Raw genomic sequence first — 57671 nt, 5'->3', positions numbered from 1 at the left:
CCAGTTGCGCGAGGATTTTCGCCGGGCGCGCGTGCAAGCCGTGAGCGTTGGCAAGACCAATGCGCTCAGTGGGCCAGTCTTCTGGCACTTCGCCGCCCAGCACTTGCAAGACCGCACGGCTGTTCTTTGCGCTGCCGAGTTCGTGGCCACGACCTTCGATCAGCAGCGCACACAGACGCTCGAGCAGCGCTTGATGCGCCTCGCCCAGGCTGGCCAGACAGAACAGGCCCGTCAATGGCTGACCGAGGTGACGAATAGGTTTGTCGGGCGTGACGAACGCCAGACCCGGGCGCTTGACCATTTGCTCGCTATGCAGCCACCACAAGCCATCGCCCAATGGCAGCGGTTCGACCTGTTGCAGCACGGCAGCAAAGCCGTTGCTCGCACAATCAGCCCGGCGCAACAGACGCGCGCCGTGCCAGACCAGCTCTTCGAAATCATCGACGGAAACGCCGAGGCTGATCATCTGCGCGTCGAGCGCCAGCGCTTGCGGCGCGCCTTGCAGGAGCTTGAGCAGCGCTTCGGGGCTATCGGCCTGACGCAGCGCCTCACCCAGATCGGTTTCGCCGAGGGCACGGGTCAGCAACTGCAGCAAGCGCAGGTGTTCATCGGACTTGGCAGCGATGCCGATGGCGAGGTAGACGATCTGGCCGTCGCCCCAATCCACGCCTTCGGGAAATTGCATCAAGCGCACGCCGGTGGCGAATACCAGATCGCGGGTGTCCGGGGTGCCGTGGGGGATGGCGATGCCTTGACCAAGGAAGGTCGATCCCTGCTGCTCGCGAGCCTGCAACCCCGCTAGATAACCCTCGGCAACCAGACCGTCGGCCACCAGCAAATCGGCAAGCAGCTTCAGGGCAGCGGGTTTGTCCGCCGCCGTTTGCGCCATGGAAATCTGCTCTATGGTGAGCTCGAGCATGCTTCTCTCCTTACAGCGCAGGGTCGCGCCCGGTTCTTGTTTTGTGGATCGATCATCAATGATCGACCGTGCCAGCGGACAAGCGGTATCACTCTGACCACCACTTGCGCTCGATTGCAGCACAGCAAATAGGCTTGCTGAATCGTTTAATCTAAATTGCCGGGCACGTTACTCGATAATCTCCTTGGGTTGAAGTCCATCCGGTCGATCTGTAGGAGCGAATTTATTCGCGAGAGGAGTTTCAGCTCACACCGTTTGCCGGAAGTAACATCGTCTCGCGAATAAATTCGCTCCTACAGTAATGCGTCGTCTGGCGTGAGGCTGATGCAATGATGACGCAGATCGGTGAAAATCCCTGGCGATATGATCAAACCCGCCTCACACAACAAAAGGAATGTTCGGGTTGAAACTCAGTGATATTGCGCGTTTGGCAGGTGTGTCTGTGACCACTGCCAGCTACGTGATCAACGGCAAGGCCGAGCAACAACGCATTAGCAGCGCTACCGTGGAGCGTGTTCGCGCGGTGGTCGACGAACATGGTTTTCGGCCTAACCCTCAGGCCGCCGGCTTGCGCAGTCGTCATACGCGCACGCTGGGTTTCATTCTGCCGGACCTGGAAAACCCCAGTTACGCGCGCATCGCCAAGCAACTGGAACAAGGCGCCCGGGCGCGGGGTTATCAGCTACTGATCGCCAGCTCCGACGATGATCCCATCAGCGAGCTGCAATTGTTGCAGCTGTTTCGCGCCCGACGTTGCGACGCACTGTTCGTCGCCAGCTGTCTTCCGGCCAGCGACGACAGTTACCGCGAGCTGCAAAAACAGGGGCTGCCGATCATCGCCATCGACCGGGAAATGGACCCCGCGCTGTTCTGTTCGGTGGTCAGCGATGACCATGACGCCAGCCAGCAACTCACCCGCAGCCTGCTGCAAACCCGCCCGCGCCACATCGCTCTGCTGGGCGCTCGCCCTGAGCTGAGCGTAAGTCGCGAACGCGCCGCAGGCTTCAAGGACGCGCTGGACGGCTTCACCGGAGAGGTCATTATCGAGCACGGCGAAGCATTCAGCCGTGACTGCGGGCTGCGCCTGGCGGGTGAACTGTTTGACCGATTGGGCCACTTGCCCGACGCGTTGATCACTACGTCCTATGTGTTGTTGCAGGGCGTTTTCGACTTGTTGCACAAACGCCGTATGAATCCGGATCAGTTGCACCTCGGGACGTTTGGCGACACCCAACTGCTGGATTTCCTGCCGCTGCCGGTGAACGCCATGGCCCAGCAGCATCAGTTGATCGCTGAAAAAGCTTTGGCCTTGGCGCTCGATGCGGTTGAGAAAGACGTGTACGAGCCGGGGGTGCATGCCATCGTTCGTACGTTCAAGCAGCGCATTCACGAGGGATGAGCGTGAAGCTGATCGACACCCACACCCATCTGGACTTTGACGATTTCGACCAGGATCGTCCCGATGTCCTCGCGCACTGTCAGCAATTGGGCGTCGAGCGGTTGGTGGTGTTGGGCGTCTATGAGCGCAATCTGCAACGGGTGTGGGATTTGGCTTTGAGTGAGCCGTCAGTGTATGCCGCACTGGGGCTGCACCCGATTTACATCGATGAGCATCTCCCGGCGCATCTGGACCAACTGCGCGAGCGATTGAGTCATTTGGCCGGGCATCCAAAGCTATGTGCCATCGGCGAAATCGGTCTGGATTATTACGTCGAAGGTTTGGACCGCGTGCGCCAGCAACAGGTGTTCGAGGCTCAGTTACAAATGGCTGCTGACTTCGATTTGCCCGCCCTGCTCCACGTGCGCCGCAGCCACGCGGACGTCATCGCCACGCTAAAGCGCTTCAAACTCAAGCGGGCGGGGATCATTCATGCGTTCGCTGGCAGTCGCGAAGAAGCGCGCGAGTACACCAAGCTGGGCTTCAAACTCGGGCTTGGCGGCGCGGCAACCTGGCCTCAGGCGCTGCGCATGCATCGAGTCCTTGCTGATCTGCCGCTGGACAGCGTGGTGCTGGAAACCGACTCGCCGGACATGGCCCCTGCGATGTACCCCAATCAGCGCAACAGCCCGGAAAACCTGCCGCAGATTTGCACAACGCTGGCAGAAATCATGGGCATCGAGCCCGACGCCTTGGCGCACGCCAGTACTCACAACGCGAATCAACTGTTCGATTGGCGCTGAAACTGTCACCGATTTCATATTGTAAGAAGAAATTTCAAAGCTCAGCTGCGGTCCCTTAGGTATCACTCATTTGTACCAAGGACACCGGCAATGAAATTCTCCAGGTTCGCTCAGGCGTTATCTAAGTGGACAGGCAGCCCCAAGACCTTTCTGATCGCCGTTTTGCTGATCATCGCTTGGGCCTGCACCGGGCCACTATTCCACTACAACGACACGTGGCAGCTGATCATCAACACTTCGACCACCATCATTACCTTCCTGATGGTCTTCCTGATCCAAAACACCCAAAACCGCGACACAGACGAGCTGCACATCAAGATCGATGAGCTGTTGCGAGTGTCCAAAGACGCGCAAAACGCAGTGTTGAGCCTGGATAATCTGAACCAGAAAGAGCTGCACGCTTTGCGCAAGAAGTACAAGGCTATGGGCGCTGGCGAAGAAATCGATCACACCCAGCCGTTCCCGGAACCCATGTCCGACGAGCAAGTGGACAAGATGGCCACTGATCAGCGTTGAGGAACTACGGTCCTCTGCGGGGCCCTAATCCTACAGAGGAATTCGCTGCCAATTTTTGAACAGGGAGTTTGCGCATGAGCGGGTCAGAAACCAGCACTGCAAAGTCTGAAGTTGTTCTGCTCTCCACCCATAAGAAACTCGCTACACATGAAGTCGGTGTTCACTCGGCCCTTGGTGAGCAGATCGCCAAGCTGCTGGGCGCCAAATTTTCCGGCTTGTATGACCCCGCCCTGCACAAGGGTCCGGGGTTGTACTTCATCCCTTCCGACACGCTGATCGGCAAAGACGCTGGCGATGCGCTGAATATTCGCTCAGTGCGCGATTTCTTCGGCGGCTTGATCCAGCACCCGTTCATGGCAACCAAAGCAATTTCCCATCCCTTGCTCGATGACGCCACGGCAAAACCGGAAGGCTGGTCGGACAGGTTTTTTGAGGACGCCGCCGATTCTGTGCTTCACGGTTTCACCGTATTTAACCTGGCGGACGCTCATCGCGCAGGCAGAAAGCTGCTGGCCGAGGGCCCTGTTCGTGTGAAGCCAGTGCTGGCGACAGCCGGACGCGGGCAAATAGTGGTCACGTCCGAAACCGAACTGGACCAAGCCATCGATGCACAAGAGCGTGGCGAGATCGAGGAATGGGGGCTTGTGCTCGAAGAGGACTTGCACGACGTCATCACTTACAGCGTCGGGCAGATCCAGGTGGCTGGCATCGTGATCAGCTACCACGGCACCCAAAGCCTGACCAAAGACAATGACGGCGAGACCGTTTATGGAGGGTCGGAACTGTGGCTGGTACGTGGCGACTACGACGAATTGCTCAAACTCGATCTCGACGCGGATGTCAGAAAATCGGTCAATCAGGCGATGAGTTACGAGAAGGCGGCACACGATTGCTTCCCGGACTTCCTAGCTTCCAGGCGAAACTACGACATCGCACATGGCACGAACTCACGCGGGCAGGTGTGCTCCGGCGTGCTCGAGCAGTCCTGGCGAATCGGCGGTGCGAGTCCAGCGGAAGTCCAGGCGCTGGTGGCGTTCGCCGCCGATCCGGGCCTGAACCATATCAGCGTGTCGACCCACGAAATTTACGGCGAAACCACCCTGCCCCCAGGCGCTAACGTGCTTTACGAAGGCGATGACCCAGACGTCGGCTTCATCACCAAATTCACACAGGTCCAGCCCTATGACGGTTCGCAGTGAAACCATCGACATCGCTGTCGATGATCAAAGCATTTCCGGCACCATCCTCACGCCGGGCGCCAAATTGCCCGGCATCCTCTTCGTCCATGGTTGGGGCGGCAGTCAGCAGCGGGACCTGGCGCGAGCCAAGAACATCACGGGCCTGGGTTGCGTTTGCCTGACGTTCGATTTGCGCGGACACGAACGCACTCATGAAATGCGTGCTTCGGTATCCCGTGAGCAAAGCATGGCGGACCTTTTGGCTGCCTATGACAGGCTCGCTAGCCATCCGGCTGTGGATAACAACGCGATTGCGGTGATTGGTAGCAGTTATGGCGGTTATCTGGCGACGATTTTGAGCGGTATTCGTCCGGTGAAATGGCTGGCGCTGCGGGTGCCGGCCTTGTACTGGGACGCGGACTGGGACATGCCCAAACAGGCGCTGGACCGCGACAAGCTTGCGCACTACCGACGCTCCGCCGTGACCGCTGCTGACAATAGAGCCCTGGCGGCGTGCAAGGATTTCAAGGGCGATGTGTTGTTGGTCGAATCAGAAACGGATGACTATGTGCCCCACGCCACGGTGATGAGCTATCGCACGGCGTTCGACCTGGCGCACTCGCTGACCTACCGCCTGGTGGACGGCGCCGACCATGCGCTGACCAGCGACACCAGTCAGCTCGCGTACACCACTATGCTGACCAACTGGATCAGCGAAATGGTGATTGGCTCGCGAATCATTGATTACCCGCATTCTTCTGCATTTGCCTGATCGCGGTTCTAAGCGCGCCGCGATTCTGTAGGAGCCTACTTGTTGGCGAGGCAGGCACCTCGGTGTATCAAACAGGCCCTCTCGCGAACAAGTTCGCTCCTACAGGTTGCGTCGCAGTTGGAGCGAGCTAATCAGACAAATCCCTACTGCACCACCACATCATTGGCCGACAACTCAGTACGGCTATCAAACCCCGGCGTCAGGATGATCTTGCGGCAGTCTTCTTCTTTCTTGTCGAAGATTCGATACCCCTCCACCGCCTCTTCCAGCGACAACCGGTGCGTCACGATCGCCTCGGGCGACAGCGCACCGCTTTCGATGAACTCCAGCAATTCCGGCAGATAGCGCTGCACATGGGTCTGGCCCATCTTGAAGGTCAGCCCCTTGTCGAACGCGTCGCCGAACATGAAGCCGTGAATGAATCCGGCGTAAACCCCGGGCACGCTTACGGTGCCGCCACGGCGCACGGCTGCAATGCACTGGCGCAACGCCTTGCCGCTGCTGCCTTCCAGCTTGAGCGTGGCGAGGATGGTTTCAGTGGTGCTGCCCTTCGCCTCAAACCCCACTGCATCAACCACACCGTCAACGCCGCGCATGCCGCGGGTCTGGCGAATGATGGTGTCTGCCGGATCATCGTCCTCGTCGAAGTTGATCGGAATAACGCCGTAGGTGAACTGCGCGTATGCCAAGCGATAGGCGTGGTGATCGACCATGAAAATTTGCTCCACCCCAAGCATCTTGGCGCAGGCAGCGGCAAGCAGCCCTACCGGACCGGCGCCGTAGATGGCGAGACTCGACCCCGGTCCTACGCCCGCGTTGAGCACTGCCTGATAGGCCGTCGGAAGGATGTCCGACAGAAACAGCACCTTCTCGTCGGACAGAGTGCCCGGCACTTTGAAAGGCCCGACGTTGCCCTTGGGCACCCGGACATATTCCGCCTGACCACCCGGAATGCCTCCGTACAAATGGCTGAAACCAAACAGCGCAGCACCTGGCGGAATCGACTTCTTGTTCAGGATCGCGCCACGCCCGGTGTTGGTGGTTTCGCACGCAGCAAACAGATCCATCTGGCAGAAGAAACAGCCACCACACGCGATCACGAACGGGATGACCACGCGATCTCCCGGTTTGACTGCGGTCACTTGCGGGCCGACTTCTTCGACGATGCCCATGAATTCATGGCCGAAGATATCGCCGTGCTCGGTCGCCGGTATCTTGCCGCGATACAGGTGCAGATCCGAGCCACAGATGGCAGTGGCCGTGACTTTGAGCAAGACGTCATCGGCCTCTTGAATGATGGGATCGGCGACGGTTTCGACACGTACGTCGTGGGCGCCGTGGTAGGTCAGTGCACGCATGAACTTCTCCTTGTTTTGCCTTAGCCAATAAGCTGCGGCGCAGCGCGTGGGGCTTGCGCCGCCTGTATGGAATAGGGAGGAGCGAACGCGACGCGAAGTTCAGGTACGCGCGACGGGAAGCGGACGGGCGGGAGGGTGAAGCTCACCGCTGTAGGAGCGCGCTTGCCCCGCGATTGAGATGGGTCAGAAACAAATCGCGTGATGACACACCGCAATCGCGGGCAAGCGCGCTCCTACAGGGCCTTCACCGCACTGGCGCTTACAATGAAATTCAGGCGATATTGCGCAACAGGCTGGCCTCACACGCAGCCGATGTCCGATCACTTGGAGCTGTCATGAATTCTTCTTCCTTGCGCGTCTGCATTGCCGGCGCTGGCGCCATTGGCTGCACGCTGGCGGCGCGTATCGCTTTGAGTGGTCAGCCGGTCAGCGTCTTCGCTCGCGGCAAGACCCTCGATGCGCTGAAGCGCAACGGCATTCACTTAAAGGATCTTGAGGGGCGCCATCACGTCAAGGTCAACGCCAGCGACAACGCACAGACCCTGGGCGAGCAGGACGTGGTGTTTCTGTGCACCAAGGCGCCTTCGCTGACCACGCTGTTGCCGCAGATTCAGCCACTGATCGGACCCGATACGTTGGTGATTCCGATGGTTAACGGCGTGCCGTGGTGGTATTTCCATGGCGAAGGTGGCCAGTTCGAAGGTGAGCGCATTGCCAGCGTCGACCCTGACGGCGTGATCCACGACTCACTGAACCTGAATAACGTCATCGGCTGCGTGGTGTTCATGACCGCGCAAAGCTCGGCGCCAGGTGTGGTCAGCACCCATAACGCGTACCGAATCATCTTCGGGGAACTGAACAACGAGCTGACGCCGCGGCTGGAAACAGTTTGCTCGCTGATCTACCGCGCTGGCATTGAAGCCCAAGGCTCGGACCGTATCCGCGATCAGCTGTGGACCAAGATCATCGCCAACCTGACATCAAACCCTGTGTCGGTCGTGACCGGAGCCACGCTTGAGCAGATTTATGGCTTGCCGGAAATGCGCGAACTGGCGCTGGCGACTTTTCATGAAGCAATGGCGGTTGCCACGGCTTACGACGCACGACTGAGCATGGAGCCGACGACGTTCATGCAGTTCGGCGCCAGCATGGGCGCGGTGCGCACATCAATGCTGCAGGACTTTGACAAGGGCCTGCCACTTGAGCTGGCGGCGATTGGCGATGCGGTGCTGGAGATGGCCGCCAAGGTAAACATCCCGATGCCGATTACCCGCAGCATCGTGACCCTGGCCCGGTTTTGCGGCGAGCATCCGCACAAGGATCATGTGCGGCATTGAGCGGCAGGAATTGTGGGAGGGGCAGCCTCGCTCCAACAGAATCCGTGATCGGCGCACAGCGGTTGCCGTACCAAAACTCGTGGGAGCGGACCTGTCCGCGAATACAGTGTTTCAGGCAAGGGATTTGTATCGAATGTCACAACGTCTTCGCGGACAGGTCCGCTCCCACAGATTTAGCGCTGTTCTGTAGGAGCGCGCTTGCCCGCGAAGCGGTCGATCAGGTAATCGGCGCCGGGTTGAACAGGGTGATGTCGTTGTGCAAACGATAATGCTCGGTCCACGTTTTCTTTTTGCCGCTGGCGACATCCAGATAGAAGTGGAACAGCTCCCAGCCCAGGTCTTCAATGCTTGCACGCCCTGTGGCAATCCGCCCGGCGTCGATGTCGATCAGGTCCGGCCAGCGTTGCGCCAGTTCGGTGCGGGTCGAGACTTTCACCACTGGCGACATCGCCAGACCATACGGCGTGCCGCGCCCGGTGGTGAACACGTGCAGATTCATCCCGGCCGCCAGTTGCAGCGTCCCGCAGACAAAATCGCTCGCCGGTGTGGCGCAGAAGATCAGCCCTTTGCGCGACACTCGTTCGCCAGGGCCCAGCACCGCGTTGATCGCGCTGTTGCCGGACTTGACGATCGACCCCAGGGACTTCTCGACAATGTTCGACAACCCACCCTTCTTGTTGCCCGGTGTGGTGTTGGCGCTGCGGTCCGCTTCGCCCTTGGCCAGGTAACGGTCGTACCAGTCCATTTCCCGCACCAGCCCTTCGGCGACTTCCATGGTTTCCGCGCGAGAGGTCAGCAAATAAATGGCGTCCCGGACTTCGGTCACTTCGGAAAACATCACCGTAGCGCCCGCGCGCAGCAGCAAGTCCGACGCATAGCCCAGCGCCGGGTTGGCGGTAATGCCAGAAAACGCGTCACTGCCGCCGCACTGCATACCCAGAATCAGCTCGGACGCCGGCACGGTTTCGCGACGACGCAGATCGAGTTTCTTCAAGCGGGTTTCGGCCAGTTCCATGATCTGCTCGATCATTTCATTGAAGCCGTGACTGGAATCCTGCAACCGGTACAGCCACGGATCGGTGAGATCCACCGAAGCATCATCTTCGTGCATAACCTGCCCGGCCTGCAATTTCTCGCAGCCCAGGCTGATCACCAACGCTTCGCCACCCAGATTCGGGTTACGCGCGAGATTGCGCACGGTGCGAATCGGGATGTAGGCGTCCTTGGCCGTGATGGCCACGCCGCAGCCGTAGCTGTGGGTGATGGCTACTACGTCATCGACATTGGGGTACTTGGGCAACAGCTCTTCACGGATGCGCTTGACCGCGAAATCCAGTACGCCAGTGACGCACTGAACCGTGGTGGTGATCCCCAGAATATTGCGCGTGCCGACTGTACCGTCAGCATTGCGATAGCCCTCGAACGTGAAGCCTTCCAGGGCTTCACCTCGCACCGGCACAGCGTCGGACATCGGCAGACTGTCCAGCGGCGGCGCCGACGGCATGCGCAATTGATCTTCCTTGACCCAACTGCCCTTCGGAATCGGTTGCAGCGCGTAGCCAATGGTGTGGCCATAACGAATGATCGGCTCACCTTCGGCAATGTCCACGGTGTTGACCTTGTGGCTCTGCGGAACGTTGTCGATGGTCACCAGACCGTTATCGAATTCTGTCCCCGCCGGGACGCCCTGGTCATTGACCACGACGACGACGTTATCAAGCGCATGCAAGCGGATGTAACGCGGCGAGTCGGCATGTTGGATCAAGTTCATCACGGTTTTTCCTCAGAGTTTCGCTTGAGAAAGATCGGCTTCACTGGCCGGTTGGAGACCCTTCGATGGGGTTTCCTTGAGTTCTACACGTTTGATTTCACCGACGATGAAGACGTAGCTGATCACCGCCACCAGCGCGTTGGCGCCGACGAACACCAAGGCCCATTTGAACGAACCGGTGGTGCTGATGATGTACCCAATCACGATCGGGGTGGTGATCGATGCGATGTTGCCGAACATGTTGAACAGGCCGCCGCTCAAGCCGGCAATCTGCTTTGGCGAAGCGTCGGACATGACCGCCCAACCCAGTGCGCCCACGCCTTTGCCGAAGAAGGCCAGAGCCATGAAGCCCACGACGACCCATTCGATATCGACGTAGTTACACGTCACGATGGAAGTCGACAGCAGCAGACCGCCAATGATTGGCGCCTTGCGGGCGAAGGTCAGCGAGTGGCCTTTGCGCAGCAGATAGTCGGAAATCACCCCGCCCAGCACGCCGCCGATGAAGCCGCAGATGGCTGGCAGCGAGGCAATGAAACCGGCCTTGAGGATGGTCATGCCACGTTCTTGCACCAGGTACACCGGGAACCAGGTCAGGAAGAAATAGGTGATGCCGTTGATGCAGTACTGAGCCAGGTAAATACCCAGCATCATGCGGTTGGTCAGCAACTGACGCACGTAGTCCCATTTCGGACCGCTGGCCGAGCCTTTGCCCTTGTCCTGATCCATGTCGACCATGCCGCCGTTGTTGGCGATGTGATCGAACTCCTCCTTGTTGATTTTCGGGTGGTTGCGCGGGCTGTGGATAACTTTCAGCCAGATCAGCGAGAAGATGATGCCGATGCTGCCCATGACCACGAACACATGCTGCCAGCCGAAGGTGTAGACGATCCAGCCCATGATCGGGGCGAACAGAACGGTGGCAAAGTATTGCGCCGAGTTGAAGATCGCCGAAGCAGTCCCGCGTTCGGAAGTCGGGAACCAGGCCGCGACGATACGGGCGTTGCCAGGAAAGGAAGGTGCTTCCGCCAAGCCCACCATGAAACGCAGGGCGAACAGCAGGAAGATTGCAGTCGAGAGACCGAACTCACCGACATAGCCTTGCAGCACGGTGAACAGCGACCAGGTGAAGATGCTCAGTGCGTAGACTTTCTTGGAGCCGTAGCGGTCAAGCAACCAGCCGCCGGGGATCTGACCGGCGACATAGGCCCAACCGAACGCGGAGAAGATAAAACCGAGGGTGACGGCATCGATGCCGAGACTTTTTTGCAGGCTGGAGCCTGCGATTGCGATGGTTGCACGGTCGGCATAGTTGATCGTGGTCACCAGAAAAAGCATGAGCAAGATCAAATACCGGACGTGAGTCGGCTTGGTTTTCAGCATGTCAGAAACTCCCACTAATTATTTTTTTGTGCGGGTTAAACGATCTTATGTGTGTGCTTGCTACTCGCCGCTGCCCCTTAGTTCAGCTGCGATTGATGCGGTGAAACGCTAAAGCCCGACGGCAAAAAACCGCTGATTGCTCAGCGGTTCTTGATCAGGTGCGTGCCGGTTATTGCGCGCCCTGCTTGTCCATCAGTGCAGCGAGCATTTCGTACTCTTCTGCGGTTAGGTCGGTCAGTGGGGTACGAACCGGACCTGCGTCGTAACCGGCAATTTTCGCGCCTGCTTTGACGATGCTGACGGCGTAACCGGATTTGCGGTTACGGATATCGAGGTAAGGCAGGAAGAAATCGTCGATCAGCTTGCCGACGGTCTGGTGATCGTCGCGAGCGATGGCGTGGTAGAAATCCATCGCCATTTTCGGCAGGAAGTTGAACACCGCCGATGAGTAGACCGGCACGCCCAGCGCTTTGTAGGCCGCAGCGTAGACTTCAGCGGTCGGCAAACCACCCAGGTAAGAGAAGCGATCGCCCAGACGACGACGGATCGACACCATCAGCTCGATGTCGCCCAGACCATCTTTGTAACCGATCAGGTTAGGGCAACGCTCGGCCAGACGTTCCAGCAGCGGAGCAGTCAGGCGGCAGACGTTACGGTTGTAAACGACAACGCCGATTTTGACGGATTTGCAAACGGCTTCAACGTGAGCGGCAACGCCGTCCTGGCTGGCTTCAGTCAGGTAATGCGGCAGCAGCAGCAGGCCTTTGGCGCCCAGACGCTCGGCTTCCTGAGCGTATTCGATCGCTTGACGGGTCGAGCCACCGACACCGGCCAGGATTGGCACGCTGTGTTCGCAAGTGTCGACGGCAGTTTTGATGACTTCGGAGTATTCGCTGGCGGCAAGGGAGAAGAACTCACCAGTACCACCGGCGGCGAACAAGGCAGTTGCGCCGTACGGAGCAAGCCACTCCAGACGTTTGATATAGCCAGCGCGGTGGAAATCGCCCTGGGCATTGAAATCGGTAACCGGGAAGGACAACAGACCGGCAGAGAGGACGGACTTCAGTTCTTGTGGATTCATTATTCGAACACCCTGGGACAATTTTTGTGGATTTTGTGGATGAAGCATCAGTCCTGCGCTGATGTCGTAAGTCATCGTACAACTGTAATCGGGAGGACTCAATAGGGGGTCTGAAAATTTATGTTTGGGGGGATGAATGGTGGAATTTGCTTTAGATCGTGTAGGAGCTGACGAGCCGCCGAAGGCTGCGATGCGCTGTGTCAGACAAATTGTTTCGCAGCCTTCGGCGGCTCGTCAGCTCCTACAAAAGCAGCCACTGTGGGATCAAGCCCGCTGCGACTCTGCCTCTTCATGGGCATGACGCAAGCGTTCGCGGCTGTTGGTCAGGTGCAGGCGCATCGCGGCGCGGGCGGCGTCGGAGTCCTGGCGGGCGATGGCGTCGTAGATTTCTTCATGCTCGCGGCTCAATCGACCCATGTAGTGCTGATGGTCATCGTGAGCGATGCGTGCAGAATTCAGCCGAGTACGGGGAATGATGCTGGTGCCCAGGTGATTCATGATGTCAGTGAAGTAACGGTTGCCGGTCGACAGCGCAATCGCCATGTGAAACTGAAAGTCTGGTCCGACCGAATCACTTGAGTGCGACACACCTTCATTCAGCGCATCCAGTGCAGCGCGCATATCGGCCAGTTGTTCGGGGGAGCGACGTTGCGCCGCCAGCCCTGCGGACTCCACTTCCAGACTAATGCGCAGTTCAAGAATCGCCAGCACATCGCGCAGAGTGACGATGGTCGCCGGATCGATACGGAAGCCGCTGGGGCTCGGCGTGTCCAGCACGAAGGTGCCGATGCCGTGACGGGTTTCAACCAGGCCAGACGCCTGCAAGCGGGAAATCGCTTCACGTACAACCGTTCGGCTGACGCCCTGCTCTTCCATGATCGCTGACTCGGTGGGCAACTTGTCGCCGCGCTTCAACAGGCCGCTGCGAATGCGCTCGGACAGCTCGGTCACCAACTCTTGGGCCAGGCTGCGGTGCTTTCGGCGGGCGCGAGGCGGAGCACTCTGATTTTCCATATCCAACATGCGTCTCTAAATACGGTGAAAGGGTAATCATAGCTCACCGGGTTGTACGATCACACCCGGCGAGCTTATTAACCAAAGGGCTATTGTGCCAGCGTCGTGCTAAACCACCGGCTCGGGCAAAGGTTGCTCACGCAACTGACCCGAGTCGATGCGCAAATGGCGACCGTGGAAGCGTTTCAAACTGCTGCGATGGCCGATGCTGAGCAGGGTCAGGCCCGGCAGTTCATCAAGCAACGCCTGATACAGCGCCGCTTCATCTTCCTCGTCCATCGCCGAAGTCGCTTCGTCCAGATACAGCCATTGCGGCGCGTACAACAGCGCGCGAGCGAAGGCCACGCGCTGCTGCTCGCCGGGGGAGAGCATGCGTTGCCAGTGATTGCTCTCGTCCAGACGAGGAATCAAATGGCTCAGACGGCATGTTTCGAGGATCTGAGCGAAACGCTCGGCCGGGTACACTTCCGGCAGCTGTGGATAACTCAAGGCTTCGCGCAGGGTGCCGATCGGCAGATACGGTTTCTGCGGCAGGAACAATGAACGCTGCGCTGGCAACTTCACGGCGCCATGACCATCCAGCCACAAGCCACCCATTGCGCGCAGCAAGGTACTTTTGCCGCTGCCCGAGCGACCACTGAGCATGACCTTATCGCCAGCGGCGATGTTGGCATTGGCGTTGGTCAGCAATTGACGCCCACCGGCCAGTGACAAATCCAGCCCTTCCAGGCGCAGTGCGTTCTGCTCGTGGGTCACGTTGATTGCGGGCACACGTGCCTCGTTCTGATCCATCGCCTGGCGGAAGCTCAATAGACGATCACACGTGGCGCGCCATGAGGCCAATGACGCGTACGCATCAATAAACCAGCTGAAGTTTTCCTGCACATTGCCGAACGCGGAGTTGATCTGCATCAGTTCGCCCAATTCAATCTTGCCAGCGAAGTAACGTGGCGCAGCGACGACGAAGGCGAAAATAATGGCGATTTGCGAGTAACCAGCGGTGAAGAACGTCAGCCGTTTCTGCACCTTCATGATCGTCCAGAAGTTGCTCCAGACCATGCCGAAGCGGCTGCTAAGGCGTTCGTTTTCGTTGGCCTCGCCGTTCGACAGCGCAATACTTTCAGCGTTTTCACGCACGCGCACCAACGAGAAACGCATGTCGGCTTCGTAGCGTTGCTGCTGGTTACTTAGCAGGATCAAACGCTTGCCGATCAGGTGGGTCAGCACACTGCCGACGGCCGCATAGACCAGCGCAGCCCAGAACATGTAGCCGGGAATGGTGATACCAAACAACTCGATGCTGCCGGACACGCCCCACAAAATGACCGAAAACGACACCAGGCTGACCACCGTGCGCAGCAGGCCGAGACTCAGGCTCAGGGTGTCGGACGTGAAGTTGTTGAGGTCTTCGGACAGACGTTGGTCAGGGTTGTCGGTGTAACCGCCCTGCTCCAGTCGGTAATAATTCTTGTGCGCGAGCCACTTGGCGAAGTGCTGCTCGGTCAACCAGCGCCGCCAGCGGATAGTCAGCATTTGCGTGAGGTACAGGCGATAAACCGCGCCAAGAATGGCGATGGCGGCGATCCCGCAGAAGTAAAGGATCAGGTGGGTAAACGCAGCGAGGTCTTTGTTCTGAAGCGCGTTATAGAAGTCGCGATACCAGCTGTTGACCAGCACCGAGATGAACACGCTAAACAAAGACAGGATGATCACGGCAATCAGCAGAACCCACGCCATGCCTTTTTCCTCGCTGCGCCAATAAGGCGTGACAAGGTTCCAGACGCGGGAAAAAAACTTCCCTGACACGGTGTCGTTGACCGTGGATTCTTCGGGATTCAAATTCATGGTTAAGGCTCAGTGGCAGGTATTTAGTAGCGTCTTAACAATGTGCCAGACGCCACCCACGATCTTCCATGAATAAAGTTTTAACTCCTCAGCGACGCACCGGCCGCTTTTGCAGCTTGCGTTGCAGGGTACGGCGGTGCATGCCCAGCGCCCGCGCCGTGGCGGAGATGTTGCCTTCGTGCTCGGTCAGCACGCGCTGAATGTGTTCCCACTGCAAGCGGTCCACGGACATAGGATTTTCTGGCACCAGGGTGTCGAGGTCGGCGTGCTCGGACAGCAACGCCGCCAGCACGTCATCGGCGTCGGCCGGTTTGCACAAGTAGTTGCAGGCGCCGCGCTTGATGGCTTCGACAGCCGTGGCGATGCTCGAATAACCGGTCAGTATCAGGACACGCATTTCCGGGTCCAGTTCCAGCAGCTTGGGCAATAGCACCAGTCCCGAGTCGCCCTCCATCTTCAGGTCGACAGCCGCGTAGTCCGGGATATCTGCCTGGGCGAGAGTCAAACCTTCCTCGGCAGAACCTGCGGTACTGACGCGAAAACCACGACGGGCCATGGCACGTGCCATCACACGGGTGAAGGTGGCGTCATCGTCGACCAGTAACAAATGTGGCAGCTCTTCGCCTTCAACCTGAATTTCGTCAGTCATGCTTCATCTCCTCGTGCGTCACGGGGCAGGCGCAGCTCGGTGAGCGTGCCGCCTTCCTCGTGAGGATAGAGTTTCACCGAGCCGCCCGCGCGGGTCACGCTGGCTTTGCTCAAGAACAGGCCCAAGCCAAAGCCTTTGCCCTTCGTTGTAAAAAACGGTTTACCGATTTGTTCTGCGACCGCCAAAGGTACGCCAGCGCCATGATCCCGAATGCTGATGCAGATCTCGTGTTCGTCCCAGTCCAGATTGACTTCAAGCCCTTCCGGGCAGGCGTCGGCGGCGTTATTCAGCAGGTTCAGCAGGGCCTGGGTCAGGTCCGGCGGCGGCGCTATCATCGGCAGCTCGCCCTGACCCAGACGCTGGAAACGATAGCTCGCTTCGGGGCGCATCAGGTGCCAACGATTGAGTGCCTGATCGAGCCAGTGGCTGACAGTCTGCTCTTGTACCGCAAGACGGCGATTGGCTTCAGCTGCGCGTACCAGTTGCTGCAGGGTTTCCTTACACAGCTTGACTTGGTCTTGCAGTATCGACAGGTCTTCCTGAAGTGCTGGATCGTGATGGTCCTGACGCATTTCCTTGAGCAGCACGCTCATGGTGGCCAGCGGCGTGCCCAATTCGTGCGCAGCGCCAGCGGCTTCGGTCGCTACCGCGAGCAACTGTTGATCGCGGGCGCCCTCTTCCCGGCGCAGCGCTCGCATGTGCTCCTGGCGACGCAGCTCCTCGGCCATGCGCGCGGCAAAGAAGGTGATCACACCCGCCGCCAGGGCGAAGCTCAGCCACATGCCGTAAATCTGTAGCTTTTCCCGCGACGCCGCGAAGGCCGCCAACGGGTAGAACTGCGCCAGCATGAGGGTGTACAGCGCCAGCGCGATACCGGACAGGATCAGCGAATAGCGCCACGGCAACGTCACCGCAGCAATGGTCAGCGGCACCAGATAATAAGAAACGAACGGGTTGGTCGAGCCGCCGGAGAAGAACAGCAGTGCGCTGTGGATAAACAGGTCGAACGCCAGCTGCACGGCGTATTCAAGCTCGGTCACCGGCCATGAGGTACGCAGGCGCAGGGCCGTCAGCAAACAGACGATGCCCGATATGCCGAGCGTGACGTCCAGTTGTAGCCAGGGCAGCGGCAGCAGATCGAACAGGTAGGCAAACCCGACGGAGCCAGCCTGCGCGGCCAATACCAGCACGCGCACGAACGTCAGCCGCCAGAGGTTTTGGCGGGTAGCAGAAAGCATTTGGACGGGGGCGAGCATGAGCTCTCCTGATGAGCGCTCCAGGCGAATCGGAGCGAGTATAACCAATGCCGCCGGGAATGCAGCGTCAGTGCGTCAAAGCGCCACATGTGTGGCGTTCCTCGCGGCAGATGACGCCCATTGTAGGAGCGCGCTTGCCCGCGATGACGTCGGCACATCCAGCATTTCGTTAAATTGACACACCGCAATCGCGGGCAAGCGCGCTCCTACAATGTCGATCAGGAACAAGACCCCCGGATTACAGTCTCATTGGCATCCGTGCGGCGAGCCATCGCCTACGGTCCACACAACAAGGAGTTTATATGTTCATCCGTCGCCCGCTTGCCACCCTCGTCGCTGTCGGCACTGCCGCGCTCGCCAGCCTTCCCGCCCTGGCCGATGACGTTCACTACAACCAGGTTTCAGTGCGTGCCGAGGTCAATCAGGACGTTCAGCGTGACCTGATGATGGTCACCTTTTACAGCGAATCCCAGAATTCCGACCCTGCCAAACTGGCTGCAGAAATCACCGAAAACCTGAACAAGGCGCTGGGCCAGGCCCGTCAGGTCAAAGACGTGACTATCCGCCAGGGCAACCGCAACAGCTACCCGGTCTACGATGACAAAGGCCAGAAAATCACCGGCTGGCGCGAACGTGCCGAGCTGCGTCTGGAAAGCGCCGACTTCGCAGCACTGTCCAAGCTGACCGGCGACCTGCTGAGCACCGAGATGAAAATGGGCGGCATGGACTTTTCAATCTCCAAGCCTGCGCGCAAAGCCAGCGAAGACACCCTGCTCAAGGACGCCGTTGCCGCGTTCAAAACCCGCGCCCAACTGGTCACCGACGCGCTGGGCGGCAGCAGTTACAAACTGGTCAACCTGAACCTGAACACCTCAGGCTATCCACAGCCTTATGCGCGCGCCCCGGTCATGATGATGAAAGCTGCGCGTAGCGATGCAGCCCCGGCGCCAGACGTCGAAGCTGGCACTGCCGAAGTCAGCGTCACTGCCGACGGTGTGATCGAAGTCGCGATACCGTGACGCCAGGCAGCGGCAGCATTGGGCTGCCGCTGTTTCCCTCCTTTGTTTCAGCGTTTTACGTGTCACTCAGTCGCACTTGCTCCGTAGGCCGGTTCCTCTCTCCTACGCGCTGTAGTGATCTTCCCGATTTGCTTTCCCGTGACGCTCCATAAAATGAACGGCGCACGCGCTCACCTCATGAGCGCGGTGACGCAGTCGCCCTAATGACAGGGCGTATTCATTTAACGGGATCACGGAAGAATCCAATCATGTCCTTTAAAGCGACAGCCATAAAACACATCGACCTCTCAGACGAGCGGCTTCACAGCACCCTTTCCCTGGACCTGTTCACCCAGGTAGCCCGTCAACTAACGGCCGAGCGATTTTCCGCAGCCTTGTCGACGGTTTTCGGAAGCGATATTCCCACTCACACCTATCGAGCGCTGCACCAGCGTTTGCTGGCGCAAGAAATTGAAAGCCCGAAGATCATCCTCACCGATGCCTTGGGGTATGAGGCGGACTACGACAACCGCGAGCGCATTGTGCGCATCGACCGGGGATTCTTCAGGCGCATCGAGCAGGGACTGGACACCTCCTGGCTTCTGGATGCACTGCTGCACGAATTCGGTCATCACATCGACAATATTCTGCGACACGACCTCAGCGATCGAGATGCCGACGGCAACCCGGTGCTGGCCTCAGACGCCAAGGGCGAGGAAGGTCAGCGTTTTTCCCGCTGGATGGCACTGCGCGGTGAACCCGATGCAAACGAGGTGACCATCGTTACTTGCTTCAGCGGTTATCAGGATCTGAGCCAAGAAATAACCGCTCAATGGAAGGCCGCTGCGGAACAAATCCAGGCCCGATACAGTGACGTCGATTGCAGCGACGGCGGTATCCATACTCATCCAGATCGTGAGGCGTTTGAAGCAGGGCACGAAGACGACCATCAAATGACGCATCGGCGAATCGAAGCCGTATTGAGCACCCAGGGGTTTGATCGGGACGAGATCGAAGCGGTCTACTTCGGCAATTGGCTGCGCGACTACTCGCAACTGCTCGATCCGAAAATCGTTCGTGCCACGGATATGCCGAAAGACTTTCCGGACGTCCTGTCCCGGGATGCGCTGACCCGAATCGTCGACGTCCTGGCAGTGAAGCGCTTCAGGTGGAGGCGCAACTTCCCCCAACACTTCACCGTAACCCCGGAAAAGCTGGGGGTTTACCGCCCAAGTGAACACATCGATAACCCAAAGGTGACTGACCCGAACGCGTTTGACCCCACCACCCGCGATCCGGATTTCGAGCACCTGGTGCGGGAATCAAATCCGTTACTGGAAATTGACTACGACACCTCGATGAAGCGCTACATCGAGCGCTCGGTGGCGTTCATGCAGGCTGAACTGACAGTCGCGATGAAGGAGAACCGGACCTTCACCGGCATGCGCGCGTTCGGTTCTGCGCTGCATGTACTCGAAGACTTCTTTGCGCATTCCAACTTCGTCGAACTGAGCCTGATCAAAAACGGTCACTCCGAGGTCGTGCCATGGACCTCCCCGGCGCCGTGCAAGGCTGGCTTGCCGCTGGTCACCGGCATGTTTGGCGCAACAGATGTACTCGCAAGCGTGGCCGGGCCACTGGGCGAGATTCTGTTTTCCACCGAAGATGTCACCTATAAACCAGTCAAAGCGGGTGATCGCAGCCCACGGGAACAAGTGCTCTTGATCCTCTTGGAAGAGCATCACAACCCAAGCTACCTGCAGACCTTCAACACTTATCTGACAATGCGTGACGAATGGGTCGACCTGCCGTTTGTAGAGTTCCTGCAAAGGTCGGCGCACTACCTGCAGGGTTTGTCGGCCGTCGTCGGCAATGCCGTCGGCATCGTTATGAAAGACATGCTCACGCACTTGGGCGAGAACGTGGACGACTGGCAGACCCGATACGGGCAAGATCCGCACATCAACGGCTCCACTGACCCGACACACTCGCAGTTGGCCAAAGACCACGCCGAGCATCCGTTGCATGTACTGGCAGGAACGCTAGCGACCCAGGCTGTTGAGCAGGTCGCCCAGGCAATGGTGGAGTATTGGAATGGCGACGCCAGCGCAGACCCTATCGCCGTAGCCAGGTCTTACTTCAAACATCCTCAGGACAGCGTTTGGCAAGACGAAGAAGTCACTGCCTGGGCTGCGGCCCATCCGGCAGAGCTACGCCGCAGCCAATCGAAGACCGAACTCGCCGAGATCAGCAAGAAGCTCGCCCATGCTGGGGGTGATGCGCTGGAACAAATGCGAAAGGACAGCACGGCCTACCTGATGTTTCTACGAGGTGAGTTTCTCGACAAGGATTCACCGCTGTGGTTTCTCCACAGCTTGACGCCCTTTGGTTACCTGTCGAGGAAAGTGCTCGAACACCTGAAACTGATTTAAGCCACGCACACGCGCTTGTAGGAAAACTCAGCAGTGCGGCAATCTCTGCGGTCTATCATCTTCGATGAACGGGCGGCGGGATTGCCGCACACTATTTTGGGACAAGCGCGAGGTTTCCATGGGCAAGACGTTTCAACCCCTGCTGCTCACCACAGCTCTGCTGGCTTGCACGCCGATGGTCCAGGCGGCAAGTACTCTGGTGTATTGCTCGGAAGCGAGCCCGGCAGGTTTCGATCCGAGCCAATACACAAGCGGCACGGATTTCGATGCGTCGGCCGAAACCGTGTTCAACCGTCTGACACAGTTCAAACGCGGTGGCACTGAAGTCGAGCCCGGACTGGCGATCAAATGGGACGTCTCCAGCGACGGCCTGACCTACACCTTTCATCTGCGGCCCGGCGTGAAATTCCACACCACTGACTACTTCAAGCCGACCCGGGACTTCAACGCCGATGACGTGTTGTTCACGTTCAATCGCCTGCTCAAGGCTGATGATCCGTTTCGCAAGGCCTACCCTGCTGAGTCTCCCTACTTCACTGACATGGGGATGAACACCACCATCAAGAGCGTCGAAAAAGTCGACGACCAGACTGTGAAGTTCAGTCTGAACAACATCGATGCGGCGTTCATTCAGAACCTGGCCATGAGTTTCGCTTCCATTCAGTCCGCTGAATACGGCGCGCAGTTGCTCAAGGAAGGCAAGGCGGCAGACATCAACCAGAAGCCCATCGGCACCGGGCCGTTTGTGTTCAAGCGCTACCAGAAGGACTCGCAGATTCGCTATATCGGCAATACTGCGTACTGGAAGCCCGAAGACGTGAAGATCGATAACCTGATCTTCTCGATCACCAGCGACGCGGCAGTGCGCCTGCAAAAGCTCAAGACCAACGAATGCCAAATCAGCGGCTACCCGCGTCCGCAGGACATCGAAGAAGCGCAGAAAGATCCAAACCTCAAAGTGCTGAGCCAGGCCGGATTCAATTTGGGGTTTTTGGCCTACAACGTGACGCATCCGCCGCTGGACCAACTGAAAGTGCGCCAGGCGCTGGACATGGCCATCGACAAACCGGCAATCATCAAGGCGGTTTACCAGAGCGCGGGCCAGTTGGCGCAAAACGCCCTGCCGCCGGATCAGTGGAGCTACGATCCCAATATCAAAGACGCACCTCACGACCCCGAAAAAGCCAAGCAGCTGCTCAAGGAAGCAGGCGTTGCACCTGGCACGCAGATCAACTTGTGGGCGATGACCGTGCAGCGTGCTTCTAACCCAAACGCGCGGATGTCGGCGCAGATGATCCAGGCTGACTGGGCCAAGATCGGCATCAAGGCCAATATCGTCAGCTACGAATGGGGCGAGTACATCAAGCGCGCCAAGGCTGGCGAACATGACGCGATGATCTACGGCTGGACGGGCGATAACGGCGACCCAGACAACTGGCTCGGCGTGCTGTACAGCTGCGCCGCCGTCAAGGGCAGCAACTACGCCAAATGGTGCAACCCAAGCTACGACAAGCTGGTAACCCAGGCAAAACTGACCAGTAATCGCGATGAGCGGATCAAGTTGTACCAGCAGGCGCAGAACATTCTGAAAAACGATGTGCCCATCACGCCTATCGCCAATTCCAAGGTTTTCCAGCCGATGCGCAAGGAAGTCCAGGACTTCAAACTCAGTCCGTTCGGGCTGACGCCTTTTTATGGTGTGAGCCTGAGCAAATAGCTGAACGGATGTTTGAGGGGTAACAACTGCGTACCAATCGGGTGCATTCGTCACGTTTGCATGCGCCCGCTTGGTGCGTGAAAGATATCGATATGCGACACGCAAACGTTCAACTGCGTCAGAAATTATACTTTTGCGACATTCGTGTACGTTCGTGCCACTCTTTGACACTTCATTGGCGCCAGTGTCTTGCTTTGGGTATGACGCCTGCATAAGTATCCGCAGGAATGACCCACGAGGTCGTTCCCTCTATTAAAAAATGACAACAACTGAGGCCACCATGCTCAAACAAGCGGTCATTCCGTTTCTACTCAGCGCAGGTTTGATCGCCAGCGCTCCCTTCGCACAAGCGGCATCGAACCTGGTGTTCTGCTCCGAAGGCAGCCCAGCTGGCTTTGACCCAGGTCAATACACCACCGGTACCGACTTTGACGCCTCTGCGGAAACCATTTTCAACCGTTTGAGCCAATTTGAACGTGGCGGCACCGCTGTCATTCCAGGCTTGGCCACTAGCTGGGACGTCACTCCAGACGGCCTGACCTACACCTTCCACCTGCGTGAAGGTGTCAAGTTCCACACCACGCCTTACTTCAAACCAACGCGTACCTTCAATGCCGATGACGTGCTGTTCACGTTCAATCGCATGATCAACAAGGACGACCCGTTCCGTAAGGCCTACCCGACCGAATTCCCGTATTTCACCGACATGGCGATGGACACCAACATCACCAAGATCGAGAAGGTTGACGCCAACACGGTCAAGATGACCCTGGGCACTGTCGACGCGGCATTCATCCAGAACCTGGCCATGAGCTTTGCGTCCATTCAGTCCGCTGAATACGCAGCCCAGTTGCTCAAGGAAGGCAAGGCCGCCGACATCAACCAGAAGCCAGTCGGCACTGGTCCGTTCGTTTTCAAGAGCTACCAGAAAGACTCCAACATCCGCTTCACCGGGAACAAGGACTACTGGAAGCCTGAAGACGTCAAAGTCGACAACCTGATTTTCGCGATCACGACCGATGCCTCGGTCCGTGCGCAGAAGCTCAAGAAAGGCGAATGCCAGATCACCGCTTACCCGCGTCCAGCCGACCTTGCACCACTCAAGGCCGACGCTGCACTGAAGATGCCTGATCAGGCGGGCTTCAACCTGGGTTACATCGCCTACAACACGATGGACAAGATCAAAGGCGACGATAAGCCGAATCCATTGGCACAGCTGAAAGTGCGTCAGGCACTGGACATGGCTGTCGACAAAAAAGCCATCATCGATGCGGTGTATCAGGGTGCAGGTCAGCTGGCAGTCAACGCCATGCCGCCTACTCAATGGTCCTACGACACTACGATCAAAGATGCGCCATACGACGTCGCCAAGGCCAAGGAACTGCTTAAAGAAGCAGGCGTGAAAGACGGCACCGAAATCACCCTGTGGGCGATGCCGGTTCAGCGTCCTTACAACCCGAACGCCAAGCTGATGGCCGAAATGCTCCAGAACGACTGGAAGAAGATCGGTATCAACGCCAAGATCGTTTCCTACGAGTGGGGCGAGTACATCAAACGCGCCAAAGCGGGTGAAAACGGCGCGATGCTGATTGGCTGGAGCGGCGACAACGGTGACCCGGACAACTGGCTCGGTACTCTGTTTGGCTGTGACGCCGTCAACGGCAACAACTTCGCCAAATGGTGTGACAAGCCGTTCGACACCCTGATTCACCAGGCTAAAGAAACTACTGACCAGGCCAAGCGCACCGAACTGTACAAACAGGCGCAGCACCTGCTCAAAGACGCCGTTCCGATGACTCCAATTGCCCACTCGACTGTTTATCAGCCGATGCGCAAGGAAGTTCAGGACTTCAAGATCAGCCCGTTCGGTCTGAACTCGTTCTACGGCGTTAGCGTTAGCGGCAAGTAATCGATCTGAAATCGACTCACAGTCGCGTCACCTTCGGGCGATGCGGCTGTGACGTTTTGTGGGAAATCGATTTGTTGCGAAGGTCCCTATCGTTAGTTTGCAGTTCAAATAAAGCCATTGCCTACTAACGATATGCACTTTTCCTACATACATTGCAGTGCCTACAACTCTTTACTGTACGGGCTGACGGACATACCGTCGTCAGCGCCTGTGCTTTTTGTTTTCGTTTATGAACGCCAGATCTGAAACACCAAGTCTCGTTTGCGCAAACAGTTGCGCAAATGAATCGTCTGGCAGTGCAGGCGCTTTCGCATTTAAACGATAAGGATTGTCATGCGTAATAAACTCTTTGCTTCATCGCTGTTGCCCATTGCAATTAGCGCAGGGCTATTAGCCATTACTCCAACAGCCCAAGCCGCTACCAAGAGTCTGGTGTTTTGTTCGGAGGCCAGCCCGGCAGGTTTTGATATCGCGCAATACACGTCGGGCACCGACAATGATGCCGCTGAGCCCATCTACAACCGCCTGACCGAGTTCGAACAAGGCAGCACCAGCGTGGTTCCAGCCCTCGCCACCCGCTGGGACGTCTCCCCGGATGGCTTGGTCTACACGTTTCACCTGCGCGAGGGGGTGAAATTTCATAGCAACAAAAACTTTACTCCGACCCGTGATTTCAATGCAGACGATGTGGTTTTTACATTCAGTCGAATGCTCAACAAGGATCAACCTTTCCGCGTCGCTTATCCGACCGAGTTTCCGTACTTCACGGGGATGGGAATGGACAAGAATGTTAAATCCGTCGAGAAGACCGGTCCGTTGACCGTCGTGTTTACATTGAACAATGTGGACGCTGCTTTCATTCAGAATATCGCGATGAACTTCGCTTCCATTCTTTCCGCCGAATATGCTGACAAACTGATGGCATCTGGTGATGTTCGGGATATCAATCAACAACCGATTGGTACCGGGCCCTTTGTATTCCAGCGTTATCAAAAAGATTCACAAATTCGTTATATCGCCAACAAACAGTTCTGGGACCCCAGTCGGGTGAAGGTGGACCAATTGATTTTCGCCATCAATACCGATCCCTCGGTACGGGTGCAGAAACTCAAGAAGAACGAGTGTCAGGTCACGTCCAACCCACGCCCTGCCGACCTCGACGCACTGAAGGCCGACAAGCAGCTCAAGGTTATCGAGAAGCCCGGCTTCAACCTGGGTTACATCGCCTACAACGTGCGCCATGCGCCTCTGGATAACCTGCAGGTGCGCCAGGCGCTGGATATGGCGATCAACAAGCCGGAAATCATCAAGGCCGTGTATCAGGGCGCAGGCCAATTGGCGGTCAACGCCATGCCACCGACGCAATGGTCCTATGACGAGTCCATCAAGGACGCACCCTACAACCCGGAAAAAGCACGAGAACTGCTGCGTGCCGCAGGCGTCAAGGAAGGCACCGTGATCAACCTCTGGGCCATGCCGGTTCAGCGCCCGTATAACCCGAATGCCAAGCTGATGGCGCAGATGCTGCAATCGGACTGGGGGAAGATTGGCCTCAAGGTCAACATCGTCAGCTACGAGTGGGGTGAATACCTCAAGCGCAGCAAGAACGGCGAACACGACATCTCGCTGATCGGCTGGACTGGCGACAACGGGGACCCGGACAACTGGCTCGGCACGCTGTACAGCTGCGCGGCCATTGGCGGAAACAACTACTCGATGTGGTGTGACGAGAAATACGACAAGTTGGTGAAAGCCGCCGTCGCCACCTCAGACAAAGCCCAACGCATTGACCTGTACAAACAGGCGCAGCACTACCTGAAAGAGCAAGTGCCGATCACGCCGATTGCCCACTCCACAGTCAATCAGCCATTGCGCGCCGAGGTCGAAGGGTTCCAGGTCAGTCCGTTCGGACGCAATAACTTTTCGGGCGTCGATATCGCTCAATAACCCATGAATACGCGCCAAGGGCGAATCCCGCTCTTTGGCGCAGCTATTTCTGCAATCCGCTTTTCTGATCAAAAAACGATCAAAACGGCGGCATAACAAGATCCACCCAAGCCAGCCCACTCATAAAAACTGGCCTTAATAAAAGTAGTAAAAGGGAGCTTCAAAACGTGAAAAAAGCCAGCACCGCTGTATTCGCCGTATCCATGATCGCTTTGAGCGTCGCGGCCCAGGCAGAGCCAACCAGTCAGGACTTCGTGCCGACCACACTGGCCTCAAGCAACCTTCAAAGTGAAGCCAAGGGTTTCCTCGAAGATTCGAAACTGACCGGTTCCACCCGTAACTGGTACGCCAATGAGCTGCAGCGCCGTGGCGGCCAGTTCAGTCGTCGGGAGGATGGCGTTGTCGTCGACCGCGATCCGCGCCGCATCAACTGGGTGCAAGGCACCATTATCGATTACAGCTCGGGCTTCACGCAGGGCGTCGTCGGTTTCGCCACCCAGCTGGCGATGTACAACGCTGTCGCACTGGACCAGGACGCCGGCGACATCATGGGCCCGAACAACCGCACCCTGACTCGCAGCAACGGCGACGCAGTTGGTCAATGGAGCAAAATGGGCCTGGCGAACGTCAAGGCACGTGTTTCCAACACCACGCTGACCCTGGGTCGCCAGTCGATGAACACGCCGGTGATTGCCTTCATCGGTAACCGTGCGCTGCCGTCGAGCTTCGAAGGTGTGAGCCTGCAGAGCGACGAACTCAACAACCTGTCCTTCCAGGCCGGTAGCTTCGACCGCGTATCCCCGCGCTCCGAACAAAGCCTCACCAAGTTCACGTCCGAGTACAACGCCAACGGCGCAAAAGCTGATCGCGTCGACATGGCCGGCTTCGACTACAAGCCGTTCAAGAGCCTGACCACCAGCCTGTATGCCTCCAACGTCGAAGACTTCTGGCATCAGTATTACCTGGGCGTGTTGCATGAAATGGGCGACACCGATGTGGTCGGCATCAGCACCAACCTGAACTACTACAAGACCAAAGACTCCGGCGCCAGAAAGATGGGCGAGATCGACAACGACACCTACAGCCTGTCGCTGACCGCCACCCACAAGGCACACAGTTTCAGCATTGCGTACCAGGAAGTCGAAGGCGACACCTACTTCGACTACGTGCACGACACCAACGCCATCTTCCTGGCCAACTCCTTGCTGTCTGACTTCAACGGACCGAACGAAAAGTCGGTGCAACTGAGCTACCTGCTGAACATGGCCGACTACGGCGTGCCAGGCCTGAAGTTCAACGTTTACCAGGCTCGCGGCTTCGACATCGACGGCACCCATTACAAAGGCACTGCGTATGACGTGTCGCGCATGGACGGCGAGACCCATTACGAATACGGCGTTGGCTCTTCGTACACCCTGCAATCGGGTCCGTTGAAAGCGACAACCGTGCGCGCGACCTACACCACGCACCGCGCCAGCGCAGAACAGGCTGACGGCAGCATCAATGAGTTCCGTCTGGTGACCACGATTCCATTCAACATTTTGTAAAACCTGCGGTTGGGCGGCGAGTCAGGCCAACGGGCTCGCCACCTGATCACTTTATGGCTTCATACATGCGGAGGGCGTTTTCATGAAATCGAAATTTAAGCTCGCAACGTTACGCAACGCAGTCGCACTGGCCTTGTTCAGTGTGGCAGTCGGCGTTTCAGCCAAACCTCTGGTGGTCTGCACCGAAGCCAGCCCGGAAGGGTTCGACACGGCGCTCTACACCACCGCCGTCACTGCCGATGCCGCGGCGGAAACCATTTTCAACCGCCTGGTGGACTTCAAACCTGGCACCACTGAGATCGAACCGGCACTGGCTGAGTCCTGGGAAATCAGCGACGACGGTCTGACCTACACGTTCCACCTGCGCAAAGACGTCAAGTTCCACACCACCGACTATTTCAAACCGACGCGCAACATGAATGCTGACGATGTCGTCTGGAGCTTCCAGCGCCAGTTGGACCCGAACCATCCGTGGCACAAACAATCGACCGTCGGTTTCCCATACTTCGAAAGCATGGGTTTTAAAGAGCTGCTCAAAAGCGTCGAGAAAGTCGACGACAGCACGATCAAATTCTCCCTGACTCGCCGTGAAGCGCCGTTCCTGGCCGACGTGGCCATGGCTTTCGCCTCGATCTACTCCGCTGAATATGGCGATCAGTTGCTCAAGGCAGGCAAGACCGAAGAGCTCAACAACCACCCGATCGGTACCGGCCCGTTCGTGTTCGTGCGTTACGCCAAAGACGCCCAGGTGCGCTTCAAGGCCAACCCGGATTACTTCCGTGGCAAGCCGCCAGCCGACGCCCTGATTCTGGCGATCGCCACCGACAGCAACGTGCGCCTGCAAAAGCTCAAGGCCAACGAGTGTCAGATCGCGCTTTATCCAAAGCCTGACGACATCCCCAACATCAAGAAAGACCCAAGCCTGAAGATCGATGAACTGCAGGCCATGACCACCGCCTACGTCGCGCTGAACACCACGCACAAATACATGAGCGATGTGCGCGTGCGCAAAGCCATCGACATCGCCTTCGACAAAGAAGCCTACGTCAACGCTCTGTTTGGCAAAGGCAACGCCAGCGTCGCAGTCAACCCGTACCCGCCTACGCTGCTGGGTTACAACAATCAGCTGAAAAACCCGGCCCATGATTTGGACAAGGCCCGTGCTTTGCTCAAGGAAGCCGGTGTGCCTGAGGGGACGGTTTTGACTCTGTTCACCCGCAACGGTGGAGGCGCGACCAACCCTAACCCGACGATGGGGGCACAAATGATGCAAGCCGATTTAGCGAAAGTCGGCATTAAGTTAGATATTCGCGTCATGGAATGGGGCGAAATGCTCAAACGCGCCAAAAACGGCGAACACGACATGGTCTCGGCTGGCTGGGCAGGTGACAATGGCGACCCTGATAACTTCCTGACCCCAATGCTCAGTTGCGAGGCCGCCAAAAACGGCGAAAACTACGCGCGCTGGTGCAATCAGAAGTTTCAGACGCTGATCGATCAGGCTCGGGAAAAAACCGACCCGGCCGAACGTGCGGCGCTCTACGAACAGGCTCAAGTCATCTTCAATGAAGACCAGCCGTGGATCAGCATGGCCCACACCAAGATGTTCACTGCAATGCGCAAGAACGTAGAGGGCTATCACATCAGCCCTCTCACCACTAATAACTTCGCTACTACCCAAGTGAAGTAGAAGAAGAATCTGGCGGGCTCCAAATCAGGGGCCCCGCCGGTACACGCCTAACCGGCTGATGAGGTACACGACACGATGTTTAGTTTTATCGCCCGCCGAGTGGGGTTACTCATACCCACCTTCTTCGGCATTACCTTGCTGACGTTCGCCCTGATTCGCCTGATTCCTGGTGACCCGGTCGAAGTCATGATGGGTGAGCGCCGGGTCGATCCGGAAATGCACGCCCAAGCCATGGAACGTCTTGGCCTGAACAAACCCCTTTATGCGCAATACATCGACTACGTCGGCAAGCTCGCCCATGGCGACCTCGGCGAATCGCTGCGTACGCGTGAGAGCGTGTGGACCGAATTCACTTCGCTGTTCCCGGCCACCCTGGAACTGTCGATTGCGGCGTTGATCTTCGCGGGCATTCTCGGGCTTCTGGCCGGGGTGATCGCAGCCCTCAAACGAGGGTCCCTGTTCGACCATGGGGTCATGGGTATTTCGCTTGCGGGGTACTCGATGCCAATCTTCTGGTGGGGCCTGATCCTGATCATGTTTTTCTCGGTGTCTCTGGGCTGGACGCCAGTCTCCGGACGGATTGACCTGCTGTATGACATCCCGCCCAAAACCGGCTTCATGCTGATCGATACCTTGCTCAGCGATGAAGAAGGCTCGTTCCTCGACGCACTGCATCACCTTATTCTGCCGGCCATCGTGCTGGGCACCATCCCGCTGGCCGTTATCGCCCGGATGACCCGCTCCTCGATGCTGGAAGTGTTGCGCGAAGATTACGTGCGTACCGCCCGCGCCAAAGGCCTGTCCCCTGCCCGCGTGGTGTTCGTGCACGGCCTGCGCAACGCACTGATCCCGGTACTGACCGTATTCGGCCTGCAAGTCGGCACATTGCTGGCGGGCGCGGTACTGACCGAAACGATCTTTTCCTGGCCTGGCATCGGCAAGTGGCTGATCGAAGCCATCGGTGCCCGTGACTACCCTGTGGTGCAGAACGGAATCCTGTTGATCGCCTGCCTGGTGATCCTGGTCAACTTCCTGGTGGACATCCTTTACGGATTTGCCAACCCACGCATTCGTCACCACGGCTGAGATGACTTTAATGAGCACACCTACTCCTGTAGTAGCAGTCGATCAAAGCCTGCTCTACCCGTCCCCGTACAAAGAATTCTGGCAAGCGTTCTCCAAGAACAAGGGGGCTGTTGCCGGCCTTCTGTTCATGCTGCTGATTGTTTTTTGCGCACTGTTCGCGCCGTGGGTTGCCCCCCATGACCCGAGCGAGCAATACCGTGATTTCCTGCTGACCCCGCCGGTCTGGCTCGAAGGCGGCCAATGGCAGTTCCTGTTGGGCACTGACGAACTGGGTCGCGATCTGCTGTCGCGCCTGATCCAGGGCTCGCGCCTGTCGTTGCTGATCGGTCTGTCGTCGGTGGTGATGTCGCTGATTCCGGGCATCTTCATGGGCCTGATCGCCGGTTTCTTCCCGAAGATTCTCGGCCCGACCATCATGCGCCTGATGGACATCATGCTTGCCCTGCCGTCGCTGCTGCTGGCTGTTGCCATCGTCGCGATCCTCGGCCCTGGCCTGATCAACACCGTAATCGCCATCGCCATCGTCTCGCTGCCGTCCTACGTGCGTCTGACCCGTGCTGCGGTAATGGGCGAACTGAACCGCGACTACGTGACTGCCGCACGCCTGGCTGGCGCCACCCTGCCGCGACTGATGTTCGTCACCGTGCTGCCTAACTGCATGGCGCCGCTGATCGTGCAGGCCACGTTGAGTTTCTCCTCGGCAATCCTCGACGCCGCTGCGCTGGGCTTTCTGGGTCTGGGTGTACAGCCGCCGACGCCTGAGTGGGGCACCATGCTCGCTTCGGCCCGTGACTACATCGAACGTGCCTGGTGGGTCGTGAGCCTTCCCGGTCTGACCATTTTGCTCAGCGTGCTGGCAATCAACCTGATGGGCGACGGTCTGCGCGATGCGCTGGACCCGAAACTCAAGAACGCCGCCTGAGGACGTCCGAATGTCTCTTTTAGAAATCAAGAACCTCAACGTGCGCTTCGGCGACGCCAAGGCTACACCGGTTGTCGACGGTCTGGACCTAAGCTGCGACAAGGGCGAAGTGCTGGCCATCGTCGGCGAATCGGGCTCGGGTAAATCCGTGACCATGATGGCGCTGATGGGACTGATCGACTCCCCCGGCATCGTCACCGCCGATTCGCTGATCTTCGACGGCAAGGACATGCTCAAGCTCAGCTCGCGCCAGCGTCGTCAAGTGGTCGGCAAAGACTTGGCGATGGTCTTCCAAGACCCGATGACCGCGCTGAACCCCAGCTACACCGTAGGTTTTCAGATCGAAGAAGTGCTGCGCGCCCACTTGGGCATGTCGGGCAAGGCTGCTCGCCAACGCGCACTGGAGCTGCTTGAGAAAGTGGAAATTCCGGGCGCGGCTCAGCGTCTGGACGCCTATCCGCATCAGTTGTCCGGCGGTATGAGCCAGCGGGTGGCGATTGCCATGGCGATTGCCGGTGAGCCAAAACTGCTGATCGCCGACGAACCTACCACGGCACTCGACGTGACGATTCAGGCGCAGATCATGGACCTGCTGCTGGCGCTGCAAAAAGAACAGAACATGGGCCTGGTGCTGATCACTCACGACCTCGCGGTCGTGGCCGAAACCGCCCAACGCGTGTGCGTGATGTACGCAGGGCAAGCGGTGGAAGTCGGTCAGGTGCCTGGCCTGTTCGACGTCCCGGCGCACCCGTACAGCGAAGCACTGCTGGCGGCGATTCCGGAGCACAGCATGGGCGCTGCGCGACTGGCGACGCTGCCGGGTATCGTGCCCGGTCGTTACGACCGTCCGGTGGGTTGCCTGCTGTCGCCGCGCTGCCCGTACGTTCAGGAAAAATGCCATCAGCAACGCCCAGCCCTGGACCCAAAAGCCCATAGCCTGGCGCGCTGCTTCTATCCGCTGAATCAGGAGGTGGCGTAATGAGCGTCGTTCTTACCGCCCGCGACCTTACCCGTCACTACGAAGTCTCCCGTGGCCTGTTCAAGCCGCACGCCATCGTGCGTGCACTCAATGGCGTGTCGTTTGAGCTGGAAGCTGGCAAGACATTGGCTGTGGTCGGTGAATCAGGCTGCGGTAAATCCACCCTGGCCCGCGCGCTGACGCTGATTGAAGAACCTTCCTCCGGCTCATTGAAAATCGCCGGCCAGGAAGTGACTGGCGCCACCAAGGATCAACGCAAACAGCTGCGCAAAGACGTGCAGATGGTGTTCCAGAGCCCTTACGCTTCGCTCAATCCGCGGCAGAAAGTCGGTGATCAGCTCGGGGAACCGCTGTTGATCAACACCAACCTGTCGGCGGCTGAACGTCGTGAGAAAGTGCAAGCGATGATGAAACAGGTCGGCCTGCGCCCTGAGCATTATCAGCGTTACCCACACATGTTCTCTGGCGGTCAGCGCCAGCGTATCGCGCTGGCCCGGGCGATGATGCTGCAACCCAAAGTGCTGGTGGCGGACGAACCGACTTCCGCACTGGACGTGTCGATTCAGGCGCAGGTGCTGAACCTGTTCATGGATCTGCAGCAGGAATTCAACACGGCCTACGTGTTCATTTCGCACAACCTGTCGGTGGTGCGTCATGTGGCCGATACGGTGTTGGTGATGTATCTGGGTCGCCCTGCGGAGATGGGCCCGAAAGAGGATATTTACGCGCGTCCTCTGCATCCGTACACCCAGGCGCTGTTGTCGGCGACCCCGACGATTCACCCGGACCCGCTGAAGCCGAAGATCAAGATCATCGGCGAACTGCCTAACCCGCTGAATCCGCCAAGCGGCTGTGCTTTCCACAAGCGCTGTCCGTATGCGACGGAGCGTTGCGTGAATGAAGAACCAGCGCTGCGTGAAGTCGACAACCGTCAGGTTGCTTGTCATTACGCGGAGCAGTTTGTGGCGTGATATGAGCCGCGCTGCGGTGTTTTGATCAAAGGCCGTTGCGCGCTCGTGCAACGGCTTTTTTTGTGGCTGGTTGTTTGCCGATCACGCGATTCCCTGTAGGAGCTGACGACCAGCGGGAGGCTGCGATGCGGTGGGTCGGGTGTACTGGGATTGTGTGTATATCCGTTATCTCGGGTGCTGCTCGTATTGGTTCCGCTTTTACAGCGGGTCACTTTTGGCAAAAACGCCCGGAAGCCGGCCCAGCCAAAAGTAACCAAAAACGCTTTGCTCCCGGTTTGGCCCTCCTGCGTCGGGTTCCCTCACTCCGGCGACGCTCCGTGGGCACCTGCGTTCGGCCTGCACCCAGGTCGCGTTTTGCGGTGTTTGGGCTGACGTGGAAGAAGAGCAAAAGCATTTGTTTTTCTGCTTTGGGGCGTTGTGCTGGGCTTTGTCACAACCCCACAGGCCTCTCGTGAATGAATTCGCTCCTACAGGTTCTGTGTCGTGCCGAGATTTTGTAAGCGCCACAAAGTGCGACTTTGGAAGGCCGAGCGCAGGCGTTGCGTAGGGGACAGCGCGGCATGGATGCCGCGCTAGCCGCCCCCGGCCATGGATGGCCGATGGCGGCGTGTCCCCGGAGCAATGCCGGAGCGAGGGAACCCGACGAAGGAGGGCCGGACACGGGAGCGAGACCTTTTGGTTACTTTTGCGGCGTTTGGCAAAAGTGACGCGCCGTAAGGGCGCAACCAACATCAGCAGCACCCAAGATAACGGATATACACACAATCCCAGTACACCCGACACACCGCATCGCGCCCGTCGTAACCTCCGAATGCTCCTACAGAGACCGTGTCACCCGCACTAGCTCTACCGATATCAGCAACACCCGAGATAATGGATATCCACCCAATGTTTCATCGTTAGGTGCATGACTGCTTCGCAGCCAATCGTCAGCAAGCTGGACTCCTACGGCCTCCGGCCAGAAGCGTGGTGCGCTTTAGTCAATAAACATCCCGCCGATAACGCCCCTGCTCGATCAACGCTTCAACGCCATCCTTGCCCAGCAGCGCCTTCAATACCTCGTCCACCCCCGCAGCCATACCTTCCAGACTGCCGCAGATGTAAATCGCCGCACCGTCGTCCAGCCAGCGATGCAGCTCATCCGCCGCTTCACGCAGCCGATCCTGAACGTAGACTTTCTCGGCCTGATCCCGCGAAAACGCCAGATCCATGCGTTCGACATCGCCCGTCATCAACCAGCCTTGCAGCTCTGCACCGCAGTGGAAGTCATGGGCCAGATTGCGCTCGCCAAACAACAGCCAATTACGCTGTTGACCCTGAGCGATACGAGCCTTGAGCAGGCTGCGCAACCCCGCAAGCCCGGTGCCGTTGCCGATCAGAATCAACGGCACCGGGTCGGCTGGCAGATGAAAACTACTGTTGCGACGCACCTTGACGCTGATCAAATCGCCCTGCGCCGCATGCTCCGTCAACCATCCCGACCCTAATCCGAGCGATCCATCGGGATGTAACTCCTGACGGACAATGAGTTCTAGCGAGTGATCCTCAGGGATCGAGGCGATTGAGTACTCGCGCATTGCCAGCGGGACCAATGCATCAACCAATGCCTGGGCATGCAGGCCGACCAAATGTCCACGGCTCGGTGGTAACTGGCGCGATGCCAAGGCTTGGCTCAGGGTTTCCTGCAAGCCATCGACGGAAACTTGGGTGTCCGACGGGATGCCCATGCCGGTGAGGAATTGATTAACCGCAGCGCCGCTGTTGCGCGGCAAGATTTCCACCAGATCACCCGCCTCCCAGCCAGAAGCGTCGGGTGGAGTCAGGCCCAGCAGAAACACCTTGGAACCGGCACTGCCCGGGTTGAGCCATTCACGTCTGGTCAAGGTCCAGCTACCAAACGCCGGAGCCTGCCAAGTGGTGAGTGGCACGCTGCCGGTCAGTTGCCCCAATTGCTGTTGCCACTGATGCAGGGCAGCACTGTCGCCGCTGTCCACTTCCACAGGAGCAAACAGCGTGCTGCCGCCACGGGAGGCCAGCCAGCCGTGCAAACGCAGGGCGAAACCGCAGAAGTCTTGATATTGCCGGTCGCCAAGGGCCAGGACGGCGTAGTTCAAGTTGCTCAACGAGAGCGGTTTGCCAAGCACTTTGCGCTCAAAACCTCGAGCGCTGTCTGGCGCTTCGCCGTCGCCAAATGTGCTGACGACAAACAGTGCGTTGTGGCTGCTGTTGAGGTCTTGCTCGGTGATGTCGCCAAGGCGCTGCACCTTCACCGGCATTCCCGCAGACTGCAACTGCCCGGCGGTTTGCCATGCCAGCTGTTCGGCAAAACCACTCTGGCTGGCAAAGCCGATCAACCACGCAGGGCTCGTCTCGTTCCCATCGACCAGCAAAACACCGCCGCGGGCATTGCGCACTTCGCGCTTCTTGCGACGGCGATCCAGATAGAGTAACCAACCGGTGATGAAGAACAGGGGCATCAGCAGCGCAGCGACAGTGATCACGATGCGCCCGATCAGGCCGAAATAGCTGCCGGTGTGCAGGGCGTAATTGCTGACGAGCAGCTGCGAACCGAGGCCTTTTTCGTTGTAGCGTGAGACCGACTTGAGTTGGCCGGTGGCGGGATCGAGGGTGATCTGGTTCAGCGCACGAGGGTGCGGCGCATCTTTGAGCAGGTAGAAAACCTGGCCGGGCTGCCCAGCTGCGGGTGGCAGGCGCAGGTTGTACGCCTTGAGCCCGGGTCCGGCAGTTTTCTGGATGGTGTTCCAAATCGCTACATAATCCACAACCAGCGGCGCAGCATCAGGCGTCGGTTGGCCACCGGGGCGACCTCGCCCACCGCCTTCGCCACGGCGCTGTTCTCCCGCTGTGGGTGCATCGCCGATAAGTTTGGTCATGCCGTTGCTGAACCAGTCGTAGGACCACATCAGACCGGTAGTCGCCAGTAGCAGGTAAACCACCAGGCACCAAGTGCCAAATACCGAGTGCAGGTCCCAATTGAAACTGCGTCCCTTCTTCGCCCAGTCCAGCGTGAGCCAGACGCGCCAGTTGAGCGCCTTGCGCGGCCAGCGCAGATAAAGACCCGAGAGGCAGAAGAACACCAGGATCAGGGTGCAGGCGGCCGTCACTTGCTTGCCGTATTCCCCCGCCGCCAGAAAGCGGTGCAGTTGCAGGATGAAGCCGAAAACCTCCTGCCCCGTCGCGTCGGGTTTCAGTTCACCAGTGTAGGGGTCGAAATTGCGCATTGGCCCGCGACGCTCGCCCGGCGCGGGCTTGAACCAGACCTGGGCGGCTTTGTCGCCGTCGACCTCGATGCGCAGCATGGCGACGGTGTCATTGGCTTGCGCTTCGATCTTGCGCACCAGTTCGACCGGTGGCAGTTGAGCGTCAAGCGGCTGCACGAACAGCGCCGTGGGGTTGATCGCGTCGAGGATTTCGTCTTCGAACGAATACAACGCCCCGGTGATGCCCATCAGCGCCAGGACCAGCCCCGCTGTGATGCCAAAGAACCAGTGAACTTGAAACAGGACTTTCTTCAACACCCTCGACCACCTCAATAACCGTTGCGCGCGAAGTATGCGCTGAACGGAAAGGATTCTCATCTGTGTATCGTTCTGGATACCGTACTAACTGCTCGCGAATGAATTCGCTCCTACAGGCACGGATGCGAACCCGGATTTGTAGGAGCGAACTTGTTAGCGAGACGCCCGTATCGGCGCCACACATCCAGCGCCTGTTCCACCGATTCGCGAATGAATTCGCTCCTACAGATAAACGCGGCAGCAACGCAGAACCTGTAGGAGCGCGCTTGCCCGCGAAAAATCTGCCAGGCGACACACATCCTTCGGATGTACCGCCCTATCGCGGGCAAGCGCGCTCCTACACATGATCTCCACACACCCCCGCTCACACAAAAGCCCCACTCACCATCGGCAAGCAGGGCTTTGCGGTTTCCGCTGTTTAGAAGTGGAAACTGGCACTCATCAGCGCGGTACGGCCTGCGGCCATGTGTGCGTAATGGGTGGTGAACACCTGATCGTAATAACGTTTGTCGGTCAGGTTTTGCACGTTCAATTGCAGGTCAACATTCTTGGTCAGCGCGTAAGTCGCCATCGCGTCATAGCGCCAGTACGACGGCACTTCCACCGAGTTGGCTTCGTTGCCGAAACGCGAATCGACGAAGGTGGCGCCGCCACCCACGGTCAGCTTGGGCATCAGGTCATACGTGGACCAGAAGTTGAAGCTGTTGCGCGGCGTGCTTGGCATGTGATTGCCTTCGTCGGCCTTGCTGGTGGCTTTGACGATCTCGCTTTCCATGTAGGTGTAGCCGCCGTAGACCTTCCACTTGCTGGTGATCTTGCCGGTGTAGGTGAACTCGAAACCGTCCACACGCTGCTCGCCATCAAGCACCTGGAACGTGGTGTTGTCCGGGTCGTTGATGCGCGCATTGGTCTTTTCGGTGCGGAACAGCGCAGCAGTCAGCGACAGGTCGTCGTTGAAGAAGTCCCACTTGGTGCCCAACTCGTAGTTGCGGTTCTTTTCCGGATCGAGATCGCTGTTGTTGGCGGCGATCTCCAGACCGCCGTTACCGCTGGTTTCACCCGATGGGTTGCTGGACGTCGACCAGGCCGCGTAGATGCTGCCGTTTGGCAGTGGCTTGTAGACCAGGCCAACCTGGTAGTTCCACAGCTGGCTGGTGTTCTGGCGGTCGAAGTCTCCGGCCACCGCACCACGGCCACCGGTGCTGTAACCGCTGGAACGTACGTCGTAATCGTCATAGCGCAGGCCCAGGTTCAGGGACCATTGCTCGTTGAACTTCAGGGTGTCGAACACGTACGCGGCGCTGGTTTTGGTGTCCGTGTCGGTGTAAGCCAGGCTGTCGGTGATGGTGCCGTTCCATGGGTCTTTCGGCGACGGGTTGTAAAGGCTGGTGCAATCGCCAGAGCGCAGCAATGCCGCATTACAGACCGAACCGATGGCGCCGCCGGTTGCGCTAAGCACGTTGTAGCCACGGTTGTGAGTGTCTTGATAGGAGAACTCGATCCCGGTCACCAGACTGTGCTCAATGAAGGCCGTGTTGAACTTGGCGGTCAGGTCGGTCTGGTTGACGAAGCCGCTGGAGGTGGAGTTGCGGCTCTTGGCCGAGCGCGACACAAGACCATTAGCCACGTTGCCACGGCTGTCATCCGGGTTGGTGACGACGTAATCCAGGGTCGAACGCGACATGCGGAAGCTGTTGGACAGCGTCAGGTTGTCGTTCAGGTCGTGCTCGATCCGGAACGTGCCGCTGTCGTTAACGCTCTTGCGGTAATCGCGATCGGTCAGGCCGTAGAAATTGTTTTCGTTAACGTGGGCCGGCTTGTCGACGATGTACTTGCTGCGTCCGGTAGTGCTGGTCAGCGGGATACCGTAGTCCGGCATATCGTCGGTTTTCAGGTGGTAGTAATCGACTTTCACCCGAGTGTCCGTGCCCAGGCCGAAGGCAAAGGACGGCGCGAAGCCCCAACGGCTGTTGTCGACATCGTTACGACCGGCGACATTGGAGTCGTGCTTCATCAGGTTCAGACGCACTGCCGAGGTGTCGGTCATCTGCTGGTTGACGTCCAGGGTATAGCGCTGGGTCTGGTCGGAACCGAAGGTGTAGCCGCCGCTATAAGCGTCACCCAGATGAGCGCCCTTGGTGATCAGGTTAAGGCTGCCGCCAGTGGAGCCAGCGCCCGTGAACGCCGAGCCTGGGCCTTTGCTGACTTCGACGGATTCGACGTTGAAGATCTCGCGGCTTTGCGCGGCAACATCGCGCATGCCATCGATGAACACGTCACTTTCGGCGTTGAAACCGCGAATGATGGGACGGTCAGCGTTTGGATTACCGCCCTCGCCCGCACCAAAGGTAATGCCCGGCGTGGTGCGCAGCGCATCGGCCAGACTGGTGGCGGCGGTGTCGCGAATCACTTGTTGCGGTATGACGGTCACGCTTTTCGGCGTTTCGCGCAGCGGCGCGGTGTACTTCTCGGACGAAGAGTCGTCGGTCTTGTAGCTGGTTTCAGCTTGTTCGCCAGTGATGCTGGTAGCGCCCAGATTGATCGATTTGTCGTCGCTGCTTTCAGCAGCCTGCGCCAGATGGCCAGCAGACATCGCAGCAATGGCCACACCTACCGCGGAAGCGATGGAGCGCTGTGATTGGGCGGATGATTGTGTTGGGCGCGACATAATTGAATTCCTTCCCCAAGGAGTTGAGGCGGCGGAATATAGGGTAAACAGGTATTCGTAACAATTGCGAAAGATTGTTATTCGCGACAAATTTACATTCTTTACATTTCCCTATCACATATTTTTCACTTTCATCCGGTTATGCCCGCTGCGCCGTTTTACACAGCCAATAAGAATCACTACCATTCGCTACATCCCGCTTCCTACAGGCCACATCTCATGCTCCTACATATCCCCGGCCTGTTTTCCCGTGAGGAAGTGGTGCGTATCCGCCACGCGCTGGAGCAAACGGACTGGGCAGACGGCAAGCTGACAGCGGGCTTTCAATCGGCCAAAGCCAAGCACAACCTGCAGTTGCCTGAGGGCCACCCGTTGGCGGTGGAGATCGGCGCGGCGATGCTGGAACGGCTATGGAAGAACCCGCTGTTCATGTCAGCTGCGCTGCCACACAAGATTTTTCCTCCGTTACTGAACTGTTACACGGCTGGGGGCAGCTTTGATTTTCACATCGATAACGCCGTTCGCCAGTCCAAAAGCAGCGTTGAACGTGTGCGCACCGATCTGTCGTCCACGCTGTTTTTCAGTGACCCGGATGACTACGACGGCGGCGAGCTGGAAATCCAGGACACCTTCGGCACCCGCGCCATCAAACTGCCGGCCGGAGATTTGCTGCTTTACCCCGCCACCAGTCTGCACAAGGTCAACGCGGTCACGCGGGGTGCCCGGTTTGCTTCCTTCTTCTGGACGCAGAGCCTGGTGCGCGAGGACAGCCAGCGCGCGCTGCTGTTCGAGATGGATAACGCGATCCAGCAACTGACCCGCGACGTGCCCGATCATCCGTCCTTGATCCAACTCACCGGCACCTATCACAACTTGTTGCGCCGCTGGGTCGAGGTCTGACATGACCTGGAAACTGCGCCGCGAAGAAGTGCTCGACGGCGAGCAGCTGCGAATGATGCTCAGTGAAAACCCGGCGCGCGCGGCGCAGGCAATACTCGTCGCCGCAAAAGCGCAAATCATCGATGCCCAGGCATTGCTCGGCCAGATATTGCTGGACGGAAACGGTATCGAACGTGACCCGGCGCTGGCCGTTATCTGGTTTCAGATCGCGGCGCAAAACGGTCACGCGATGGCTGCGAACATGCTTGGCCGTTGCCATGAGCATGGGTGGGGTTGCAGCGCAGATGCCACACTCGCCGCGAAGTACTATCGGCAGGCGGCAAATAGCGGGCTCGATTGGGGTCTGTACAACTTGGGCAATCTACTGGCAACGGGCCGTGGCGTTGCTGAAGATCAGGCTGGTGCCCTAGCCTGCTATCGCCGCGGCGCCGAAATGGGCCATGGGAAATCGATGAATCTGTTAGGCCGGTATCTGGAAGAGGGTTTGGTCTGCGAGCAAGACTTACCCTCAGCGTACATCTGGTATCGGCGCTCGGCCGAGGCTGGAGATTTCAGGGGCCAATTCAGCTACGCCAGCGTGTTGGCCGATCAGGGGCGGATCGAAGAAGCCTTGTTGTGGCTCAACACCGCGTTAAGTATCGGCAATCTCAACTTTTTGCGTGTCAGCCGCCAAACGCTCTTGTCAGCCACCCAAAGTGAGTTGCGCGCTCTGGCGGTCGAGTATTTCAAGCGTGCCGCCGAGCTGGGTGATGAATACGATAAACGTGAATACGCCAGACTTTTTAAAACCGACTGATACCGATAAGTTTCTGAATTGAGCTCAACGTCGTGCAGACTTTGACTCAGGATTGGATAACTTAATATTTCACGCAAATGGGTTCATCCCGCAGATCCGGGCACTTCAGCTCCCAGCAATAATTGGCATTAGAAACCTCCTACATCTTCAGACCGTCTTTCCTATTTGACGCTCCGCAGACTGCAACTTACTCTTTTCGACGTGCAGAACTGCAAAGCAATGCTGCCCAACACCGAGATAAAGTTTCTCAACTATGTAAATTCCGAATCATTAAAGGATTAATGATCATGCAATTTAACAATCTTATTATCGCCGAAGCAGCCGCAGAGGAGCCGTTGTCACTGTTTACCAAGTCCATCGCGGACTCGGATGAAACTCGAGACACCGGCCTGATTTTAACCAAGGAACAAGTTAAACATCTCAAGCGATATGAAATGGCGGGACTGGCGCTTCCCGTTGACATCGACGACGTCATCGCTTATCTGGGCTACGAAACAGGTGCAGGAAAAGGATTGGAAGCCACCGACTTTCAGCGCTCGTTTCAGCTGATTCATGACCACGCCGGCCAATGGAATCCACTGCGCACGGACCTGCTAACGGTAAGTGACAGACTGCAAACCTTTGCCGTCTCGATGCAGGTGAATGGCAAAAGCATGACCGAAGTTTTCGATGACATCAAAGCTCTTGGCCTCATCGAGAAATACGATATTAAAACGCTTGCTGACTTACGTCGCGTTGAGATGGAACTGGGCACCAAGTTTCCGGACATCGAAAAGATCGATCGCGAGGACATTGGTTACTACCTGGACCAAATCCTCGGGAAAGTGCGTGAGCGGGAAGCTGAGGCCAACACGATAAAACAGCGACTGGATAAGTTTGGCAAAGAGCTTGCAAACAAGGTCATTCCTGAAATAAAACTGAAGCTCGCAACTATCGACAACAATTCATTAGGCAGTGAAATCAAATCACTGCAAACAAAAATTGATGCCCGCGCCAAAGACATTGAAGAAAAGAACAAAGAATACAAACAACTTGTAAAAGAGGCCATTGGCGGTGTCACCTCCGGTTTGATCTTCGTCATTTACGTCAGTGTGCAGGCCGAAAAAATTCGCAAGGAACGCAATCAATTGCGCCAGCGACAAGACGCCGACATTGCGCTCATGGAATCCAAGAGCCGAATTCTGGCATCGCTTAACCGAGTACGCGCAGATTTTCAGGATCTGGACCTTCTGGTTATCGACGCGGACATCGCGACCAAGAATCTCATCACTGTATGGAACACGCTGAGCACCTTTATCGCGGCTTCCAGCGAAGAGATCAAAGGAATCAACGACGGGCTCAGCCTTCGTCGTTTCAAGAATCAATTCAATCTGGTTGTAGCCCCATGGGCAACCATCGAAAAAGACGCTAAGGCCCTGCAAGCCGTTTTCGCACAGGCAGACGCCGAGTTTAGAGAAGAATACGGAGTTAAAAAATGAATAACGTTACTCGATTCCCTTCGTTCATCGAATACCCTGATCTGGATACTTCAATCCTTCGCCAGTCTGCTGGCGATGCGGGTCAGGCCGGCGTTGAAGTCCGCCGATTGTTTATTCAGACCGATTACCTTCCCAGTCTGCATTCCCGAGTTATCGGCGTGGATGACGCCATGCGCGACGCAGTGTTTAAACTCAGGGAAGTGGCCTTGTCCACAAATACAAAACTACTGATCAATACCAAAACCCTGAAGGAATATCAGGTGGAACTCGCCAGCGCCGGGGATACGGACAGACAGGAGATTCTGGAAGATATTGGCAGTCAGGCTGAAAAAGTCCTGAAAGTCGTAAGCCAGGGTCACACCACGCTTCAACAGTTACTGGTCCCTATGACGCAACCCATCGACCGGGTCGCCACCCGTCAGTACCTCGTGCAACTGGAGGCTGAGCAGCAACGCCTGCCAGTGGAAATTCTGGAAATTCAGGAGCGCATGACGGCCTTGGAGCAAAAGCGCCAGACACTGACTGAAGCCATGGCCCTTATCGAAGGCAAAAGCTTCGCGCAGGTCGGTAAGGACACGATGCTCAATGCTCAGGAAATCGCCAAACTGGGCATGGCTGGCCCCGAAGTCGCCGTGGTTGAGAAGGCTATCGAACTGGCCCAGCAAGTGATGGAAAGGCTGGAATCCCTGATCAACTATTTTGGACTGATGGACGCTCGCAACGCGATCCGCAAACAAATGGACGATTTGCTTGCGCTTACTTACGACAAAACCGTTGAACTACGCATTTGCGGCATGAAAAGGGATTTTATCGCCGCCTGTCATAGCTTTGATGATCATCGCGATCTCTACATCGCGCAGTTCAGGAAAATCATCGCGGCAAAACAATCCTTCATCGACGTGTATCGCTCTGCCGAGACGACGGACGAATCCACCGTCTCGGAACTCGTTTCCGACGCTCTTGCACTGTCGGGCTATCTGAAAGTGTTGGCCTGATCATTGGGAGCAACGCCGGGGCAGAGCACATCGATGCTAGACCCCGGCTTTTTCTAGAAGAAAACTATGACCGGAACATTTATTACTCAACGTCAGTTTGATGACATTGACGCCTGCATGGCATTTATCGAAACGACGCCGGGCGTAGTGGGTGAATTTACCCGGGCTGCCGAGCTAGGCAACAAATTCGGCGTTACGCGGCCGCCTACCACAGAGATGAGGGAGGGAGCGAGTCAAGCCAGATTTTGGAAACTTAAAACTGACCCAGGCTTTTACCGGCTCATGACCGGGCATCTTAAGGAAATTGCAAGCTTCACCCAGTATCTTGACTCATACATTCCAACGTTATCAGCGGTCGAAAAGAGGGGCCCGGTCTCCCGCTTGAGCGGTTTGGTTGTACCGGCATATCTTTATCCCGCAACCGGCACCGAGCCGATAAAAAACTGCCTCCAGCTGCTGCAATACCATCAGAGATGGGTGTGCGTGTTTTCTGAAATTTCCCGTGTCAGTACCTCCGGGCACCAAGAGGTACGCCAGGGCATTTATAAGGTACTTCCCAGGGTTTTCGACTTTATGTCAGTGCATTTGCATCACGCCAATGCCAAATGTCCTAAACCGCCACGCATAGAGTCCGCGCGCAAGCTGTTGCACACCACCCGGTATCATTATTTTGCAGGTATGGGGGCAACGGCCAATTTTCTGACCCAGCATGAACGGATCAATTACCTGCTGGCAAAGGCCAGTGAAAGTTTTGCTGGCATGGAGAAGGTTGCAACGTTGGCCAGACTGGCTACAGGTATGAAACTGATAATGGTCGAACTGGATGAAGTACAGCGCCTAGGCAAGGAGATAGTGGTACTCAGGACCGGCGAGTAGCCACGCCGGACAAACTCAGTATTGGCACACATAAAAAAGCCCGCGATCACTCGCGGGCTTTTTGTATCACCGCAACAGCTTTAGACGTAGAACGACTTGAGCGGCGGGAAGCCGTTGAACTCAACCGCGCTATAGCTGGTTGTATAAGCGCCGGTAGACAGCCAGTAAAGGCGGTCACCGATAGCGAGGTTCAGCGGCAGGCCATACTTGTAGTTCTCGTACATGATGTCGGCGCTGTCGCAAGTCGGGCCGGCGATGACCACTTCTTCGACTTCGCCTTTCTTCTCGGTCCAGATCGGAAACTTGATGGCTTCGTCCATGGTTTCGATCAGGCCGGAGAACTTGCCAACGTCCGTGTACACCCAACGCTCGACGGCGGTACGCGACTTGCGCGACACCAGCACCACTTCGCTGACCAGAATGCCGGCGTTGGCGATCAACGAACGGCCCGGCTCCAGAATGATTTCCGGCAGGTCATCACCGAAGTCCTCTTTCAGATAGCGAATGATTTCTTCAGCGTAGGTTTCCAGGCTGTTGGTGCGGGTGATGTAGTTGGCCGGGAAGCCGCCACCCATGTTTATCAGCTTGAGAACGATGCCGTCTTCTTCTTTCAGACGCTCGAAGATGACCTTCACTTTCGCGATCGCGGCGTCCCAGACGCTGATGTCGCGCTGTTGCGAGCCGACGTGGAAGGAGATGCCGTAAGGCACCAGACCCAGCTCACGGGCGAGGATCAGCAGGTCCATGGCCATGTCGGTCTGACAGCCGAATTTGCGCGACAAAGGCCAGTCAGCCGTCGTCGAGCCTTCGGTGAGGATACGTACGTAGACTTTCGAACCCGGCGCAGCCTTGGCAATGTTGCGCAGGTCGGCTTCGGAGTCGGTGGAAAACAGACGCACGCCCTTCTCGTAGAAGTAGCGGATGTCCTTGGATTTCTTGATGGTGTTGCCGTAGCTGATGCGATCCGGGCTGACGCCTTGGTTCATCACTTTGTCCAGCTCATAGATAGAGGCGATATCGAAGCTGGAGCCTTTTTCCTTGAGCAGGTCAATGATTTCAACAGCCGGGTTGGCTTTGACGGCGTAGTAGATCTTGGCGAATTCGAAGCCTGCACGCAGGTCATCGTAGGCCTTGCTGATCATCGCGGTGTCGATGACCACGAATGGGGTTTCTTGCTTGTCGGCAAACGCCTTCATTTTATCGAAGGTGGTTTTTTCGAAATAGTCTTCGACCTGGATCGACATGCTGGGAACTCCTGTTGGCAAACTGAAATTAACAATGGGTGCAAATGAACGTCCTCCGTGTGTATCCCCACTTTGGTTCGCCTACTTCCCAAGGCATGTCCGCCGAAAGCAAAAAAGGCCATGGAGAGCGACGCTTCCTTGGCCTTGCTGTCTCGTCGTCAGTACTTGAGCCGGATGGATCGTTTCCAGCTTGGACGTTCGGCGCGAACTGTAGGACTTGAGAGGCTTGAGATCAACAAAAAATGTCGCCATTTCGCCCGTTTTTGCCGGACGGGCATTTGCGTCTCGGGATGCACCCTGTAGTAACCGACCGATGTGACAGGGTGATGTTCCCGGTGATAGCCATTGTCGGAGTTATCAACAGCCCTTGTAGGAGCGCGCTTGCCCGCGAACGCGGTTTCTCAGCCGGCATATTTATCAATGACACCCCCCGATCGCGGGCAAGCGCGCTCCTACAAAGAGTCAGCGCCAAATCAAACCGAAGCAGCCTGCTCCGCCACTTCCGCTGGCGAGACGATACTTGTCTTCATCCCGCGCGACTGACCGGAGCTGAGATAGGCCGCAATCGACTCTTGCGTGACTTCACCCAGGAACACGTTTTCAGCATCCAGCACCGGCAGCCACGAGCGGTTGAACTCGTACATGCGCGACAGCAGGATGCGCAGGTGTTCGTCGTAGGCGGCGGTGGCGTTGAACGGGCGCAGGTATTGCTCGCACGTACCCGCCTGGCGATGCAGGTCGCGGCGGCGCACATAGCCCATGGCTTTGTTTTCGCTGTCGGTGACGACTACATAACGGCGGTCGTTTTCGTCCATGATTTCCAGCGCATCGGCGACCGGCGTCTCAGGGCTGACGGACGGCGCGTTGTCGGCGGCGTCTTCGGCTTTGACCAGCAGCAGGCGTTTGAGCGTGCTGTCCTGACCGACAAAGCTACTGACGAAATCGTCTGCCGGGTGTGCCAACAGGGTGTCCGGGTGATCGATCTGCAGCAGTTTGCCCGCGCGGAAGATCGCAATCTTGTCGCCCAGCTTGATGGCTTCGTCGATGTCGTGGCTGACCATGATCACGGTCTTGTTCAGCGCGCGCTGCATTTCGAAGAATTCGTTCTGGATCATCTCGCGGTTGATCGGGTCGACCGCGCCAAATGGCTCATCCATCAGCAGCAACGGCGCATCGGCCGCCAACGCGCGGATCACGCCAATACGCTGTTGCTGGCCGCCGGACAATTCACGCGGGTAGCGATGCAGATACTGCTTGGGCTCCAGCTTGATCATGCTCATCAGTTCGCGCGCACGGTCGTGGCACTTCTGCTTGTCCCAGCCGAGCAGTTTCGGCACGACCACGATGTTCTCCTCGATGGTCATATTGGGGAACAGACCGATCTGCTGGATCACGTAACCGATACCACGGCGCAGCTCGACTTCGTCCATGCCGGTGGTGTCTTCGCCGTTGATCAGGATCTTGCCGGAGGTCGGCATGATCAGGCGGTTGATCATTTTCAGCGTGGTGCTTTTGCCGCAACCCGACGGACCAAGGAAGACGCAAATCTCGCCTTCATTGACGGTCAGGCTCACTGAATCCACAGCTTTGACTTCTTTGCCGTTACTTTGAAAAGTCTTGGTCAGGTTTTGCAGTTCGATCATTTGCTTGGCAATCATTTCAGTAATCCTTTTGGAGTCAGCGAGCGTTGCAGCCATTGCAGGAACAGGTCGGCGATGATCGCCAACACACTGACCAGCACGGCGCCGACGATCAACATCGACATATCGCTACGACTGATGGAAGCAAGAATGAGAACGCCCAGACCACCGGCACCGATGGTCGCGGCGATGGTCATGACGCCGATGTTCATGACCACGGCGGTACGCACACCGGCCAGGATCACCGGCACGGCAATCGGCAGCTCCACCATGCGCAAGCGCTGGGAGAAAGTCATGCCGATGCCTTTGGCGGCTTCGCGAATGCCGGGCTCGACGCCGGTCAGGGCCAGATAGGTGTTTCGCATGATCGGCAGCAGTGAATAGAGAAACACGGCAGTGATCGCTGGCATCGGGCCCAGGCCCTGACCGAACTTGGAATAAAACGGCAACAGCAGCCCGAACAAGGCAATCGACGGGATCGTCAGCAGTACGGTAGCGCTGGCCTGCAGAGGACCGGCGAGAGTCGGGAAGCGCGTCATCAACACGCCCAATGGCACGCCGACGATAATTGCCAATGACACCGCGATACCCACCAGCGTGATGTGCTGCAGGGTCAGGTGAAACACCTGATTCCAATCGATGTGGGAGAAAGTGCTGAGAAAATTCATGGCTTTTCCTCCGGTTTCAGCGGCGCGTCATCCGCGCTCGGATTGATCGGATGGGCCCGCAGGAATTCCGCGGCCACGGCGGCCGGGCTTTCGTGATCAACATCGATACGCGCGTTCAAAGCGATCATTGTCTGGTTATCCAGCAGATCGGCGAGCGGCTTGAGCTGCGCAGCCAGTTGCGGGTGCTTGTCCAGATATTCTTTGCGGATCACTGGCGCTGCGGTGTAGTCCGGGAAGTAGTGCTTGTCGTCTTGCAGCACCTTCAATTTGAAGGCGTTCAAACGACCGTCAGTGGTGTAAACCAGCCCGGCGAACACTTGGCCGTTGCGCAGGGCGGTGTAGACCAGTCCGGCGTCCATCTGACGGGTGTTCTCGCGGTTCAGGTTCATGTCGTAGTGCTTGACCATCCCCACCAGACCGTCAGAACGGTTGGCGAATTCGGTGTCCAGCGCAACGATGTGGCCCTTCTTCGCTTCATCCTTGAGCACCACGGTCAGGTCGGACATGGTGTTGATCTGCGGGTACTGCCGGGCGACTTTGTCCGGCAACGCCAGGGCGTAGGTGTTGTTGAACTTGGACGGCGAGAGCCAGACCAGGCCCTTTTTGGCGTCCAGCTCTTTAACGCGCTGATAGGTCTGCTCGCTGTCGAGCTTTTCATCAACGTGGTTGTAAGCCACCAGCGAGACACCGGTGTATTCCCAGAGCATGTCCAACTGGCCGGATTCCTGCGCACTGCGCGCAAGGTTACTGCCCAAGCCGCCCGTAATCTGAACCTGATAACCCTTGTCGCGCAGGTATTGCGCAGTGAGTTCGGCGAGCATGGTCTGCTCGGTGAACACCCGCGCGCCGATGCGCAGCAAGGGGCGCTCGGCGGAGGTTTCTGCTGCCTGGACGAATCCGGTCAGCAACAGGCTCACGCCCGCTATAAATGTGCATAACTTCTTCATTGAAATTCCTTTCACTGCACGGCAGCTCAACGAGCCAGGCCGCGTTCCAGCCAGATACGACTGCCCAATGTCACCAGGCCGTCGAGCAGCAGCGCGAGCAAGGCGGTACATGCCGCGCCCAGCAGCAATTGCGGCTGATTGTTCAGGGCGATGCCGGGGAAGATCAGGCTGCCCAGGCTGTTGGCGCCGATCAGGAAGGCCAGCGGCGCGGTGCCGACGTTGATCGCCAGTGCGACGCGCACGCCACCGATCATGATCGGCACGGCGTTGGGCAGCTCAACCCGCCACAGCACCTGACGCGGTGTCATGCCGATGCCGGTGGCGGCTTCCTTGAGAGAACCCTGAACGTTTTTCAGGCCTTCGTAGGTGTTGCGCACGATGGGCAACAATGAGGCGAGAAACAGCGCGAAGATGGCCGGACCGCTGCCGATGCCGAGAATACCCAGCGCAATGGCCAGTACAGCGAGAGGCGGGATGGTGTTGCCAATGTTGAAGATCTGCATGAAGCGTTCAGCGCGGTGAACCATGCTCGGCCGACTCAGCAAAATGCCAGTCGGGATACCGACCACCAGCGCCGCCAACATTGAGGCCAGCACCAGCACCAGATGCGCTTGCAGGTAAAACAGCAGATCGTCTTGATACTGCTTGAACGTGTCGATGCCGATCCAGTGGACCAGCAGGGCCAGGAGCACGATCGTAATCGCGCCTCCCAATAGCCCCTTGCCATAGCGATTAGCCACAGGCGGACTCCTTATTTCAGTCGGCGAACGCGTCGCGCCTGACTGACCCTTTCAGGTAGCCGTGCGAACGTTCGCGAAGAGCAGCGGGTGGGTCGCCGGTTAGGCGATTTCACAAGCCATGAGCGCAGCTTCGTCAAGCTAACTTGCTGATTTAGCAGGCCTCGACAAGCTTGATTGCGAGGGAGTGGACGTCTCCACGACCGCAAAGGTTCCCACGTGAGACACCATCTGGCCACCCTTTATCGACTGAACGGTTCGGTTATTACCTTTGTTTGGGCTATAATCGCCGCCCTTTTTTGAATCACCTCTCGGGCGATTTCCCATGACCAGACAGGCCGCCGAAGTCGCGAAACGCCGCACTTTTGCCATCATTTCTCACCCGGATGCGGGCAAGACCACCATCACCGAAAAACTGTTGTTGATGGGCAAGGCCATTGCCGTGGCCGGTACGGTGAAATCCCGTAAGTCCGACCGCCATGCGACATCCGACTGGATGGAAATGGAGAAACAACGTGGTATTTCCATCACCACGTCGGTCATGCAGTTCCCCTATCGCGATCACATGATCAACCTGCTCGACACCCCGGGCCACGAAGACTTTTCCGAAGACACCTATCGCACCCTGACCGCCGTCGACTCGGCGCTGATGGTGCTCGATGGCGGTAAAGGCGTTGAGCCGCGGACCATTGCGCTGATGGACGTCTGCCGTCTGCGTGACACGCCGATTGTCAGCTTCATCAACAAGCTGGACCGGGACATTCGTGACCCGATCGAGTTGCTGGACGAGATCGAAGCCGTCCTGAAAATCAAAGCCGCGCCTATCACCTGGCCGATTGGCTGCTACCGCGATTTCAAGGGCGTTTACCACCTGGCCGACGATTACATCATCGTCTACACCGCAGGCCACGGGCATGAACGCACTGACGTCAAGATTATCCAGAAGCTGGATTCGGACGAAGCCCGCGAGCATCTGGGTGACGAGTACGATCGATTCGTCGATCAACTGGAACTGGTTCAAGGCGCTTGCCATGAGTTCAACCAGCAGGAGTTTCTCGACGGCCAACTGACCCCGGTGTTCTTTGGTACTGCGCTGGGCAACTTCGGTGTCGACCACGTGCTCGATGCGGTCGTGAACTGGGCGCCGCTGCCGTTGGCCCGCGTTGCCAACGAGCGCACGGTTGAGCCGACCGAAGAAAAGTTTGCAGGCTTCGTGTTCAAGATCCAGGCGAACATGGACCCGAAACACCGCGACCGGATTGCGTTCATGCGCATCTGTTCGGGCAAGTACGACAAGGGCATGAAAATGCGCCATGTGCGTACCGGCAAGGACGTGCGGATTGGCGACGCCCTGACGTTCTTCTCCTCGGAGCGTGAGCAACTGGAAGAAGCGTACGCCGGGGACATCATCGGTTTGCACAACCACGGCACGATCCAGATCGGCGACACCTTCACCGAAGGCGAAGCACTGGGTTTCACCGGGATTCCGCACTTTGCGCCAGAGCTGTTCCGTCGTGTGCGCCTGAAGGACCCACTCAAGTCCAAGCAGCTGCGTCAGGGCCTGCAACAGCTGGCCGAAGAAGGCGCCACGCAGGTGTTCTTCCCCCAGCGCAGCAACGACATCATTCTCGGTGCCGTCGGTGTGCTGCAGTTCGATGTGGTCGCCAGTCGCTTGAAGGAAGAATACAAGGTCGAATGCGCCTACGAGCCGATCACTGTCTATTCAGCGCGCTGGATCGATTGCCCGGACAAGAAGAAGCTTGAGGAATTCGAGAACAAGGCCGTGGAAAACCTGGCAGTGGACGGCGGCGGTCACCTGACCTACCTCGCCCCGACCCGCGTCAACCTGGCCCTGATGGAAGAGCGCTGGCCGGACGTGAAATTCCGCGCGACGCGCGAGCATCATTAAGGCGTTTATCGCCTGACTGACCGCCATCGCGAGCAAGCTCCCTCCTATAGGATCACATGTCTGCCACCGCATCGGCGGGCATATGCAATACCTGTAGGAGCGCGCTTGCCCGCGATGAGGCCGGTACATCCCGCTACATCTCCAACGCCTGAAACATCGCTTTCGCGGGCAAGCGCGCTCCTACAGATCATCGGCACGCCAATCAATCGGCGGCATATGCAAAACCTGTGGGAGCGGACCTGTCCGCGATGAGGCCGGTACATCCCGCCACATCTCCAACGCCTGAAACATCGCTTTCGCGGGCAAGCGCGCTCCTACACATCACATGCACGCCAATCAATCGGCGGGCATATGCAATACCTGTAGGAGCGCGCTTGCCCGCGATGAGGCCGGGACATCCCGCTACATCTCCAACGCCTGAAACATCGCTTTCGCGGGCAAGCGCGCTCCTACAAGTCATCGGCACGCCAATCAATCGGCGGCATATGCAAAACCTGTGGGAGCGGACCTGTCCGCGATATAGGGGCAGATACATTCTCTACATATTCATCGCCTGACAGATTGTATTCGCGGACAGGTCCGCTCCCACGGGACAGTCTCGGCAGGCTGATCCGCGTCAGATCCTCAAGCTCACTTCACCACCATCCCCACTCCCCGCCCACGCGGATCGGACGCGGTTTCGACTTTCGCGCCGTCAATCTTGATCGCCTGCACGTTGCCCATCGACCAGCCCTGCTCCTTCAGCGTGTAGCCCATCGCTTTCAGTTCATCAGCCACCGGAGCAGCGAGCGGTGCGAAGTTTTCGGTGTAGATCGTGTCTTTGGGCAACAACTGGTGATGCACGCGCCCCGCCGCCACGGCGTCTTTGAGCGGCATGTGCAGGTCATAGATATTGTTCAGCACCTGAAACACGGTAGTGAAAATCCGCGAGCCACCCGGCGTGCCCAACACCAGTGTCACCTGCCCGTCCCGCGTTACCAGGCTTGGGCTCATCGACGACAACATGCGCTTGCCGGGCGCAATCGCATTGGCCTCTCCACCTACCACGCCAAACGTATTGGCTACGCCCGGCTTGGCGCTGAAATCGTCCATCTCGTCGTTCATCAAGAAGCCGGCGCCCTTGACCACCACGCCGCTGCCGTAATCCCAGTTCAGCGTGTAGGTGTTGCTGACCGCGTTCCCTTTGGAGTCGACAATGGAGAAGTGTGTGGTCTGGTGCGATTCAAGCCCGGCCTTGATGTTTTCAGTGGGTGAAATCGCTGTCGGGTTGACCTCATGGGCGCGCTTGACGAGGTAGGCGTGGTCAGTCAATTGATTGACCGGCGCAACGGAAAAATCCGGATCGCCCAGGTAATTGGCGCGATCAGCAAACACGCGCTTCTCGATTTCGGCCAGCAGGTGAACGTAGCGCGCGGAATTAAGCGGCACACCTTTAAAGTCATCCGCCAGCTCTTCCTTGATACCGATCAACTGCGCCAACGCCACGCCGCCCGAGCTTGGCAGCGGCGCGGTGTAGAGCGTGTTGCCCTGCCAGTTGACGTGCAGCGGCTTGCGCCATTGAGCTTTGTAATCCTGCAGGTCCTGCTTGGTGATCAGGCCGTTGTCACGCTGCATCTGCGCGACCAGCAAGTCAGCGGTCTGCCCTTGATAAAACTCGTTGGCGCCCTTGTTGGCGATGCGTTCCAGGGTTTTGGCCAGTTCTGGCTGACGAAACAGCTCCCCGGCTTTCATGCTGGCGAAGTAGTCACCGAAGTTGGTCTTGCCATCGAGCTGCTTGATCGACTCGGCGCTGTATTGGTATTGCTTGTCGGCCACTTTGAAGCCGTTCTTTGCGTAACCGATGGCCGGGGTGAGCAGCTCGGACCAAGGCAATTTGCCGAACTTCTGATGCGCCTCCCACATGCCCATCACGGTGCCAGGCACGCCTGAAGCGCGGGCGCCGATCAGGCTCATGCCTTTGATGACCTCGCCTTTGTCGTCCAGATACATGTCGCGGCTGGCGGCTTTGGGCGCGGTTTCGCGGTAGTCGAGAAAGTAGGGTTTGCCGTTCATGAACAAGGTCATGAAACCGCCGCCGCCGATGTTGCCGGCTTCCGGGTAGGTCACGGCGAGGGTGAAGGCCGTGGCGACGGCGGCATCGACCGCGTTGCCGCCTTTCTTGAGAATCTGTGCGGCGACGTCTGCGCCATATCGGTCGGGCGACGCAACGGCACCGCCCTCCAGCGCGACGGCAAATACCGGTGTACTGGCGGCAAAAATGACCGACAGCGCGAGGGTCTTGAGCATAACGACTCGCATGAGGCTTCCTTAATGGCGTGGTGCGATAGCACTCTGGTGGCGTAGCGCGACAGCATCGTACGCGCGTGCTGTATGGCTGCTGTCTGAATGCTGAAGAAGAGTAACGTCAAGCGCTGCCATTAATGATGAAACCGGCCACAAACGCAAACGGCCACCCGAAGGTGGCCGCTATCCCGTTGAGGAACGCGGATCAGGCTTTGATCATGTCGTGCTTGATCCAGTCGATTACCGACGTGCGCTTCGGCACCCAACCCAGCAGCTCGCGAGCGTTCTTGCCGCGCACCCGACTGTTGGAACCCAGACCGTAGTTGGCCATTTCATAGCCCCACTCGGCTTCGGCATCCTTCAGCGGCCAGTCCTCTGATTTGCCCAGACCCAGCGCCTCGGCCATGGCGTTGGTCATGTCGACGAACGATGCTTCGCCGCTTTCAACGAAATAGAAGGTGCCTGCAGGGTTCTTCTCCAGCGCCAGCGCGTACAGCTCAACCACGTCTTCGATGAACACATTGGACCAGACGTTTTCGCCGGGGCCTACGTGGCGAACCACACCGCTCTTGCGTGCCTGTTTGAGCAAGCGCGGCAGTTGCACGCTGTCGCGGTCCACGCCCAGGCTCAAGCCGTAGATCAACGTGTTGCAGATCACCGCAGAGCGCACGCCGTCTTTTGCCGAATCGATCACCAGATCATCGATGGCAACGCGGGCTGCTTTGTCGGGGGTCGCAGCAGGCAACTGACCTTCGTAGAACACCTGACCGCCGCCTTTACCGCCGGAGGCATCGCCGACGATGCTCGAACCGCTGGTGTGCAGAAACGGTTTGTTCGAGCCTTTGAGGCCTTCGATCAATGCAACGACTGCGCCGCGATGATCGCTGCTGGCGGCGTTGATCACGCCATCGGACTTGCTCGCCTGCTCGGTCAGCAGTGCGTCGTCTTCAAGCGTGCCGATCACTGGCACGATGCCCAGAGTTTTCATTTCTTCGGCTTGTTCGGCGCTGCGAACCAGACCGGTGACGTGGTGGCCGCGCTGCACAAGGCCGGTCGCGATGGAGCCGCCGATGAAACCTGCGGCGCCGGTGATGAAGATATTCATGGGCTGACTCCCGTTTGATGTAAATGATGGGAGTGAGTATCTGCCGATGATTACTGTCGAAAAAGGCATGCCTGGCCAAATGAATGTTTCGCTCAGATCACGAATAGTCTGCCAACTGTAGGAGCGCGCTTGCCCGCGATGGCGTTGTGTCAGGCAACTAATCAGCCTCTGACAGACCGTAATCGCGGGCAAGCGCGCTCCTACGATTTAGGCGTTGCAAACACCCCCACCCGCTCACGCCGCAGATTCAGCGCCAACACGCTGACCAGCACCACCACCGCCCCGACAATCACCATGGGCGAGGGCAATTCCCCCAGCATCACCGACGCAATCGCAATGGCCATCGGCGGCGTCAGGTACAGGCTCATCGAGGCACGACTCACGTCCATATGATCGAGCACATACGCCCAAGCCAAGTACGCCAGCGCGCTGGGAAACAACCCGAGCACGCCCACCGCCACGTTGACTCGCAGCGGCGCATTGAGCACCTCGCCCAGCAGGCCAGGCAGGTAAATCAGCAGAAAAACGGTACCGGACCAGACCGTGTAACAGACCATGGTCAAGCCGTCGTAGCGATGGGAGTGACGCTTTTGCAGCGAGAAATAAATGCTCCAGGAAAACGCCGCCAGCAGGACCAACAATCCGCGCGCATCAATGTGGCCCAGACCGCGATCGCCAGTTACAACGATGGCCGCACCGATCATGCCCAACAGCACGCAGCCCCAACACCAGGCGCCGACCTTTTCCCTGAACACGAAATGCGCCAACAGCGCGGTGAACAAAGGCGTCGATTGCACCAACACGCTGGAAGCCCCAGCGCTGACACCGGCCTGACCAAAGTTGAGCGCGATGTGGTGCAGACTCACGGCGAAAAACCCAAGCACGCCCAGCAGCGGGACGTCCCGTAAACGCGGCAGGGTGATCTTCATCGACGTGGCAATCAGCGCCATGAACAACGACGCGATCAAAAAGCGCAGCAGCGCCAGATGCCCCGGATCGTAGCCCAGCAATCCAATGCGGATGCCGGTGGGCGAGAATCCCCAGCACGTCACCACGAACAAGGTCGCCAACGTGATTTTCACCCCTGTCGCGCGCTGCGAGGGCTTCGCCTCGACAGTGTCCGGCCCGATTGTCGGTGCAGGGTGGGTCACGGTGTTCATTTCGATGCTCCTTCAGGACGGGACTTATTAATCGTCGTCCTCAGTATCGAAACAACTTATGCTCACCACAACCGAGCAATAATGACCTGACCATTCACTTTTGGTGAGCTATGGAACTGGCACAAATCCGTATGTTCAAGACTGTGTCCGACACCGGCAGCATCGCTCGCGCCGCCGAGGTTCTGCATTGCGTGCCGTCCAACATCACGGCGCGGATCAAGGCGCTGGAGGCAGAATTAGGCGTCGCGCTGTTCTTCCGTCAGGGCCGGGGTTTGCAAATCAGCCCGGCGGGAGAAATCTTCCTGACGTACGCAGGCAAAATGCTGACGTTGGCGGACGAAGCCAAGCGCGCGGTGCATCCGGATGCTGCACCTTCCGGGCCTTTGCGGATCGGCGCAATCGAGTCCTCAGCGACCGCGCGCTTGCCGCGATTGCTCGCCAAATACCACGCCAGATACCCGGACGTGTCGTTGGAGTTGGTCACCGGCACGGGCTTGCAGTTGCTGGACGCCACGCAGAACAACAAATTGGACGGCGCGATTGTCGCCATCGACGTGAAGCGTCCACGGCTCAAGCGCACCAGCATGTACCGGGAAGATTTGGTGTTGATAGCGTCGCAGTCTCTGGGCCCGTTGCGCAGCGCCGCCGATTTGCACGGCAAGTCGATTTTCATGTGGCCCGAAGGGTGTCCCTATCGGGCAGCGCTGGAGCGTTGGCTGATGCAAAACGGCCAGACGCAGCCGATCATCAGCATCGCCAATTACGGCACGATTGTCGGATGTGTCAGCGCCGGGGCTGGTGTTGCGCTGGTGCCCAAGGGCGTATTCGAGCAGTACCGCAAAGGTGCGGGCTGGGTCGGTTACGAATTCCCTGAACTGACCTCAATCGACAACCTGTTTTACTGGCACGAAAACTCCGAACACCACCCGGCGCGCGAGGCGTTTGTGGCGATGCTGCGAGCCGAATTCGAGCCAGCAATCAACACAGACCTGTAGGAGCCAACTTGTTGGCGAGCATGGCAAACGCGGTGTGTCAGCCAAAACGCCTCGCGAACAAGTTCGCTCCTACAGTAACGCCGACATCCAAGCTCCATAAGCGCCTGCGATCAACACGGACCTGTAGGAGCCAACTTGTTGGCGAGTATGGCAAACGCGGTGTGTCAGCCAAAACGCCTCGCGAACAAGTTCGCTCCTACAGTAACGCCGACATCCAAGCTCCATAAGCGCCTGCGATCAACACGGACCTGTAGGAGCCAACTTGTTGGCGAG

Annotated in this window: 43 protein-coding genes (1 of these 43 only partly in view); 24 read left to right on the top strand and 19 right to left on the bottom strand. The window is 57.9% G+C overall.

Going from position 1 to position 57671, the window contains the following annotated elements:
- Window positions 1–919 carry the 5' portion of a phosphoenolpyruvate--protein phosphotransferase gene (ptsP, locus tag ACWKV9_RS00320; RefSeq protein WP_483834111.1) on the bottom strand. 1943 nt of this gene lie to the left of the window's left edge, so the window shows 919 of its 2862 coding nt (coding positions 1–919); it begins with the start codon at window positions 917–919; the stop codon falls past the left edge of the window.
- Between the two features lie 403 nt (window positions 920–1322).
- Between ptsP and cra the strand changes: the two genes are divergently transcribed.
- From cra to ACWKV9_RS00295, 5 genes are all read left to right on the top strand, one after another.
- Window positions 1323–2318, top strand: coding sequence for a catabolite repressor/activator (cra, locus tag ACWKV9_RS00315; protein WP_483834110.1), 996 nt, complete (start codon window positions 1323–1325; stop codon window positions 2316–2318).
- On the top strand, window positions 2315–3100 hold the full coding sequence (locus tag ACWKV9_RS00310) for a TatD family hydrolase (RefSeq protein ID WP_483834109.1): 786 nt from the start codon (window positions 2315–2317) through the stop codon (window positions 3098–3100). The genes cra and ACWKV9_RS00310 overlap by 4 nt, the downstream gene beginning before the upstream one ends.
- 90 nt (window positions 3101–3190) lie before the next feature.
- Window positions 3191–3616 (top strand): low affinity iron permease family protein, encoded by a 426-nt coding sequence (locus tag ACWKV9_RS00305; protein WP_483834108.1) that lies wholly within the window; start codon window positions 3191–3193, stop codon window positions 3614–3616.
- A gap of 74 nt (window positions 3617–3690) precedes the next feature.
- Window positions 3691–4815, top strand: coding sequence for a DUF3182 family protein (locus ACWKV9_RS00300; RefSeq protein WP_483834107.1), 1125 nt, complete (start codon window positions 3691–3693; stop codon window positions 4813–4815).
- Complete coding sequence (locus ACWKV9_RS00295; protein WP_483834106.1) at window positions 4799–5566, top strand: alpha/beta hydrolase family protein; 768 nt, start codon at window positions 4799–4801, stop codon at window positions 5564–5566. Before ACWKV9_RS00300 ends, ACWKV9_RS00295 begins: the two co-directional genes overlap by 17 nt.
- 143 nt (window positions 5567–5709) lie before the next feature.
- Here the strand turns inward: ACWKV9_RS00295 and ACWKV9_RS00290 are convergent, their stop codons facing one another.
- Window positions 5710–6924, bottom strand: coding sequence for a zinc-dependent alcohol dehydrogenase (locus ACWKV9_RS00290; protein ID WP_483834105.1), 1215 nt, complete (start codon window positions 6922–6924; stop codon window positions 5710–5712).
- Between the two features lie 335 nt (window positions 6925–7259).
- Here ACWKV9_RS00290 and ACWKV9_RS00285 point away from each other — a divergent pair, with 335 nt between their 5' ends.
- Entirely contained in the window at window positions 7260–8261 is a 1002-nt protein-coding gene (locus ACWKV9_RS00285) for a ketopantoate reductase family protein (protein WP_483834104.1), read from the top strand.
- Window positions 8262–8478: 217 nt separating this feature from the next.
- Here the strand turns inward: ACWKV9_RS00285 and garD are convergent, their stop codons facing one another.
- The 7 genes from garD to ACWKV9_RS00250 all read right to left on the bottom strand — a co-directional run bounded on the left by garD (window position 8479) and on the right by ACWKV9_RS00250 (window position 17260).
- Window positions 8479–10032, bottom strand: coding sequence for a galactarate dehydratase (garD, locus tag ACWKV9_RS00280; protein ID WP_483834103.1), 1554 nt, complete (start codon window positions 10030–10032; stop codon window positions 8479–8481).
- A gap of 12 nt (window positions 10033–10044) precedes the next feature.
- Window positions 10045–11415, bottom strand: coding sequence for an MFS transporter (locus tag ACWKV9_RS00275; RefSeq protein WP_483834102.1), 1371 nt, complete (start codon window positions 11413–11415; stop codon window positions 10045–10047).
- A gap of 169 nt (window positions 11416–11584) precedes the next feature.
- Window positions 11585–12496, bottom strand: coding sequence for a 5-dehydro-4-deoxyglucarate dehydratase (gene kdgD / locus ACWKV9_RS00270; protein ID WP_483834101.1), 912 nt, complete (start codon window positions 12494–12496; stop codon window positions 11585–11587).
- A gap of 264 nt (window positions 12497–12760) precedes the next feature.
- Window positions 12761–13510 carry a FadR/GntR family transcriptional regulator gene (locus ACWKV9_RS00265; RefSeq protein ID WP_483834705.1) on the bottom strand — a complete coding sequence of 250 codons (750 nt, stop codon included), beginning with the start codon at window positions 13508–13510 and terminating at the stop codon, window positions 12761–12763.
- A gap of 108 nt (window positions 13511–13618) precedes the next feature.
- Window positions 13619–15355, bottom strand: a complete 1737-nt coding sequence (locus ACWKV9_RS00260) for an ABC transporter ATP-binding protein/permease (RefSeq protein ID WP_483834100.1) — start codon at window positions 15353–15355, stop codon at window positions 13619–13621.
- A gap of 88 nt (window positions 15356–15443) precedes the next feature.
- The gene (locus tag ACWKV9_RS00255) at window positions 15444–16004 is read right to left on the bottom strand and encodes a response regulator transcription factor (protein ID WP_483834099.1); all 561 of its coding nucleotides are present in this window, start codon (window positions 16002–16004) and stop codon (window positions 15444–15446) included.
- Window positions 16001–17260, bottom strand: a complete 1260-nt coding sequence (locus ACWKV9_RS00250) for an ATP-binding protein (RefSeq protein WP_483834098.1) — start codon at window positions 17258–17260, stop codon at window positions 16001–16003. Before ACWKV9_RS00250 ends, ACWKV9_RS00255 begins: the two co-directional genes overlap by 4 nt.
- Before the next feature lie 302 nt (window positions 17261–17562).
- On the opposite strand from ACWKV9_RS00250, the gene ACWKV9_RS00245 reads away from it, so the two are divergent.
- The 11 genes from ACWKV9_RS00245 to ACWKV9_RS00195 all read left to right on the top strand — a co-directional run bounded on the left by ACWKV9_RS00245 (window position 17563) and on the right by ACWKV9_RS00195 (window position 33458).
- Complete coding sequence (locus tag ACWKV9_RS00245; RefSeq protein ID WP_483834097.1) at window positions 17563–18279, top strand: SIMPL domain-containing protein; 717 nt, start codon at window positions 17563–17565, stop codon at window positions 18277–18279.
- A gap of 248 nt (window positions 18280–18527) precedes the next feature.
- Entirely contained in the window at window positions 18528–20690 is a 2163-nt protein-coding gene (locus ACWKV9_RS00240) for an HET-C-related protein (protein ID WP_483834096.1), read from the top strand.
- Window positions 20691–20808: 118 nt separating this feature from the next.
- Window positions 20809–22407, top strand: a complete 1599-nt coding sequence (locus ACWKV9_RS00235; protein ID WP_483834095.1) for an ABC transporter substrate-binding protein — start codon at window positions 20809–20811, stop codon at window positions 22405–22407.
- A gap of 280 nt (window positions 22408–22687) precedes the next feature.
- Entirely contained in the window at window positions 22688–24316 is a 1629-nt protein-coding gene (locus tag ACWKV9_RS00230) for an ABC transporter substrate-binding protein (RefSeq protein ID WP_483834094.1), read from the top strand.
- Between the two features lie 333 nt (window positions 24317–24649).
- Complete coding sequence (locus ACWKV9_RS00225; protein WP_483834093.1) at window positions 24650–26263, top strand: ABC transporter substrate-binding protein; 1614 nt, start codon at window positions 24650–24652, stop codon at window positions 26261–26263.
- A gap of 167 nt (window positions 26264–26430) precedes the next feature.
- Complete coding sequence (locus ACWKV9_RS00220) at window positions 26431–27810, top strand: OprD family porin (protein WP_483834092.1); 1380 nt, start codon at window positions 26431–26433, stop codon at window positions 27808–27810.
- 82 nt (window positions 27811–27892) lie between these two features.
- Window positions 27893–29500 carry an ABC transporter substrate-binding protein gene (locus tag ACWKV9_RS00215; protein WP_483834091.1) on the top strand — a complete coding sequence of 536 codons (1608 nt, stop codon included), beginning with the start codon at window positions 27893–27895 and terminating at the stop codon, window positions 29498–29500.
- A gap of 75 nt (window positions 29501–29575) precedes the next feature.
- Entirely contained in the window at window positions 29576–30586 is a 1011-nt protein-coding gene (locus ACWKV9_RS00210; RefSeq protein ID WP_483834090.1) for an ABC transporter permease subunit, read from the top strand.
- A 10-nt stretch (window positions 30587–30596) separates the two neighbouring features.
- Window positions 30597–31508 carry an ABC transporter permease subunit gene (locus ACWKV9_RS00205; RefSeq protein ID WP_483834089.1) on the top strand — a complete coding sequence of 304 codons (912 nt, stop codon included), beginning with the start codon at window positions 30597–30599 and terminating at the stop codon, window positions 31506–31508.
- A 10-nt stretch (window positions 31509–31518) separates the two neighbouring features.
- A complete protein-coding gene (locus tag ACWKV9_RS00200; protein ID WP_483834088.1) occupies window positions 31519–32487 on the top strand; it encodes an ABC transporter ATP-binding protein in 969 nt (322 codons plus the stop codon).
- Complete coding sequence (locus tag ACWKV9_RS00195) at window positions 32487–33458, top strand: peptide ABC transporter ATP-binding protein (RefSeq protein WP_483834087.1); 972 nt, start codon at window positions 32487–32489, stop codon at window positions 33456–33458. Before ACWKV9_RS00200 ends, ACWKV9_RS00195 begins: the two co-directional genes overlap by 1 nt.
- Before the next feature lie 980 nt (window positions 33459–34438).
- Here ACWKV9_RS00195 and ACWKV9_RS00190 read toward each other — a convergent pair.
- A complete protein-coding gene (locus ACWKV9_RS00190; RefSeq protein WP_483834704.1) occupies window positions 34439–36994 on the bottom strand; it encodes a PepSY domain-containing protein in 2556 nt (851 codons plus the stop codon).
- A 421-nt stretch (window positions 36995–37415) separates the two neighbouring features.
- Window positions 37416–39665: a TonB-dependent receptor gene (locus ACWKV9_RS00185; protein WP_483834086.1), complete on the bottom strand. Its 2250-nt coding sequence runs from the start codon at window positions 39663–39665 to the stop codon at window positions 37416–37418.
- A gap of 219 nt (window positions 39666–39884) precedes the next feature.
- On the opposite strand from ACWKV9_RS00185, the gene ACWKV9_RS00180 reads away from it, so the two are divergent.
- The 5 genes from ACWKV9_RS00180 (at window position 39885) to ACWKV9_RS00160 (ending at window position 44710) form a co-directional block, all read left to right on the top strand.
- Window positions 39885–40565 carry a Fe2+-dependent dioxygenase gene (locus ACWKV9_RS00180; RefSeq protein WP_483834085.1) on the top strand — a complete coding sequence of 227 codons (681 nt, stop codon included), beginning with the start codon at window positions 39885–39887 and terminating at the stop codon, window positions 40563–40565.
- 1 nt (window position 40566) lies between these two features.
- A complete protein-coding gene (locus ACWKV9_RS00175) occupies window positions 40567–41361 on the top strand; it encodes a tetratricopeptide repeat protein (RefSeq protein WP_483834084.1) in 795 nt (264 codons plus the stop codon).
- Between the two features lie 287 nt (window positions 41362–41648).
- Window positions 41649–42839 (top strand): alpha-xenorhabdolysin family binary toxin subunit A, encoded by a 1191-nt coding sequence (locus ACWKV9_RS00170; RefSeq protein ID WP_483834083.1) that lies wholly within the window; start codon window positions 41649–41651, stop codon window positions 42837–42839.
- 170 nt (window positions 42840–43009) lie between these two features.
- On the top strand, window positions 43010–43834 hold the full coding sequence (locus ACWKV9_RS00165) for an alpha-xenorhabdolysin family binary toxin subunit B (protein ID WP_483834082.1): 825 nt from the start codon (window positions 43010–43012) through the stop codon (window positions 43832–43834).
- Window positions 43835–43900: 66 nt separating this feature from the next.
- Complete coding sequence (locus tag ACWKV9_RS00160) at window positions 43901–44710, top strand: hypothetical protein (RefSeq protein WP_483834081.1); 810 nt, start codon at window positions 43901–43903, stop codon at window positions 44708–44710.
- A gap of 80 nt (window positions 44711–44790) precedes the next feature.
- On the opposite strand, the gene ACWKV9_RS00155 is transcribed toward ACWKV9_RS00160, so the two are convergent.
- The 5 genes from ACWKV9_RS00155 to ACWKV9_RS00135 form a co-directional block, all read right to left on the bottom strand.
- On the bottom strand, window positions 44791–45954 hold the full coding sequence (locus ACWKV9_RS00155) for a type III PLP-dependent enzyme (RefSeq protein ID WP_483834080.1): 1164 nt from the start codon (window positions 45952–45954) through the stop codon (window positions 44791–44793).
- Window positions 45955–46427: 473 nt separating this feature from the next.
- Window positions 46428–47597: an osmoprotectant ABC transporter ATP-binding protein OsmV gene (locus ACWKV9_RS00150; protein ID WP_483834703.1), complete on the bottom strand. Its 1170-nt coding sequence runs from the start codon at window positions 47595–47597 to the stop codon at window positions 46428–46430.
- An 11-nt stretch (window positions 47598–47608) separates the two neighbouring features.
- Window positions 47609–48262, bottom strand: coding sequence for an ABC transporter permease (locus ACWKV9_RS00145; protein WP_483834079.1), 654 nt, complete (start codon window positions 48260–48262; stop codon window positions 47609–47611).
- Complete coding sequence (locus ACWKV9_RS00140; RefSeq protein ID WP_483834078.1) at window positions 48259–49209, bottom strand: glycine betaine ABC transporter substrate-binding protein; 951 nt, start codon at window positions 49207–49209, stop codon at window positions 48259–48261. The genes ACWKV9_RS00145 and ACWKV9_RS00140 overlap by 4 nt, the downstream gene beginning before the upstream one ends.
- A 26-nt stretch (window positions 49210–49235) precedes the next feature.
- On the bottom strand, window positions 49236–49949 hold the full coding sequence (locus ACWKV9_RS00135; protein WP_483834077.1) for an ABC transporter permease: 714 nt from the start codon (window positions 49947–49949) through the stop codon (window positions 49236–49238).
- 322 nt (window positions 49950–50271) lie between these two features.
- Between ACWKV9_RS00135 and ACWKV9_RS00130 the strand changes: the two genes are divergently transcribed.
- A complete protein-coding gene (locus ACWKV9_RS00130; protein ID WP_483834076.1) occupies window positions 50272–51855 on the top strand; it encodes a peptide chain release factor 3 in 1584 nt (527 codons plus the stop codon).
- Between the two features lie 630 nt (window positions 51856–52485).
- Here ACWKV9_RS00130 and ggt read toward each other — a convergent pair.
- From ggt to ACWKV9_RS00115, 3 genes are all read right to left on the bottom strand, one after another.
- The gene (ggt, locus tag ACWKV9_RS00125) at window positions 52486–54153 is read right to left on the bottom strand and encodes a gamma-glutamyltransferase (protein WP_483834075.1); all 1668 of its coding nucleotides are present in this window, start codon (window positions 54151–54153) and stop codon (window positions 52486–52488) included.
- Between the two features lie 190 nt (window positions 54154–54343).
- Window positions 54344–55243, bottom strand: coding sequence for an NAD-dependent epimerase/dehydratase family protein (locus tag ACWKV9_RS00120; RefSeq protein WP_483834074.1), 900 nt, complete (start codon window positions 55241–55243; stop codon window positions 54344–54346).
- A 200-nt stretch (window positions 55244–55443) separates the two neighbouring features.
- Window positions 55444–56403 (bottom strand): DMT family transporter, encoded by a 960-nt coding sequence (locus ACWKV9_RS00115; protein WP_483834073.1) that lies wholly within the window; start codon window positions 56401–56403, stop codon window positions 55444–55446.
- A 110-nt stretch (window positions 56404–56513) separates the two neighbouring features.
- On the opposite strand from ACWKV9_RS00115, the gene ACWKV9_RS00110 reads away from it, so the two are divergent.
- On the top strand, window positions 56514–57398 hold the full coding sequence (locus tag ACWKV9_RS00110; protein WP_483834072.1) for a LysR family transcriptional regulator: 885 nt from the start codon (window positions 56514–56516) through the stop codon (window positions 57396–57398).
- Window positions 57399–57671 lie beyond the last annotated feature (273 nt).

Source organism: Pseudomonas corni, from assembly GCF_057128765.1.
This window is presented reverse-complemented; position numbering and strand designations above follow the sequence as displayed.

Excerpts from the sequence above, each read along its gene's own strand:
- ACWKV9_RS00310 (WP_483834109.1), top strand. The coding sequence starts at position 2,315 with ATGAGCGTGAAGCTGATCGACACCCACACCCATCTGGACTTTGACGAT.
- ACWKV9_RS00305 (WP_483834108.1), top strand. The coding sequence starts at position 3,191 with ATGAAATTCTCCAGGTTCGCTCAGGCGTTATCTAAGTGGACAGGCAGC.
- ACWKV9_RS00300 (WP_483834107.1), top strand. The coding sequence starts at position 3,691 with ATGAGCGGGTCAGAAACCAGCACTGCAAAGTCTGAAGTTGTTCTGCTC.
- ACWKV9_RS00295 (WP_483834106.1), top strand. The coding sequence starts at position 4,799 with ATGACGGTTCGCAGTGAAACCATCGACATCGCTGTCGATGATCAAAGC.
- ACWKV9_RS00290 (WP_483834105.1), bottom strand. The coding sequence starts at position 6,924 with ATGCGTGCACTGACCTACCACGGCGCCCACGACGTACGTGTCGAAACC.
- ACWKV9_RS00285 (WP_483834104.1), top strand. The coding sequence starts at position 7,260 with ATGAATTCTTCTTCCTTGCGCGTCTGCATTGCCGGCGCTGGCGCCATT.
- garD (WP_483834103.1), bottom strand. The coding sequence starts at position 10,032 with ATGAACTTGATCCAACATGCCGACTCGCCGCGTTACATCCGCTTGCAT.
- ACWKV9_RS00275 (WP_483834102.1), bottom strand. The coding sequence starts at position 11,415 with ATGCTGAAAACCAAGCCGACTCACGTCCGGTATTTGATCTTGCTCATG.
- kdgD (WP_483834101.1), bottom strand. The coding sequence starts at position 12,496 with ATGAATCCACAAGAACTGAAGTCCGTCCTCTCTGCCGGTCTGTTGTCC.
- ACWKV9_RS00265 (WP_483834705.1), bottom strand. The coding sequence starts at position 13,510 with ATGGAAAATCAGAGTGCTCCGCCTCGCGCCCGCCGAAAGCACCGCAGC.
- ACWKV9_RS00260 (WP_483834100.1), bottom strand. The coding sequence starts at position 15,355 with ATGAATTTGAATCCCGAAGAATCCACGGTCAACGACACCGTGTCAGGG.
- ACWKV9_RS00255 (WP_483834099.1), bottom strand. The coding sequence starts at position 16,004 with ATGACTGACGAAATTCAGGTTGAAGGCGAAGAGCTGCCACATTTGTTA.
- ACWKV9_RS00250 (WP_483834098.1), bottom strand. The coding sequence starts at position 17,260 with ATGCTCGCCCCCGTCCAAATGCTTTCTGCTACCCGCCAAAACCTCTGG.
- ACWKV9_RS00245 (WP_483834097.1), top strand. The coding sequence starts at position 17,563 with ATGTTCATCCGTCGCCCGCTTGCCACCCTCGTCGCTGTCGGCACTGCC.
- ACWKV9_RS00240 (WP_483834096.1), top strand. The coding sequence starts at position 18,528 with ATGTCCTTTAAAGCGACAGCCATAAAACACATCGACCTCTCAGACGAG.
- ACWKV9_RS00235 (WP_483834095.1), top strand. The coding sequence starts at position 20,809 with ATGGGCAAGACGTTTCAACCCCTGCTGCTCACCACAGCTCTGCTGGCT.
- ACWKV9_RS00230 (WP_483834094.1), top strand. The coding sequence starts at position 22,688 with ATGCTCAAACAAGCGGTCATTCCGTTTCTACTCAGCGCAGGTTTGATC.
- ACWKV9_RS00225 (WP_483834093.1), top strand. The coding sequence starts at position 24,650 with ATGCGTAATAAACTCTTTGCTTCATCGCTGTTGCCCATTGCAATTAGC.
- ACWKV9_RS00215 (WP_483834091.1), top strand. The coding sequence starts at position 27,893 with ATGAAATCGAAATTTAAGCTCGCAACGTTACGCAACGCAGTCGCACTG.
- ACWKV9_RS00210 (WP_483834090.1), top strand. The coding sequence starts at position 29,576 with ATGTTTAGTTTTATCGCCCGCCGAGTGGGGTTACTCATACCCACCTTC.
- ACWKV9_RS00205 (WP_483834089.1), top strand. The coding sequence starts at position 30,597 with ATGAGCACACCTACTCCTGTAGTAGCAGTCGATCAAAGCCTGCTCTAC.
- ACWKV9_RS00200 (WP_483834088.1), top strand. The coding sequence starts at position 31,519 with ATGTCTCTTTTAGAAATCAAGAACCTCAACGTGCGCTTCGGCGACGCC.
- ACWKV9_RS00195 (WP_483834087.1), top strand. The coding sequence starts at position 32,487 with ATGAGCGTCGTTCTTACCGCCCGCGACCTTACCCGTCACTACGAAGTC.
- ACWKV9_RS00185 (WP_483834086.1), bottom strand. The coding sequence starts at position 39,665 with ATGTCGCGCCCAACACAATCATCCGCCCAATCACAGCGCTCCATCGCT.
- ACWKV9_RS00180 (WP_483834085.1), top strand. The coding sequence starts at position 39,885 with ATGCTCCTACATATCCCCGGCCTGTTTTCCCGTGAGGAAGTGGTGCGT.
- ACWKV9_RS00175 (WP_483834084.1), top strand. The coding sequence starts at position 40,567 with ATGACCTGGAAACTGCGCCGCGAAGAAGTGCTCGACGGCGAGCAGCTG.
- ACWKV9_RS00170 (WP_483834083.1), top strand. The coding sequence starts at position 41,649 with ATGCAATTTAACAATCTTATTATCGCCGAAGCAGCCGCAGAGGAGCCG.
- ACWKV9_RS00165 (WP_483834082.1), top strand. The coding sequence starts at position 43,010 with ATGCGCGACGCAGTGTTTAAACTCAGGGAAGTGGCCTTGTCCACAAAT.
- ACWKV9_RS00160 (WP_483834081.1), top strand. The coding sequence starts at position 43,901 with ATGACCGGAACATTTATTACTCAACGTCAGTTTGATGACATTGACGCC.
- ACWKV9_RS00155 (WP_483834080.1), bottom strand. The coding sequence starts at position 45,954 with ATGTCGATCCAGGTCGAAGACTATTTCGAAAAAACCACCTTCGATAAA.
- ACWKV9_RS00150 (WP_483834703.1), bottom strand. The coding sequence starts at position 47,597 with ATGATCGAACTGCAAAACCTGACCAAGACTTTTCAAAGTAACGGCAAA.
- ACWKV9_RS00145 (WP_483834079.1), bottom strand. The coding sequence starts at position 48,262 with ATGAATTTTCTCAGCACTTTCTCCCACATCGATTGGAATCAGGTGTTT.
- ACWKV9_RS00140 (WP_483834078.1), bottom strand. The coding sequence starts at position 49,209 with ATGAAGAAGTTATGCACATTTATAGCGGGCGTGAGCCTGTTGCTGACC.
- ACWKV9_RS00130 (WP_483834076.1), top strand. The coding sequence starts at position 50,272 with ATGACCAGACAGGCCGCCGAAGTCGCGAAACGCCGCACTTTTGCCATC.
- ggt (WP_483834075.1), bottom strand. The coding sequence starts at position 54,153 with ATGCGAGTCGTTATGCTCAAGACCCTCGCGCTGTCGGTCATTTTTGCC.
- ACWKV9_RS00120 (WP_483834074.1), bottom strand. The coding sequence starts at position 55,243 with ATGAATATCTTCATCACCGGCGCCGCAGGTTTCATCGGCGGCTCCATC.
- ACWKV9_RS00115 (WP_483834073.1), bottom strand. The coding sequence starts at position 56,403 with ATGAACACCGTGACCCACCCTGCACCGACAATCGGGCCGGACACTGTC.
- ACWKV9_RS00110 (WP_483834072.1), top strand. The coding sequence starts at position 56,514 with ATGGAACTGGCACAAATCCGTATGTTCAAGACTGTGTCCGACACCGGC.